We start from the raw sequence: 57,671 nt of genomic DNA on the forward strand, positions 1-57,671 counted from the left end.
GCGGTGATCAAGGTCGGCGGCGCCACCGAGATCGAGGTGAAGGAGAAGAAGGACCGTGTCGACGACGCGCTGAACGCGACCCGCGCAGCCGTCGAAGAAGGCATCGTGCCGGGCGGAGGCGTTGCGCTGCTGCGTGCGCTCGACGCCATCGAGTCCCTCCGCGTCAGCAATGACGACCAGAAGGTCGGCATCAACATCGTTCGCCGTGCCCTTCAGGCGCCGCTGCGTCAGATCGCCGAGAATGCCGGTGAAGACGGCGCCGTTGTCGTGGGCAAGATCCTCGACAAGAAGGAGTACAACTTCGGCTACAACGCCGCGACCGGCGAGTACGGCAACCTGGTCAAGGAAGGCGTGATCGACCCGGCGAAGGTCGTACGCACCGCCCTTCAGGACGCCGCCTCCGTGGCCGGCCTGCTCATCACCACCGAGGCGATGGTGGCCGAGATCCCGAAGAAGTCCGCGCCCGCGATGCCTGGTGGCGACATGGGCGGCATGGGCGGTATGGGTGGCATGGGCTTCTAAGCCTACCCCCTTTCCGTCGCGTCCTTTCGGGACGCACCGAGAAACGAGAAAGCCGCGCCTTCGGGCGCGGCTTTTTTCTTGGCGCTATCCGTCTCGGTCCGTGGTCAACTTCCCGGCGAGCGCCAGCAGCCCGTCGCGATCCTCTTCGAACCCACCATCGATCCAGCGCTGCTCCACCGCGCGCAGCATCTCGCCGATCTCGGGGCCGGAGAACGAACCCAGCGCCGTGATGTCCGGTCCGCGCAACGGGAAGACCGGCGCCTTCCAGCGCTCGGCCAGTGTCGCGGCACGGCGCCAATCGGGATCGGTCGCGGGCGCATCGCTGGTCGCCCAGGCCAGCAGCATCCGCGAGGCGTAGTTTTCGGGGCCTAGCCGGTAGAGCTTGCGCTTGGCGGCAGCTTCGCTGGGCAAGTCGTCGTCGAACGGCACACCGGCCAGCGCGAGCAGCGCCTGTTCCGCATTGGAGAGCTTGAAACGGCGCGCGAGCCGCTTGGCGTCCTCGGGAATGAAGACCGCGAGGGCCGCGAGCCGCAGAATGGCGCTGGGCTCGCGATCGAGCGCGGCCTCGATCTCGATGAGACGCGCGAAACGGGACAGGCGCGGCACGGCCCCAAGGATGTCGCAGAGCAGCCCGAAGGCGAACAACACATAGACCGCTTCATACGCGCGCGGCGCGACAAGCAGACGCTTCAGCTCGCTCGCCATGCGTTCCGCCGAGAGCTGGCGCAGACCAGCACGTTCACGCACGCAGGCCGACAAACCCTCCGCATCGAACGCGCCCCGGCCGAAGGACGCGTTGAACCGGAAGAAGCGCAGGATGCGCAAATAGTCTTCCTTGATGCGCAAAACAGCGTCGCCGATGAAGCGCACGCGCCCGGCAACGAGATCCGGATAGCCGCAGAGCGGGTCGAACAGCGTTCCGTCCGCGTCCGCGTAAAGCGCGTTGATCGTGAAGTCACGGCGGGCGGCATCTTCGGCCCAGTCCTCGGTGAAGGCGACCGTGGCATGGCGGCCGAACGTCTCCACGTCGCGCCGCAACGTCGTGACCTCGAAGGAGACGCCGTCGGCGACCACCGTCACCGTCCCATGGGGGAGCCCCGTCGGGATGGCCTTCAGGCCGGCCTTGCGCGCCCGCGCCATGACAGTCTCCGGGTGGAGCGTCGTGGCGAAGTCCACATCGGCGACCGGCAATCCGAGCAGCGCATTGCGCACGGCTCCGCCGACGGCGCGGGTGGCGTCCGTCTCGCCCGAGAGCGCCGCGAGACGCGGCCGGTCTCAGGCCCTGCCAGCCACGCAGCCCCGTCGAGCGAAGGCGGCGGCAGGTCCTGGGGCGCATCTCGCGGTGTGTCGTGTTCGGCCATGGAGGTTGATCCGAATGGCGGTTGGTCCGACAGGACGGGCGAAACGTCAATCGATCCCGCCCGGTTTGATGACGCCGTCTTGCAGAACCGACGGTTGGTAACTGCCTTCGCGATCGCCGCCGGTGAACTCCACCAGCGTGAGCAGCCCGATGAACAGGACGACAAGGCCGGCAAGGATGAGCCAGAGGAACGGCGCGCCGGCCATGGCGCGATTGGGCGCGACGCCCTTCACCCATACCACATAGGCCGCATAGATCAGGAAAGGCAGTAGAAACAACAGGATGTTGATGAGAACAATGCGCAACATCGCGTTCGGCAGTCTCCCCTGATCGGCTTGTTACACGCGGTCTTCTTACGCCGCTTGCGTGGAATCCTATCGCTCGTTCTTTTCCCAGGCCGTGTATGCGGCATGAATAAGCAACGGAAAAAGGACAAACAGAATGTCGATGAGCACTTGCTGCATTAGGCCCGCAGGTCTCCTCAAAAATCGTGGTCCCAGCCAACTGAAATAGGTGGCCAGCATCCAGAGCTTAACTGCGCGACGAGCCGAAATCGAGCGCGCCGTCAATATGTGGTTGCTTGTGCATCACGCGTCCATGGGAAAGGGAAAGAACGCGCCGCAACTCCAGACGCCGGGCCCCTCATCGGTCTCCACGGTCAACTCGGCGAGTTCGTAATAGACCGCGCGCGAGAGCTGGGCCCGCAGCCCGTTCCGCACGTCCACGTAAGGCGCCTGACCGCCTTCCGGCTCGGCGCGAAATCCGATTGCGTGTTCGGGCCCCGCGGTGACTTCGTCGTCCACATTGGTGGTGAAGGTGAGACGCTGGTCGGGCCCTTCTCCGTCCCGCGCCATCGAGACCGCGATGAACGGTTCGCCCTCGACTTCGATGGGCACTTTCTCCACGGGCGTGACGAGGTAGAACCCGTCGTCTTCGCGTCTCAGCACGGTCGAAAACAGCTTCACGAGAGGCTTTCGCCCGATGGGCGAACCCTCGTAGAACCAGGTGCCGTCGCGGGCGATTTTCAGGCCGATATCCCCGCAAACATTAAGCTTTGGCAATGATGCCTCGGCCGGTTTGCCGCCATCACTGGCAGATGCTACGAGTCCTTGGGAGTACTTTTTAGGCATTGTCGTATTGAGCCCAAAACGACCTTGTGTTCGCAAGAAAGAACTTAAGAGACACGAACAAGGGATTGTGATCCGATTGCCGGCCAAAGTGTTCTGCTTCCATACGACTTTAGCCCTATTTTTCCTCCAGCTTGTGGATTCACCCAAACGGAAACGTAGATAAGACAGTCATGACCACACTTGAATCGGAGCCCCAGCTCGTCGACCGCCTCGACGAAATCGGAAGCAAAATCCAGGATGTACGCGAGGCGACCTCGTCCGTCATCTTCGGTCAGGAGCGGGTCATTGACTTGGCGCTGGTGACGCTGCTCTCGGGTGGCCATGCCCTCCTCATCGGCGTGCCGGGCCTTGCCAAGACGAGCCTCGTCGAAACGCTGGGCGCCGTGCTCGGTCTCGAGAACAAGCGCATTCAGTTCACGCCGGACCTGATGCCGTCCGATATCGTCGGTTCCGAAGTGCTGGAAGAAGATTCCAGCGGCAAGCGCGAGTTTCGCTTCGTCAAGGGACCGATCTTCACCCAGCTTCTGATGGCCGACGAAATCAACCGCGCGAGCCCCAAGACGCAGTCGGCTCTGCTGCAGGCCATGCAGGAGCATCACGTGACCATGGCAGGCGTCCGTCATGACGTGCCGTTGCCGTTCCACGTGCTTGCGACCCAGAACCCGCTGGAGCAGGAAGGCACCTATCCGCTCCCCGAAGCCCAGCTCGACCGCTTCCTGCTGCAGATCGACGTGTCCTACCCGGATGCGGAGTCCGAGCGGCGCATGCTCTTCGCCACCACCGGCACCGAGGAGCGCAAGCTCAAGACGATCCTGTCCGCCGAAGAACTGATGGTCGCGCAGCGCCTGGTGCGCCAGCTGCCCGTGGGCGATCAGGTCGTAGACGCGATTCTGAAGCTCGTCCGCTCCGCCCGCCCCGGCACCGGGATCGACCAGACCTTGGACGAGATGATCGCCTGGGGTCCGGGGCCGCGCGCGAGCCAAGCGCTCATGCTGGCCGTCCGCGCCAAGGCCATGATGGAAGGCCGTCTGGCCCCGTCCGTGGACGACGTGATCGACCTCGCCGAACCCGTCCTGAAGCACCGCATGTCGCTGACCTTCGCCGCCCGCGCTGAAGGGATCGAGATGAGCGACATGATGGCAAGGCTCATCGAGCCGCTGAAGTAGGCCTTGCGGTGGCAAACGCACGCGCAGCGCTTCAACCGTTTCTGACGGAAGAGGCCGAAGCCCACGGGCTTGCGGCGCGCATGCCTGCGCTTCTCGTCGAGGCGCGCCGTGTCGCCCACACGGTGACGCACGGCACCCACGGCCGCCGCCAGCCTGGGCCTGGCGAGACCTTCTGGCAGTTCCGGCCTTTCGACACCAACGATTCCGTGGCGGCGATCGACTGGCGCCGTTCGGCAAGCTCCGACCGGCTGTTCGTGCGCGACGCGAATGGGAAGCGGCGCACACGGTGTGGCTCTGGCTCGACCTGTCGCCGTCCATGCGATTCCGGTCGTTCCTGTCGAAGACCTCCAAGGAGAGCCGCGCCGTCGTGCTGGCGCTCGGGCTCACCGAACTATTGGCGCGCGCCGGAGAGCGCATCGGCCTCATGGGCCCGCGCACCGTCCTCGGGCCGGTTTGCGAGCCGCAAGGTGGCGGAGGTCCTACTCAGCGAAACGGCAGACGGCAGCCTGCCACCACCCGCGCGCCTGAACCGCTTTTCCGAGTGTGTTCTGTTTTCCGATTTCCTCGAGCCGATCGACCAGATGGTCGAACGCTTCCACCAGATCGCCAGCCAAGGCGTGCGCGGCCATCTGGTTCAGATCCTCGACCCCGCCGAAGAGACCCTGCCCTATTCGGGGCGGACGGAGTTCGAAGCCTCCGAAGGCGGCGCGACCATGATCGCGGGCCGTGCCGAAGATCTTCGCGAGAAGTATCAGAAACGGATCGAGCGCCATCGCCTCGACTTGCAGGAGGTCGCCCGTCAACTCGGCTGGTCGTTCGTCGTGCACCATACCGACCGGCCCGCCGAAGAAGTGTTGCTGGCCATCCATGGTCAACTCGCAGGCCAGGATCGCGACTACCGCTATCGCGCGGCACGTGGCACGGCTGAGCCGGCGCCGGCCGCTAAGGGAGCCGGCTCATGATGACGCTCGGCCCCATCGGCTTCATGCAGCCTTGGATCCTGCTGGCCCTGGCGGCGCTGCCCGCCATCTGGTGGTTGCTGCGCTTCACGCCACCGAGCCCGAAGGTGGTCGAGTTTCCACCCACCCGCCTGCTCGCCGAGCTGAAGCCCACCGAGGAGACGCCGGCCCGTAGTCCCTGGTGGCTGACCCTGATGCGCATGCTGCTGGCCGCATTGCTGATCCTCGCTCTCGCGCGGCCCGTCATCAATCCGGACGAGGGCCGCTTCACCGGCGAAGGCACCATGCTCCTCGTGGTCGACAATGGCTGGGCCTCGGCTGCGTATTGGAATGCAAGGCGCGAGGCTATCGAGGCCGCGATCGACCGCGCCGACCGGGGCGACCGCAACGTGCTGATCGTGCCGACGGCCGCCACCGACGAGATCGGCGAGGCGCTGCCTGCCGACGCCGTCCGCGAGCGCATTGCCGGGCTCATGCCCCAGCCGTTCGCGCCGGATCGCGAAGCCGTCACCGCGACGATGAAGGAAGCGCTCAAGGAAACCTCCGGCTACAGCGTGATTTGGCTGAGCGACGGCTTGGACTATGGCCATGCCGAGGACTTTGCATCCTGCTCGGCACGCTCGCCGACGGCGGCAGCCCAGTCCAACCCGGCCCGCTGGAGACCCCGCTGGGCGTCGGGCATGCCCGCGCCGAAGGCGGCACGCTCGCCGGCCGGGTCGTCGCTGGAGCCGAGGGTCCGATCTCCGGGAACCATCCGGGCTGTGACGGCACGGGGCGAACCGCTGGGCGAAGCGCCCTTCAGGATCAAGCGCGGCGAGACCGAAGCCATCGCCCCCTTCGACCTGCCGCTCGAAATCCGCAATCAGGTCGCGCGCCTGCAGATCAAAGGGCAGCGCTCCGCGAGCGCCGTGCATCTCCTGGACGCGCAATCCCAATGGCATCGCGTCGGCATCGTTTCGGGTGAATCGCAAGAGGAAGCCCAGCCGCTCCTGTCGCCGCTCTATTATGTGGAGCGGGCGCTGTCGCCCTACGCGGACGTGCTCATTCCGACCGAAGCCAACGTCGCCACCGCCATCAACGACCTGATCGACAAACAGCGCGTCTCCACCATCGTGCTGGCCGATATCGGGCGGCTCACGCCGGCGACCCAGGAGGAGCTGGAAGCCTGGCTCGATAAGGGTGGTGTCCTGATTCGCTTTGCCGGCCCGCGTCTCGAGCAAGGCGGCGACGAGCTCTTGCCCGTCGCGCTGCGCCGCGGCGGCCGGTCGCTCGGCGGCGCCTTGTCCTGGGGTACGCCGCAACCTCTCTCGCCTTTCGAGGACAAGAGCCCGTTCTACGGCCTCGACGTGCCTGAAGACATCCGGGTGAATCGCCAAGTCCTCGCCGACCCCGCCGTCACCATGGACGCGGAGATCTGGGCGACCCTCACCGACGGCACGCCACTCGTCACCGCGAAACGCCAAGGCGACGGCTGGGTCGTCCTGTTCCACGTCACCGCAAACTCCGACTGGTCGAACCTGCCGCTGTCGGGCCTGTTCGTGCAGATGCTGCGTCAGACGATGGCGCTCGGGCCGAGCCAGATCCTTTCCTCGGCCGATGAGGGCGACGGAACCGCCGATGCCGCCGCGGACACGCCGCGCCGTGCCGCAACGACGGCGCTCGCACCGGTTCAGACCCTCGACGGCTTCGGCCAGCTCGTGCCGCCGCCTCTTAACGCCGCTCCCATTACGCCCGATCAATTCGCCAAGACGGTCGCCGGTCCCGATCACCCGCCGGGCTATTACGGTCCCTCCGGCCAGGCCCGCGCGCTGAACATCGTCAAGACCGACACAAAACTCGTACCCCTTCCGGATGTAGCAGGCGCGAGTACGGTCGGCTTCTACACATTGAAGAAGCCGTTCGCCCTGGAGCCGTGGCTTTATCTGGCGGCGCTCGGCCTTTTCGCGCTCGATATTCTGGCGGTCCTCGCCCTGAGCACGGGCCTCGGCTTCCGCAGGCCGCACCGGGCCACGGCTGCAATGGTGTTTGCGATGCTGCTCGCCGCGGCCGCCACGGCGCCTCATACCGCACAAGCGGCGGACACCGACACCGTCGAAACGGCAGCCAAGTCCGACGCGGACGCGGAGGAGTTTGCGCTCAACGCAACGCTCAAGACTCGCCTCGCCTATGTCCTGACTGGCGACAGCCGGATCGACCGCACCAGCCAGGACGGCCTCTTGGGTCTCAGCAAAGTCCTTGGCGCCCGCACCGCGCTTGAGCCCGGCGCACCGATGGGCGTCGACATCGAAACCGACGATTTGTCGTTCTTCCCGGTTCTGTACTGGCCGGTGCGCGAGGATGCCGAACCGTTGTCGGACGAGACACTCGCCAAGGTCGATGCCTACATGAAGCAAGGCGGCATGATCGTCTTCGACACGCGCGACCAGGAACGCGTCGCCTATGGCGGGAGCCAGGGCAAGGCGCTGACCCGCCTGATCGGCCGGCTCGATCTTCCGGCTCTCGAGCCCGTTCCCGGCAACCATGTGCTCACCCGATCGTTCTATCTGATGAACAGCTTCCCGGGCCGCTGGGACGGCGGGTCGCTCTGGGTCGAGGCGGAACCGGCCAACGAGGCGGAACGCAACGCCCGGGCGCGGCGCACGGACGGCGTGAGCTCCGTCGTGGTCACGTCCAACGATTTCGCCAGCGCCTGGGCGCTGGATGACAGCAACCGCCCGCTCTACCCGGTGGTGCCCGGCGGTGAGCTGCAGCGCGAGATGTCGTTCCGCGCTGGCGTCAATCTCGTCATGTACGCCCTCACCGGCAATTACAAGGCGGACCAGGTCCATGTGCCTGCGCTGCTGGAAAGGCTGGGGCAGTAGACGATGAACTGGTCCATCACCTTCGTCCCCTTCGTGCCGTGGCCGGCCATTTGGATCATCGCCGGCATTGGCGCCGTGCTGTTGGTGCTTCTGTTCTGGCGCGCGCGGCGGGGCGCCGTTCTCCGGCTTCTCACCTTTGCCGCGTTGCTGCTGGCGCTCGCCAATCCGCACCTGAAGCGCGAAGACCGCGAGCCGCTCAACGATATCGTCACCGTAGTGGTGGACGACAGTCAGAGCCAGACGCTTGCCGGCCGCACGGCCCGCACCGCCGAGCTTCGTAACGCGCTCGAGGAACGGCTCAAGGAAGTGCCGGATCTCGAGACCCGCGTCGTGCGCTCCGGCTCGTCCACCGACGAACCCGACCGCGACGGGACAATGCTCTTCACCGATCTCGGCCAAGCCCTCGCGGACGTGCCGCCGGACCGGCTGGCAGGCGTCATCATGATTACGGACGGTCAGGTTCACGACGTGCCCGAGAAGGTCGCCGCGCTCGGCTTCGATGCGCCCGTACACGCACTTCTGACCGGCAAGGACGACGAGTTTGACCGCCGTCTCGAGGTCATCGCAGCGCCCCGCTTCGGCATCGTCGGCAGCACGCAGACTGTCGAGGTCAAGGTGAGCGAGTCCAAACCTCGCGAGGACGACATCACCACGCTGACAATCACCCAGCAGGGCAAGGAGCCCGAGAAGGAGATCGTGCGCATCGGCACCCCGGTCGAGATCCCGGTCGATATCAAGCATGCCGGCCCCAACATCGTGGAGATCAAGGTCGACGGCGCTGACGGGGAACTGACCGAAATCAACAACCGCGTCCTGCTGCCGATCGAAGGCGTGCGCGAAAACCTCCGTGTGCTGCTGGTCTCCGGCGAACCCCATGCGGGCGAGCGCACCTGGCGCAACATGTTGAAGTCCGATGCGTCGGTCGATCTCGTCCATTTCACGATCCTGCGGCCGCCGGAAAAGCAAGACGGCACGCCGATCAATCAGCTCTCGCTGATCGCTTTCCCGACGCGTGAGCTGTTCCAAGAGAAGCTCGATCAGTTCGATCTCATCATCTTCGACCGCTATCAGCGGCGCGGTGTGCTGCCGCTGCTCTATCTCGAGAACGTCGCTCGTTATGTGGAACGCGGCGGCGCGGTGCTGGTCTCCTCGGGAGACGACTACGCCTCGCCCTTAAGCCTCTATCGCACTCCACTTGGGTCGATATTACCCGCGGCTCCGTCTGGACGCGTGGTGGAGCGGCCCTACCGCCCGGCCCTGTCCGAATTTGGCGCCAAGCACCCGGTCACTGGCGACCTTGCCGGCGCGCGCGGTGGCGGCGAGGACGGCAGCAAGCCGACTTGGGGCCGCTGGTTCCGCGTGGTCGACGTCTCGCCACGCGACGCGGAAGTCTTGATGACGGGCGCCGACGACAGGCCGCTTCTGGTGATCGGCGAGCGCGGCAAGGGCCGCGTCGCGGTGCTCCTGTCCGACCAGGCCTGGCTCTGGGCGCGCGGCTATGACGGCGGCGGTCCCTATTCGGACCTGCTGCGGCGGCTTGCGCACTGGCTGATGAAAGAGCCGGAGCTTGAGGAAGAGACCCTTCGGGCTTCCTCCAAGGGGCAAAGCCTCATCATCGAACGCCGCTCGATCGAAGACGAGATCGATCCGGTCACCGTGACCACGCCGTCCGGCGAAGAGATGACCGTTACGCTCGACAAGGGCGAACGCGGCATCTGGCGCAAGGTGATCCAGGTCGACGAACACGGCGTCTATCGCATCGCATCCGGCGAACTTGCGAGCCTCGCCACGGTCGGCAAGGCCAATACGCGCGAGTTCGCCGCCGTGACGGCCTCGACCGAACCTCTCGCACCGGTCCTCGAAGGCACGGGCGGCGGCGCGTTCTGGATGGGCCGCGAAGAAGGTGCCAATGAGACCTTGCCGCGCCTTGCCATGATCCGCAGCGGACGCGTGATGCACGGTGCCGACTGGCTTGGCCTGCACAAGCGAGACGCCTACCACGTCAAGGGCGTGCGCCTGTTCCCGCTGTTCAGCGGGTTCCTGGCGCTGGCCCTCCTGCTCGGCCTGTTGGCCGCCGCCTGGTATCGCGAAGGCCGTTAGAAACAGCGCAAAGGCTTAAGCCGCGTAGGCGCGGACTTGGCCGCCCACGCCTTCCAACGCGCCCTCGGCAAGTTCGACGCCCAAGAGCCGCGCCGGATCGACCGGCCCCGGCAGCGTGATCGCACCGTGTGCGGACGGCTTGAACCCGAAGCGCCCGTAATAGGGCATGTCGCCGACCAGCAGCACGAAGCCGAAGCCTGCCGCGCGCGACCGGTTCAGCCCTTCCTCCAGAAGCGCTTTGCCGCAGCCTTTCCCAGCCAAGCTCGGATCGACCACGAGCGGACCGAGCAACAGCCCGCTGTCCCGGTCACCGACCCGGATGGCCGTAAACCGGACGCCGCCAACGATCCGGCCTTCCGACCAGGCCGTCAGGCTGAGCTCGGACACCGGCGGGACGCCCTCGCGCACGCGATAGGCGCTGCGCGCGAAGCGGCCCGGCCCGAAGGCGGTCGCGGAAAGAGCGTTGATCGCCGGGATGTCGGCGGGTGTTTCGGGGCGAATTTCAAAGGTCATCATAGAGTCGGCACCAAAGGAAAGAGGCGAAGGGACACTCCCTACCGGGCGCCAAACGTGACCAACTGATTGTGTGTGGGTACGGACGAGGCGGCGGCGAGGATCAAGCGTTCCGCGGAAAGCGGACGCGTGCTCGTCGTCGCTGAAGTGACTTTATGGTGTCGGTCGTCCAGATCATGGGCGCTGCCAATATCATGGACGGGCGCCCCAGGTCCAGCGCCCATTGCGGGCTCGGGGTACAGGGGTAAGTTTACGAAGCCCTACAAGTTCACTAAGTGTTATCGCCTCACATTATAGTGTTGGAATTGCTAGACTTCGGTTCTGGCAATGCCGGGGCGCCGAGGCTCGCCCCGATGGTTCAGCGGGGTTATTCATGGCAGACAAGGCGAAGCTGCTCGTTCTCTATCATTCCTCCTATGGGCACGTGGAGACGCTTGCCTACGCGATGGCGCACGGCGTTCGCGCGGTGGAGGATATTCGGGTCACGGTCAAACGCGTGCCCGAGCTGATGCCGGACGACGTGATGTCCGCCGCCGGCATGAAGGTCGAACAACCGGCCCCGATCGCCGAGCCGGGCGAACTCGCCGAGTACGACGGCATCATCATCGGAACGCCGACCCGCTTCGGCAACATGTCGTCGCAGATGCGCTACTTCCTCGATCAGACCGGACCGCTCTGGGCGGCCGGGGCGCTGATCGGCAAGGTGGGCAGCGTCTTCACCTCCACGTCCACGGGCGGCGGCAACGAAACGACGATCGTGTCCGTGTATAACACCCTGATCCACCACGGCATGGTGGTCGTGGGGCTGCCCTATTCCGCGCCCGACCTGACGGATATCAGCGAGGTTCGTGGTGGCTCTCCGTACGGCGCAAGCACGATCGCCGCACCGGACGGCTCCCGCACGCCCTCGCAGAAGGAGCTGAACCTCGCGAGCTTCCAGGGTCACCACGTCGCGAAGATCACCAAGAAACTGATGACGGGCGACGAATAGCGAACGCTTCGCTTAGCCGGACCATTTGGGGCTGACCGGCGCGCCATCGAATATCTCCGCAAGCCGGCGGCTCGTGCCCGGGTCGAGTGGCTCGGGCAGATCGTCCAGGGCGAACATCCCTGTCTGCGCGATCTCGCCCATCTGCCGGTAATCCCCATCGCGCGTCCATTGCCGCACCACGTAGAGGGCGATGTGGTCGCCGGGAAAATTGGCGCTGTTGGAGTACATGGCATAGAGCGCCGGTGGACCGGTCAGGGTGACGCCGACCTCCTCTTCGAGCTCGCGCGCCAGGGCCTCTTCCAGGGTCTCGCCCCATTCCACCCCGCCGCCGGGGAAGAACCAGCCCGCCCGATAGCTATGCCGCACGAGAAGAATGCGGCCTGCCTCGTCGATCACGGCGCCCTGGGACCCGAGCGTCATACCCCGGCGCATGCGCCAGATTGGCCGGATGGCGGCCGTCACGACCCGGGACAGGCGACTGCTGCGTGGTACTTTGGTGCTCAAGCGAGAAACCTCCTTGCACCGTTCTCGGCACTTCCTACTCTTGCATGGCCTCGCCCGCGCCTGATGCTTCAGCGCTCGGCGCCGCGTGTTGCGCGGTCCCCGGCTGCACGGAAATCCCAAACAGACGCCATTGGCCATTCACCGCCTGGTAGAGCAGCTCAAAATTGATCTGCATGGGCTCCCCCGGGAAATACCCCTTTAGGTGCAGCATACCCTTTTCCTGATCGAGTACAGGCTGTTGCGCAAGTTGCGGCGCGACCACGGCCACCGCGGAAAGGTCGACCTTTTGGATGACGAGGTTTGAAAATATCTGCGAGAGCTTCGCCGCACTATTCGCGTCGCGGAAGCCGGGAGCACCGATATCGCGCAACACGGTGTAATTGCCGGTCTGCAACGCCCCATTGAGGGTGATGAGACTGTTCCTCACCAAAATCACGATCTTCTCGGCGCTGGGCATGGCCACAGTTTGCTGCGCGACCTGAACCTCAACCTCGCTTTGGGCAAAAGCCAGTCCAGCTGAGAATACAAGAAGACAGAGACCCAACACAAAAGACAGGCGCTTCTCTATCTCCCGATTTTGCCACGGTATTCGACGGTCTGACGGGACAGCCTCCTCAAAGGATAGGACCCGTCCCGCCTCAGCTCGCCTGCGAGGCCTGAAAGTTGATAACCAGCACACGGAAGCTCCGGCACGCGGTGAGAAGAGTCGACTACCAGCCGAAAGTCACACCTGCGCGCCCGGCAACCTCACCCTCATTCGTGCGACGCCGATGCCCGCATCCGCAATCAGTGTGCCGGAGCCAGAATGCAGTAGATCCCTTGCGAGCACTCCTGCCGCCGTAAGACTCACGGCGCTCGCATCGTCGTAGCCACCCCAGCCCGCGCGCATGGCAAAGGTCTGCCCCGGTAGAATGATGGGCTGCGCGAGCGAGGCCACGGATGCAAGCCCCTCGGTAAGGGCCCTATCGCGCTGGCCCAATTTGTCGATTTCCGACTGCAGTCCCGCAATGTCGGAAGTCGAAGCAAGACCCAACGCCGCAGGCGTGTACGCCGCAAGGTCCCCATTCGCATTCGATGTGACTATGTGCGTTGGGCTGCCCTGCGCTACCTTGCTGCGCCGCGAAGTGACGCCCGGCATCGTGTAGGTGTTGGATGATGTTCCAAAGACCTGCTGGTTGGCGCGTGTCGCCTTGGCATTGTTGCCGAAGGCGGCCGAATTCTCATAGGTCGCGCTGCTGTTAGGCCCAATCGCCGTGCTGTTCGCGCCAGTGGCCACAGAATTCGTACCCATGGCGATGGAGTTTGCGCCGCTCGACTGGGGATTGATTCCGACAGAGATCGACCCGGTCGCGGGGTCCACCTTAAAATACTGGCTAGAGTCCGCGATGCTCGCGACCAGCTGATTCGTTTGATAGAGCTGGCTGCCGTTCACCGCGTCAGTGCTCGATGCCGAAAGCGTCCCTTCATCGAGATTGACGATGCGCCGCTGATTGGTGGACGACCCCACCGACACGGTATTGGCAATGTCGGCTGTAGAGTTGAACCCGAGCGCCACGGAATTCGTCGCCGTTGCTTGCGCGCTAGCGCCAAAAGCGGCAGCATTGGTCTGGCTGGCCCGGCTGTTCTTCCCAACCGCCACACTGGCTTCGCCGCTTGCATTGCTGCCGGTGGCGACGGCCGCGCTGTAGATGCCGGTCGCGGCGGCGCCGGGACCGAGAGCCGCGCTGTCCGAGCCGCTCGCGTTGGAACCGGTACCAAAGGCTGCACTGCTTTGGCGCCCGCCGTACTTCCCAGGCCAAAGGCGGAGCTGTTATTGCCGCTCGCCGTGCTATTCACGCCATAGGCAGCGCCGTAATTGCCCGCGGAACTGTTGCTGCCATAGGCCGAGGCGGAGTTGCCGGCCGCGCTGGCGCCCTGTCCGCACGCCGTGGCGGTTGCGTCGCCGGTGTCGTCGCCTGCAGGATTGGCCCCTGCACCGCCGTTCGAGCACTCGACCGCGTGGGCTCTGTCCGGCACGACCATGGCACCGGCTGCAATCGTCAGCAACGCCCAAGCGAAAATCTTTGAAATGCTAGCCACAAGCGTCCCCCCCCATGCCCGCGCTTGGCGCGGTAGGATTTTTGTCAGCGAAGTCGCCGCAGACTAAGGAACGCGATTGCGTGACATCGAACCCGAGTGATTCGTAATTTCCACCATGCGATTCAAGATTGCAAGGCAAGTGCACTACCAACTTGCGGCAGTCGGATTGCCAAGGGGTACGTGACACGAAACTCGAGGGTTAGAACCTGGGCCGGCAACCGGCTCAAGGTGCCTGAAGTCCCGTTGTTCCCTGAATGATTTCATCAGGCTAGGATCTTGCCCCCCGTGGAAGTTGAAAAGGTTCAAATTGTGCACGTGTTCACGCTCGCCCATATGTCCGACATTCATCTCGGCCCCTTGCCGAAGGTGAAGAAGCACCAGCTCTTGTCCAAGCGTCTGCTTGGCTACGTGAACTGGCACCGCGGGCGGAAGTTCGTGCACCGGCGCGACATCCTGGACCTGCTCACACGCGATCGCGTTCAATGGGTCCACTGAAGACCGACTCGGCCGCCGTAAACATCATCACCCCTACCGTTGTCCAGGCCGATGCCGAAACCGCCGGAGATCGCCACCCGGTCTCCCTTGGCCACGAAGTCGGTGCCAAGCACGCCCATCAGCGACATGCCGATCGCGTTCGCGTTCTCGAAAGCACCCCAGTTCGCCGCCACACCGAATCGCTCATTGCCGGTCAAATCCGGATTTTCGATGGACATCGCCAGCGCGACGCCCGCGATAGCCTCGTCCGTCCGCGCGCCGACCTTGTTGATGCGTGTATTCAGCGCATCAACCTCAGCACCTGTCGCAAGACCCAGCTCGGAGAAGGTGTAGGCAGCCAGATCGCCGCTACCGTTGGAGGTCACCACATGCGTCGGACTGCCTTGCGCCGACTTGCTGTGGCTCGAGGTGAGGCCGGGCATTGTGTAGCTGTTCGACGATGTGCCGAACACTTGCTGGCGCGCCCGCGTCGCGGTAGCGCCCGCACCGAATGCCGCCGAGTTGGCATAGGCCGCGCTCGCGTGCGGGCCGATAGCGGTGCTGTTGGAGCCGGTGGCAGACGCAAAGTCACCAAAGGCCGCACCGCCATTCGATGCGGTGGCGGCGTTGCCGACTGCGACGGAGCCCGTGGCCACCGCATTCGAGCCGATGGCGATGGCGTTGGCGCCCGTCGCTTGGCTGTCCATGCCGATCGCCGTAGCGCCGTTTGCGCTGGCCAGCGAACGGGTACCGATGGCAACCGTATTGGAGGCAGTAATGTTGCTCCCCGCCGCATGACCCATGGCGACATTATCGTTGCCGGTCACGGATTGGCCGGCAGCGAAACCAAAGGCCGCGTTGTCGTTGCCCGTGACCTCCGATCCGCTGAGGGTGCCGCTCCACGTATTGCGGTCGCCCTTCGCAAGCTGCCCACTACTCGCGCCGATCAGCGTATTATGGTCTCCCTCCGAGAGCGTGCCGGCCGATGTACCTATTGCCGTATTGCCCCCAAATGCAGCGGCAAGACCGCCAGCGAATGTGCCGATAGTGGTAGAGTTGAAACCTGGCGCGATTGCGCCTTTGCCAACTGCCAGCGAACCCACACCAGACGCGAACGCTTCGCAATCGGGATCGGAAAGCGCAGTCCCAACTCCGCCAGGACCCGACACGCAGCCTGCGACAGCTGGGGAGCTCCAAACAGCGAGAAGACCCATCGCAACGGCGACAGCGAGCGCCCCACGGGGCACCACGAGAGCCATTCGCATGGGATCCTTCGGATTGACAATCATAGGATGGGTCCGTCTGTGCTCTGTTTCGCCGTGTGCCCGGCTCACTGGAATCTCCGATCGGTCCATCTCGCCCTGAAGGCGCCCTCCCGTCTTGTCCTCGTCACTGTTGGAATTGAACATTTCCCGGCCAAGGACATTTCTCGCCCCTTGTTGCCGCCAAGCCACATCGAAAAGTCTAGGTGGCCGACCCGCGCCGTCCTATCTTTGCCTGCACGGCTCCAGGCCGCAGGGGAAGTTCCGGCTCAATGAAAAGGCTCGTTTTCTCCTCGGGGGATCTTCCCGACGAACTCGACGACCGCACCCGGTTCAATCGTTGGCGCGAAATCTTCGCTTGGCGCTACGGTTCCGCGGACTTCACCCGGCTTGCAGATCAGCCATTCAAAGCCCGATCCGAGTTCTTGCAGATTAGTTCGCTTGGGCTTGTGCGATCAGAATCGACCGTGCAGCGGTTCAGACGTACGGCGCAACAAGCTGTCGACGGCTCCGGCGCGTATTTGATTGCCTTCAACAACGGCATGTCATCTACGACGGTCAAGCAACAGGGCCGGGAACAGGTCTACGCTCCGCAGCAGATGTGGCTCGGGTGTACCGCCGACACGATCGACGTTGGGAATAAGACTGGAACCAAATGGGTTACCCTTATTGTCCCGGCCACACCCCTGCTTCAACTGGTCCCCCGCGCCGAAGACATGGTTGCCAAACCGATCGACGCCACGCGCCCGGCCGTCCGTCATCTACGGCGCTATATGGAATTCCTTCTGACGGCCGACGAGTTTGGGGACGACAATGGTTTGAGCGGTCGCCTGGACGCCATGCTTATGGATCTTGTCGCTCTATCGCTCGGCGCCAATATGGACGTCGCGGAGATCGCCGAAGGACGAGGACTTCGTGCCGCGCGCACGCGCGAAATAGTTGGAAGGATCCAAGAGGGCTTCTCAAACCCGACGTTTTCAGCCCACGTCGTCGGCCGGATACTTGGCCTGTCAGCTCGCTATGTTCAGGAACTGGTGCAGGAGACGGGTCTTGGGTTTACGGCAAGAGTCCTCGAACTGCGCCTCCTGAAGGCACGCGCGATGCTCGCGGACCCTGTGCATGACAGGCTCAAGATCAGCGATTTGGCCTTCACCTGCGGATTCAACGAAGTGTCCTACTTCAACCGCTGCTTCCGTAGACGCTTCGGTGCGTCGCCGACCGAGTTCCGCCACAGCACGCGCACCGAGATCTGACGTACGGCCGCCGGGCGAGCCTCCTGTCCAAGGAGATTGACTGAGGCGTTTTCAGCACCGCCGCGCCGGGTTAGTGTGCCCATGCCGTTTCCCCCCAGGATAGTCTTTCGCCCAGCCAGTGTTCACTCTCGCCCATATGTCGGACATTCATCTCGGCCCCTTGCCGAAGGTGAAGGGTCGCCAGCTCTTGTCCAAGCGTCTGCTTGGCTACGTGAACTGGCACCGCGGGCGGAAGTTCGTGCACCGGCGCGACATCCTGGACCTGCTCACGAACGATCTGAAGGCGCGCGGCCCCGACCACATCGCCGTCACCGGCGATCTCACCAATCTGGGACTTCCCCAGGAGTTCCCGCTCACGGCAGAGTGGCTGCGCAATCTCGGGTCCCCGGACGCCGTCACGGTCATTCCGGGCAATCACGATGCCTATGTGCGCGTGGATCCCGACAAGGCCACGGCTCATTGGCGTCCCTTCATGGAAGGGAACGAACCGGGCCAAGCGCTCTATGAGCAGGTTCCAGGCGAGTTTCCCTTCGTGCGCCGATTCGGCGACATCGCGCTCATCGGCCTGTCCTCCGCCATTCCGACCGCGCCTTTCATTGCGGCCGGACGCTTGGGCACCGAGCAGCGCCGTGCGTTGGGCGATATCCTCGATAGGATGGGACGCGACGGGCTGTTCCGCGTCGTGCTGATCCACCATCCGCCCCTGCCGGGCCAAGCGGGCTGGCGGCGCGCCTTGCGCGACGCGGCCGAAGTCAGGGATATTTTGCGGGATCATGGCGCGGAACTCGTCCTGCACGGACACAACCACGAACAGAGCCTCGTCGAATTCGAAACGGTCAGCGGCCCGGCGGTCGTCGTGGGCGCTCCGTCCGCATCGGAAGCCGTCGATGGCCGCATCCCTGCCGCCCGCTACAACGAATACGCCATCGAGCGGGCCGGAAACGGCTGGCGGGTGGAGATGACGGGCCGTGCCGCCACGCGCGAAGGTGAGGTTCAGGAGTCCGAAAAGCGGGTGATCAGGTCACGCTGAGCCAAACCGCGGCGAACAGACCCACAGCGCCGGTCAGCAGGCCGACGATGAAGCTCATGACCACCATGCGCGTGTTGACGCGGGGCCGTTCCTCCTCCGGCACGGACCGGGACCGGACACCGGCGTGGGTCAAGCCCGCCTCCGTGCGTTCCCGCTGCACGATCTGAGCCGCCACATAGTCGGTAATCCGGTCTGCCGTCTCGGCGACGTTGGTCGAACGGAACAAGGTCCGCCGCCCGTTCTCGCTATTGCGCATGAAGAGATAGGCATTCGCGCCGTCTTCGACTGTCACGTAGGTGAAGAGATCGATCCAAAGCCGGGCCGGACGGCTCGGCACCAGCGCCAGGTTGAACCGGTCGTCGTGGTTCGGAATCTCGGCGAAGACCGCTTCCAACTCCGCTTTCAGCAGATCCAGACGCGCAAGCTCACCGTCTCGTTGGTCGGCGGCCTCATCGAGCCGTTCGGCCTCCTCGAGCCTTGCCTTGCGGATAGCGTCACGCAAAGACCGGCTTCCGGCCGGATGCTTGATCGCTTTGGCGCTGTGGTCCATCGCCGAAATGTCCTTCTCTTCGTTCGTACCGTCGTCTCCGGAACGTGGGAGCAATCCCAGGCCGGTGTCCGGGTCGTCAGGGGCCGTGTCGCCGGCAGACGACCGCTGCACCGTGAGCCAGCTGGACGGCGCGCGTCGACGGCGCGCCGGACCCGACTCGAACGCATACGCTTCTGAGGTACGCCTACTTGTTTGCGAGGACAACCGACGCTCTCGCATCATCGAACCATCTGTCGATGGCATCGTCGACGCTCTTGTCGAGGCCCAACTGCCAAGCGGCGATCGTGGCGTCGAGCGCTTCTTCATTGGCGGCGACAAAGCTCTCGCGGTTGATCGCCTCGCTCGCCTCGTTGACGAAGTAGTCGATGGCGATGCCGATCGCGACGCCGAGCGCCGCACCGATCACCTGACCGCCCACGGGCTCGACAACCGTTCCGACCGCCGCGCCCTGGAGCGCGGGACCCGCACGCGTGGCAAGCGACGTGGCCATACGCGTGGACATCTGACCGAAACTGCGCGCCGCAATGGCGTTGATCGCGCGGCCGAGCGTCAGTGCACCGACCGTGCCGCCCGCCGCGGCTGCACCGACGCCCACGACGCCGTCATAGGCGCGGTCTTCCATCAGATAGGTCGGTGCTTTCCACTTCTGCGCATCCCAGTCGAGCTTGACGTTCGTCATGGAGGTCGTCTTGGGGATGTCCTCCATATTGCTCGTGTTCTTTGCGAGAAAGAGCTGGAGCCGCATATCGGTGTTGGCGATCACACGCCGGTAGCTGTCGTGCGCATGCCGGACGGCCTGCTCTACGCCCTTGGTGATGACTTGGTCGCGCACCTCGGGCTTCAAGACCTGGTCCGTGTAGTTCTCGAGGAAGTACTCCTCGACATCGGCTTTGATCGCCTCACTCAAGGACTCGTACTTGCCGGTCTCGAAAAACCGGCTGACCGCCGACGCCACCGTCTCCTTCAAGACGATGTAGGAGCGCTTCCACGCGAAGAACCAGTCGGCATAGTCCTCGATGGCCTCGTCGCGGTCCTGGAAGGCAAGGGCGAAGCTGCGCGAGAGATCTTCGTGGGCCGCCCGCTTGATCCTTGCACGCTCCTCGTCGAGCATCAGGATCGTGTCGTTGACGAACTTGTCGGCTTCCGACTGACCCACAACCAGCTTGTGCAGATTGCCGTCGACGTCCTTGACCACGAGATCGACCGCGTCGGGCGGCAGGGTCTTCGCCGGCTTGAAGATGTCGAAGAGGCTCCCGTCGGGATGGACGGCGGCCGTGTGATCCAGATGGCGGTAGTAACTGCGGTAGAACGTGGTCCCCAAGGACAGCACCGCATAGGCGATCAGGATCAGACCGATCGCGATGCCGATGGGCTTCAGGAACATGCCGAGCGGACCCGTCTTCACCACCTTCTGCTTGATGGGGCGCAGCTTGGTCGAGGCTCCCGCTTCTCGGCGGGAGTAGTCCGGCGGCGCGTGACGCGCGACAGCCAGGACTCCTCCTTTGCAGGGGAATCGATAGACACATCATCCATGTCGTGCGCGCCGCCGTCGTAGGTTTCCACGAGGGCGGTGCCGCGCTGTCCGTCGTCAAGCATGCCCTATGACACCTCTCCTATGACAACCCGGAGCTGACTGAAGGCAGAGCCCCCCGGCCCTTCACACACCGGCCTTATATATAGGAATAGCGACTGCTGGATGTAAGTCAGCCGGCGCGGCAGAGGCTCTAACGGGCGTCGACGAGCTGAAAAAGCCAATCGAACAGACCCTTACGGTCCGTCCTGTAGTTGGCGATCGTCTCCCCGTCGTCGATCTTGATGGAGAGCCCGCCCAGCGCGTTCACGACCTCGAAGGCGTGCTCGTCGGTGACGTCGTCGCCCATGAAGACAGGCGTCCGGCCCTGGAAAGGCGCCTCCCCGAGAAAGGCCCGCACGGCCTCGCCCTTGTCGACACCCTTGGGCTTCAGCTCGAACACCATCTTGCCCGGCAGGATGACGAGGGCGGGATTCTGCGCCACCGCCTCCTGGACCAGGCCTTCGCAAGGACCCGCAAGGTCCGGCCGCTGCCGGTAGTGTATGGCGATGGATGACCGCTTCCGCTCGAGAATCATGCCGTCATTCGCTTCCGCGAAGGGCCGCAGGATGGCATAGGCCGCCTCGACCGCCTCCGCGTTCCCCTCATCGACGTGCAGGGCACCTGTCGCATCGCGCCGGATCGAGCCGTGCTCCGCCGCCGTCGCCAACTGGATTGGCGCCAGGAAACCGTCCACGGCGTCCAGGGGGCGGCCGGTGACAATGGCGACCGCGCCGTCGTATTTCACGGCAAGCCCTTCCAGCACCTCGCGAACCTTGGGCTCCACGGCAACCAACTCCGGACGCGGAGCAATTTCGACCAGCGTCCCGTCAAAATCGAAGAAGAAGGCGCTCTCGGGCGGAATATCCGGCAAATTATCGGTCATTGATTTCCATCGGCACGATGTTGAACAGGAAGCCGATGGGCCAATCGGCAAAAAATTTGGTAAACTCGGACTAGCCCCCGAACAGGGCGAAAATTATTCTATATGTTCCGAACCCTTGGTGACGATTCCGGTTTAGGATCATATGCCCGGCTGCGAAGCACCGCACCGCCGGCACATTGTTTGTGAACGACCGAACGCCAATCTTCAGGGGGACATGGCCGCGTCATCCACAAGCGATATGACGCACGCAAGTCAACCGACGACTGATTCGGCCACACTCCCATTCGCGATGGTGCACCAAGCCGATCAGGGTGAACTCGAGAGCTGATGTCTGAGAAGACGGAAAATAAGCGCCGCCTTGTCGTTGTTTCCAACCGGGTGGCCGATTTCAAAGCCAAGTTCCAAACCGGCGGCCTGGCCGTCGCCCTTGGGGATGCGCTCAAGGCGTCCAAAGGGCTCTGGTTCGGCTGGAGCGGCGACACGCGTGACGACGCTCTCTCGGTACCGCCCCATGTCGAGCACGTTGCAGGGCTGACCGTCGCCACCATCGACCTCACGGACAAAGAGGCTGAGGGCTACTATTTCGGCTATGCCAATCGCTGCCTGTGGCCTGCCCTGCACTACCGGCTCGATCTCGCCCAGTCCAACGAAGAGCAGAGCGAGATCTACTTCCAGGTGAATGCCCGCTTCGCGGACGCGCTGATGCCGCTGATCACGCCGGACGACATCATCTGGGTCAACGACTACCACCTGATCCCCCTGGCGGAGGAGTTGCGCGGCCGCGGCTGCGAGGCACGCATCGGGTTCTTTCTGCACACGCCGTTTCCCTCGCCGGAAATCTTCGCGGCGGTCCCGAGCCAGAAGCGGCTCGGCAATGCGCTGATGGTCTATGACGTGGTGGGGTTCCAGACCACGTCGGACCGGGACAACTTCCGGCGCTACGTCACCGCTTCGCTCGACGGCGAGCAGCTTCAGGGCGACCGGGTGACCGCGCAAGGCGAGACGACGCTGGCGTCCGTCTTCCCCATCGGCATCGATGTCGAGCACTTCGCGAAGCTCGCCGACGAGGAAGACGCCAAGGGTCCGCTCCTTCCCGACGTGGGCAACGACATCAAGACTATCATCGGCGTGGACCGCCTCGATTACACCAAGGGACTGCCCGAACGCCTGCGCGCTTTCGAGGTTCTGCTCGAACAGTTTCCCGAGCATCACGGCAAGGTCCGAATGGTGCAGATCGCCCCGCCGACGCGAGAGGGGTTGCCCGTCTACCAGGAAATCCGCGAGAACGTGGAACGTCTGGTGGGCCGCATCAACGGCCGCTTCGGCGACCTGAGCTGGCAGCCCGTGATCTACATGCATCGCGGCGTCGCCCAGCACATCCTGGTCCGACTGTTCCGGCGGAGTGACGTGGGTCTCGTGACGCCCCTGCACGACGGCATGAACCTCGTGGCCAAGGAATACATCGCCGCGCAGGCCGCTCAGGATCCCGGCGTGCTGGTGCTCTCTCGCTTCGCCGGCGCGGCGGAGCAGCTGCGCGAGGCGCTGCTCATCAACCCGCACGATATTCAGGAAACGGCGCGGGCCCTGGACCGGGCCCTGACCATGCCCCGCCAGGAGCGCTGGGCCCGCCACAACCGGCTGTGGCAGCGCATCGAGACCTATGACCTGTTCAACTGGCGCGACAGCTTCATCCAGTCTTTCGCCGAGTCCGACACGAACCCGGTGAACCTCTTCCCCAAAGAGGCTGGCGCTGCCTAAGAACAACGCCCCTTTGGCACATGCCGCCACCAGGCTCGTCCAGGTGGGACGAAACGACCGATGGGCGGCGCGTATTTGGCCCTAGTCCCGGCTGTTGAACCCTCTTACTTTCACCGGCACGATGGCCTATCAGGGCACGCTCCGGAACTCTCTATCACCAACCCTCACCACATCGCCCACGCCTCATGATCGACCGCAACGACCGGCACTGGTACAAAAACGCCGTCATCTACGAACTGCACATCAAGGCGTTCTTCGATGCGAACAATGACGGCATTGGCGATTTCAGCGGTCTCGTCAAAAAACTCGATTATCTCCAAGACCTTGGCGTCACCGCCGTCTGGCTGCTGCCGTTCTACCCGTCTCCGCTGCGCGACGACGGCTACGACATCGCCGACTACACGTCGATCAATCCGACCTACGGCACCATGCGTGATTTCCGCCAGTTCGTGGCGGCCGCGCACGATCGCGGCATTCGGGTCATTACCGAGCTGGTGGTCAACCACACTTCGGACCAGCACCCCTGGTTCCAGCGGGCGCGCAAAGCAAAGCCCGGTTCCGTCTGGCGCGACTACTATGTCTGGAGCGACACGGACCAGAAGTTCCCCGACACGCGGATCATCTTCCTCGACACGGAAACGTCGAACTGGACCTGGGACCCAGTGGCCAAGGCTTATTTCTGGCACCGCTTCTACTCTCACCAGCCCGACCTCAACTACGACAACCCGCGCGTGCTGTCGGACATCCTGCGGGTCTTGCGCTTCTGGCTCGACATGGGCGTCGACGGCCTGCGGCTCGACGCGGTGCCCTATCTCATCGAGCGCGACGGGACCAACAACGAGAACCTTCCCGAGACGCACGAGATCCTGAAGCGCTTCCGCGAGGAGATCGACGAGCGCTACCCGGACCGCATGCTGCTGGCGGAGGCCAATCAGTGGCCGGAGGACACGCGTCCCTATTTCGGCGAGGGCGACGAATGCCACATGGCGTTCCACTTCCCGCTCATGCCGCGCATCTTCATGGGACTGGCCCGCGAGGACCGCTACCCGATCACCGACATCATCAGCCAGACCCCGCCGATTCCGGACGATTGCCAATGGGCCATCTTCCTGCGCAATCACGACGAACTCACGCTCGAGATGGTCACCGACTCGGAGCGCGACTATCTGTGGGAGACCTACGCCACCGACCAGCGAGCCCGGCTCAATCTCGGCATCCGCAGACGGCTCGCCCCACTGCTCGACAACGACCGGCGCAAGATCGAACTCCTCACCGGCCTGCTTCTGTCCATGCCCGGCACGCCGGTTCTCTATTACGGCGACGAGCTGGGCATGGGCGACAATTTCTATCTCGGCGACCGCGACGGCGTGCGGACGCCGATGCAATGGTCCGCCGACCGCAATGGCGGCTTCTCGCGTGCCGATCCGCAGCGCCTCTACCTGCCGCCGATCATGGATCCGATCTACGGCTACGAGACCGTGAACGTCGAAGCCCAGCAGACCCACGCGAGCTCCCTGTTCAACTGGACGAAGCGCATGATCGCCGTCCGCCAGACCCATACGGCCTTCGGCAATGGCAGCATGACGTTCCTGCGGCCGGGGAACCGCAAGGTTCTCGCCTATCTGCGCGAGCACGACGGCGAGGTCATTCTGTGCGTCTTCAATCTCGCCCGCTCGGCGCAGGCGGTGGAGCTGGACCTGGCGAGCCAGCGCGGCAGGGTTCCGGTCGAGTTGACCGGCGCGTCCGCCTTCCCGCCGATCGGCACGCTTCCCTATCTGCTGACCCTGCCGGCCTACGGCTTCTACTGGTTCATGCTCGCCGATCCGGCCCAGCTCGCTTCGCATCCGGAGCAAGAGCCGGAGTCGCTGCCCGAGCTTGAGACCTTCGTGCTCGGCAAAGGGTGGATGCTCGTCGAAAGCCAGCGGCGCGACACCGCGCGCACCGATCGCATCGTGCAGGAAATGCTGCCGACCTATATCGCGCGGCAACGCTGGTTCGGACCAGCGGACGCCGCACGCATGCTCCGGAACGTCCTGGGCGAGATCCCGCAAGAGGGGCGCGAAAGCTTCCTCCTCCTGTTCGGGCGCGTGGCCTTGGACGGCGGGGACACGCAGCGCTACCTCATTCCCCTCGAGCTGGCATGGGGCGAAGAGGTCCTGCGCCAGGATAGCCCGCTCCTGCCTTACGTGGTCGGCAAGATCCGCCGGGGTGCAAAGTCCGGCATCGTCTTCGACGCGGCCCATGGCGACACTTTCCCGCGCGCGCTGCTGAACGCCATGCGCACGCACGCGACCCTGCCGGCGGTCGGCGGCACATTCCGGTTCGGTGCGACCGAGAAGCTCCGTGAACTGGATATGTCGAGGCCGCTCGATGTGCGGCGCGTGGCGACGGGCGAGCACGCCCACACGGTGCGTACGCTTGGCGACGCGGTTCTCCTGAAGATGGCGCGGCGCCTGCGCTCGGGCATCGATCCCGGCATCGAGATGGGCCACTTCCTGTCACGGTCCGGATTCACCAACAGTCCCGCGCTGCTGGGGACCCTGGAACATGTCGACGAGACTGGCACCCCTACGGCGCTCGCCATTGCCTCCGAGTATGTGGGTAACCAAGGCGACGGCTGGTCGGTCGTCGTCGATGCGCTCGACCGCGAGCTCGAAGACGAGTCTCTCTCAGGGAGCGGAGAAGATCGTGGCCTCCCCTATTCCCTGACCTTGATCGAAACCATTGGACGGCGGACGGGCGAACTACACCGCGCGCTTGCCGCGGCCGAGCCGGAAGACGCCGCTTTCGTGCCGGAACCCGTCACGCAGGACGACCTTGATGCCTGGCTCAAGCGGGCGATCGCCCGGGCGACCGAGGCCTTCGAGTCTCTCGAAGCTCTCCCGGACACGACGGACGCAGAAACGCGCGAGCTCGCGGAAAAGCTGCTGACCCTGCGCGAAGCCATGCTCCGGCGCATCGAAACGCTGGTGCCGACAATTGCGCGCGGCAACAAGCTCCGGCTGCACAACGACTACCACCTCGCCAAGATTCTCGTCGCGGCGAACGATGTTTACATCATCGATTTCGAAGGCGAGCCCGACCGGCCGGTGGAGGAGCGGCGGCAGAAGGCGCCGGCCTCGCGCGACATCGCGACGATGCTGCGGTCTTTCGACTACGCCGCACGCACGGCCATGGACCGCCAGCGTCAGCGCGGCGCGACGCATCTGGAAGAAATCGAGACGCGCGGCCTGAATTGGCGCTCTCTCGCCGAGCGGCGCTTCCTGCGCGCCTACGGCATGGCGCGGGACGACGCTTCGGGCGGCTCGCATCTCGCAGGCGGCGAACTCCTGCCGCTCTTCCTTGCGGACAAGCTGTTCGAGGAAATCATCTACGAAGCGGCGAACCGGCCGGTCTACCTCGGCACGCCGTTGCGCGCGGCGCTGGAACTCGTCGCACCTCTCGATACAGCGACGGACGGGGACGGCGCGTGATTGCCTCCTGTCCGCTTCTCAAGACCTGGGGTAGCCGCCGATGCCGATAAAGCTCGATCCCGGCGCACCCCATCCGCTTGGGGCGACCTTCGACGGCCAGGGCGTCAACTTCGCGCTGTTCTCCGCCCACGCCACGCGGGTTGATCTATGTCTGTTCGACGGGAGCGGCACGGAAACGGACCGCATCACTCTGCCCGAGTACACAGACGAGATCTGGCACGGCTATGTCCGGGGCCTGGGACCGGGCCAGCACTACGGATACCGCGTGCACGGTCCCTACGTTCCCCGTCACGGACATCGCTTCAACCGGAACAAGCTGCTCCTCGATCCCTATGCAAAGGCCTATGCCGGGCAATTGCAGTGGGACGACAGCCTGTTCGGATACCAGATCGGCGCCAAGCGCGGCGATCTCGTCAAAAGCCGGACCGACAGCGCGCCCTTCATGCCCAAATGCGTGGTCACGGGCACCGAGGATGCGCCGCTGAACAACCGGCCCAACCGGCCCTGGCATGAGACCGTCATCTACGAAGCGCATGTGAAGGGCATGACCGCCCTGCATCCGGATCTCCCGGAAGCGCTCCGCGGCACGTTCGGCGGCCTCTCGCACCCGGCCGTGATCGACCATCTCGTGAAGCTGGGGGTGACGGCCATCGAGCTTCTGCCCGTTCATGCGATCGTCAACGACCGCCATCTGGTCGAGCACGGACTGAGCAACTATTGGGGCTACAACAGCGTCGGCTTTTTTGCACCGGCCGAGCGTTACGTCTCACCGGGCGCCGGCATCGGCGAGTTCCGCACCACCGTGGACAGGCTGCACGAGGCCGGCATCGAGGTCTTGCTCGACGTGGTCTACAACCACACGGCCGAAGGCAACGAGCTCGGACCGACGCTTTCGTTCCGCGGCATCGACAACGCGACCTACTACAAGCTCGCCGGGAACAAGCGGCACTATCACGACACCACCGGCTGCGGAAACACGATGAATGTGGCGCATCCCCGTGTGCTGCAGCTCGTGATGGATTCCTTACGCTATTGGGTCGAACAGTGCGGCGTCGACGGATTCCGCTTCGATCTGGCGCCCGCGCTTGCCCGTGACGGCGACGATTTCGATCCGAGCGCGGCCTTTCTCGATGCCATCGGCCAGGACCCCGTCCTCGCGCGCACCAAGCTGATTGCCGAACCCTGGGACGTCGGCATGGACGGCTATCAGCTCGGCATGTTCCCGCCGGGCTGGGCCGAATGGAACGATCAGTGGCGCGATGGGTTACGTGCCTACTGGAAGGGTGACATGGGCAGGCTTCCCGAACTCGGCCGGCGCATCTCCGGATCGGCGGAGATCTTCGACCGCCGCGGCCGCAAACCCTGGGCCAGTATCAACTTCGTCGCCGCCCATGACGGCTTCACGCTGAACGATGTCGTCTCCTATAACGAGAAGCACAACGAGGCCAATCTGGAGGACAACCAGGACGGCCACTCGCATAACTGCAGCTACAATTGGGGTGTCGAAGGGCCGACCGACGATCCGGACATCCTGGACCAGCGCGACCGGGTCCGCCGCGCCCTGGCCGCCAGCCTGCTGTTCTGCCACGGCACGCCGATGTGGAACATGGGTGACGAGATCGGCCGCACGCAACTCGGCAACAACAACGCGTTTTGCCAGGACAACATGATTTCCTGGATGGATTGGCAGAACATCTCCGAGCGTGACCGCGCATTCCACCACTTCGTGCAGGGGCTCGCCGCCCTGCGGCAGCAATTGCCGCTGCTGCGGTCGCCGAAATTTCTCCACGGCGAACCCGTGGCGCCCCGCATCAAAAATGTGTCCTGGTTCAAGCCCGACGGCGAGGAACAGCAGCCCGAACATTGGGAAGATCCGGTCGCGAAATGCATCGGCGCTTCTTTCGCTGGCGGCGGAAACATCCTGCTCATGCTCTTCAACGCCGACATCGACGAGATCGATTTCATCTTCCCCTATTTCGGCAAGCGCCATCTGCACTGGAAACTTCTGTGCGACACCGCGAATGGTCTCATCCGCCCCGAGGACGTACCGATCGCCACGGGTAAGACGACCCTTCCGAGCAGCGGGCTTCTCCTGTTCGAAAGGACGGAACGATGAGCGCGCGCTTCGCCCATACGCTCCCCTGGGGCACGGAGATCACGGACGACGGCGCCCGCTTCCGGCTTTGGGCGCCCGCGCAAGACACCGTATCATTGGTTGCCGAGACAGGCGCCACCGTCCCGATGACAAAATCCGCCGAAGGCTGGTTCGAAGCGCACACCGATGCCATCCCGATTGGCGGCGGCTATCACTTCGCTCTCCAAGACGGGATGTGTGTCCCGGACGCGGCTGCCCGCGCCCAAATGTCCGACGTCCATGGGTTCAGCCGCCTCGTGGACCCGAAGGCCTACGAATGGCAGACGCCGGATTGGCAAGGCCGCCCCTGGCAGGAAGCCGTCATCTACGAACTCCACACGGGAACGTTCTCGCAGGAAGGCACGTTCGACGGCATCGCCCGCGATCTCGACAGGCTCGTGGACACGGGCGTGACGGCGATCGAGTTGCTGCCGGTGGCGCAGTTCGGCGGCAATCGCGGCTGGGGCTATGACGGCGTTCTGCTCTATACGCCCCATGCTGCTTATGGCGGCCCGGAGGGCCTCAAGCGGCTTGTGGACGCCTGTCACGAACGCGGCCTGATGGTGCTGATGGACGTGGTCTACAATCATTTCGGGCCGGACGGGAACTATCTCAGTCACTACGCGCCCAACTTTTTCGATCCCCAACGGAACACGCCCTGGGGTGCAGCCATCGCCTTCGATCGCCCGCAGGTGCGGGAGTTTTTCGTGCACAACGCGCTCTATTGGCTCCAAGAGTTCCGCTGCGACGGGCTGCGCTTCGACGCGGTCGATCACATCAAGGACACCGCCGAGGAAGAGGTTCTCGCCGAGATCGCGCGGGAAATCCGTACCCGGATTCCGGATCGGCATATTCACCTCTCCATCGAGGACGACGAGAATTCGATACGGCTGTTCCAGTTCGACGAAACGGGCGCGCCGCGTCTCTACGACGCCGAATGGAACGACGACTGGCATCACGCGGTCCACGTGATCCTGACCGGCGAGAAGACCGGCTATTACAAAGACCACATCGACGACCCTGTCGGGCGCTCGCGCGGACGATGGCCGAAGGCTACGACTACCAGGGCGAGGATTCGGCATTCCGCGGGCAAGATGCGCGGAGAGCCGTCGGCGCATCTGCCGCCCACGGTCTTCATCAATTATGTTCAGAACCACGACCAAACCGGCAATCGGGCGCATGGCGACCGGCTCGTATCGCTGGCACCGGCCGAGGCCGTGGATGCGGCCCTGACGCTGCTGCTGCTCGCGCCCCACATTCCTATGCTGTTCATGGGCGACGAATACGGCGAGACGAAACCGTTTCTGTTCTTCACGGATTTCCAGGGCGATCTGGCCAAGGCCGTCGTCAAGGGCCGGCGTGCCGACTTCGGCAGCCACGAATCTTATGCCAATGCCGCGGCCGGGAAAGAGATCCCGAACCCGAATGCGCTGGAGACGTTCGAGCGCAGTGTTCTTGCGCCGGCGGACACGCCGCGTTTGGACCTGGTCAAGCGACTACTTGCCGCCCGCAAGGCACACGTCATTCCGCATATGACATCCATCGGCGGACACGCCGGCACCGTCGCCGCGCGTCAGGGCCCCGCCTTCACGGTCAGTTGGGACCTGGACGACGGCGGCACGCTGGCCTTGACCGCCAATCTGTCGGATGCCCCCGTCACGCTCCCTTCGACGCCGGTGGCAAACCGTTTTTCACGACCCCTCCTGGCGTAGACCCCGGTGACGGCCCGCTGCCCCCGTGGTCTGTTGTTGCCAGCTTGAGCCTTTAGGAGTCCCGATGACGGATCGGATCGAAGAACTGGCGAAACGCTTCGGCATTGCCGAGGGCTATATCAGCGAACAGGGCGACTGGGTCACGACGCCGGACGAGACCAAGGCCAAGGTTCTGGAGGCGATGGGCGTACCGCTGGACGGCGACGGCGTCCTGCCGAAGCCTGCGCGAATGGAAGACATTGCCGGCCTGTCGGACTCCGCCTTCTGGCCGCCCTTCCTGGTCGAACAGCGTACCTGGGGTTTTTCCGTGCAGGCCTATGCGCTGCGCTCGGCGCGCAATTGGGGCATCGGCGATTTCGAGGATCTGGCGCGGCTCGCTGAATATGCAGCGACGCTCGGGGCGGATTTCGTCGGCGTCAGCCCGCTCCACGCACTGTTTCTCGCCGAGCCGGAACGCATCAGCCCCTACAGCCCCTCGTCGCGCAATTTCCTCAATCCGCTCCTGATCGCCCCGGACCAGGTGCCGGGGTTCGCCGATGTCGTGACGACCGACCTGGCGGCCAAGTGCGCCGTGCTTCGGGAGACGGACTTGATCGACTACGCGAGCGTCGCCGCCCTCAAGATTCCGGTCCTCGAGGAACTGTTCGCACGGTTCCTCAAGACTGCCCCGACCGAAACCAAGGACATCTTCGAGCACTATTGCTACGAGCAGGGCAAGGCGCTGGAGATTCACGCGCTCTACGAAGCCTTGTCCGAACACATGGTCGCACAAGGGTACAACGCGGCCTGGACGACCTGGCCGGAAGTCTATCGGGACCCAAACAATATCGCCGTGCGCGACTTCGCCCGGGCCGCCAGACCCGCCTCGCCTTCCACGCCTGGCTGCAATGGACGGCGGAGAAACAACTCGCAGACGCGCAAGCACGGTCCCGCGCCGCAGGCATGCGCATCGGCCTGTATCTCGATTTGGCGGTGGGCATATCGCCGGACGGTTCCGCCTGCTGGCAGGGCGGGCCTGCGATTGCGCGCGCCGCGCGGATCGGCTGCCCTCCGGACCCCTTCAGCACGCAAGGTCAGGACTGGGGTCTTGTCCCCTTCTCGCCCGTCGGCCTTGCGGTTGAACGCCTGGAGCCCTTCAAGGCGGTGCTGCGCGCGAACATGCGCCATGCGGGCGCGCTGCGCATCGACCATGCCATGGGCCTACAACGGCTCTACTGGATTCCGGATGGCAACACGGCGGTGGACGGCGCCTATGTCGCCTATCCCTTCCGCGAGTTGCTGGAGGGCGTGGCGGCTGAGTCCTGGATCTCGCAAACGATCGTCATCGGCGAAGACCTCGGCACGGTGCCGCCTGGGTTCACCGACACCATGGTCCGGGCGGGTCTGCTGAGCTACCAGGTCTTCTACTTCAGCAACGAGGACGGCGTCTGGCGCGCACCGCACGCCTATCGGCGCGAAGCGATGGTCTGCGCGTCCACCCACGACCTGCCCACACTTCGTGGTTGGTGGATCTGCAATGACGTCAATTGGCGTGTCAAAAGTGCCCGCGCCACGGAAACCGAAGCCGTGATTCAACGCCAGGACCGCAAACGCGACCGCAAGCGCCTTCTGGATGCACTGATGGGCGCACAGGCGCTCAAGCCCGATCCGTCCTACATCGAGGCGAGTGAAATGCCGGACGACGTGATTGTCGCGGTCCACCGCTTCCTGGCGGCGACACCATGCCGCCTGCTCGCGGTCCAGTTGGACGATGCGCTGGGTACGGTCGAACAGGCCAACCTTCCCGGCCCATCGACGAGCACCCCAATTGGCGGCGCAAGATCGCCGTTCCCATCGAGGATTTGAACGATCGGCCTCTGTTCCGGGCCGTGGCGACGGCCGTTGCGACCGAACGTCCCAAGACCTAAGGACACTCGTGGCCAGACCAAGAACGGCAGTTGCTCGACGAAACCAGCGATTACAGCCGCTTAGCCGTCTCCCGGCTCCCCGTTTCGGCGGTCGGCATGGCCGAGATCGTGGGCGGGCGCAATACGGTCCCGGACCAACTGCTTGAGCTCGGTGATCTCGGGAAACCGGCCGTGCTCGCCTCGCGACCACACGAGGTCTCCATCGACGCGCACCTCGAAAACGCCGCCGGTATCGTCGGGAATCAGCGTGAGCGAGCCAACCTCTCCTGCGAAGGTCGACAGAAGCTCCTGCCCCATCCAAGCGGCCCGGAGCATCCAATTGCACATGCGGCAGTACGTGATAACGATATGCGGTTTCGGCGGTGCCATTCCCGGGGCCCTTCCTAATGTCTCCGACTATTATCTTCGAGAGGATGCGCAGAACCTCAAGAGACTGTAGACTGGGCCCCGAGACCGATTCCAGCCTCATTCCTGGTAAACCATGCCGGCGAATGGCTTACCGTTTTGAGGGCGAAATCGAGGGGGTGTCACCTGCGCGCAACAACACTGTTCCAAGAAGCACGTTTGCCGACCGTAACAGCCTTGTTCATGCAGCAACACTCTTGCCCCATCATCGCCTGACACTACCATCCTGACTTGCTTCAGACGTCAAAACTGCGGGAATATCGACCACATGAAACCTTTGATTCGCAAAGCTGCCCCCGTTCTGCTCGCCACCGCGGCGCTTGCGGGCGTCTTCATGTCCACGCCGTCGAAACTGGCCTCGGCCAGCGCGGTCGACGGACTTCTCGGGTCATGGCGTGGCGGCGGCACGGCTAGGTACACTTCCGGGTCCGAACGCCTTAGCTGCAATGCCTATTACCGGGGCGGCGGGTCCAGTCTCGGCCTCTCCGTGATCTGCAACTCACCGACGTCCAAGGTTCACATCCGGAGCAATCTTCGCGTGAGCGGCAATTCGGTTTCCGGCAGCTGGGAGGAGCGCACCTACAACGCTGCGGGAAGCGCCTCAGGCTCGCTGACTCCAGGCCGGCTGAATATTCGGATTTCGGGTACGGTCAACGGCAGCATGACCGTCAACTTTACGCAGTCCCGGCAAAGCGTCTCGATCTCCACGACGGGCACGTCGCTGCGGGGTGTTTCCATGTCGCTGAGCCGCAGCGGCTAATTCCCGGCCCCGCCTTCCGAGTTTCCCTATAGTGTACGGCGTTCAGGGGCCCCTTTTCGGGGCCTCTCGGGCGACAGGTTGGACGGCGCGAACCGGGGAACAAGGAGCAGACGGCCATGGCCGAGGCGTTACTGACCCAAAAGCTGGTAGGCGATCGGCTGGAGCTGACCGCGAGAGGCTCATGGACCGCCCCGCACGCGGGCGAGCTTGAGACCGAGATCGACCGGCTCGCCAGTGGCCCCAATGGTTCGGCGTCGGCCAAGACCACGGACGTATCGATCGACATGGCCGCGGTCCGCGAACTCGACACGTTCGGCGCCTGGCTTCTCGAGCGCCTGACCCGCCAATGGACGAGCGCGGGGCGCGACGCGATGGTCGTCGGCCTGCCCGCACACGGCGCCGACCTCGTCGAGGAGATGCACGCGGTCAATCGCGAAGCACCCGCGCCGCAGGAGCGCCAGAACCCGATTGTCTCGTTCTTTGCCGCCATCGGGCGTGGCACCGCCGGCTTCGCCGGCAGCTTCCAGACCTTCGCACAGATGCTGGGCGAGACCGGCATGGCGGCCGCCCGGGTCCTGTTCCGCCCGAGTGAGTACCGGCTTACTTCTACGGTTCATCAGTTCGACCGGGTCGCGCTGCAGGCCGTGCCCATCATCGCGCTCATCACCTTCCTGATCGGCGCCATCGTCGCCCAGCAGGGCATTTTCCATTTCCGCAAGTTCGGCGCCGAACTCTACGCCGTCGACCTCGTGGGCATCCTCGTCTTGCGCGAGATTGGCGTGCTGATCGTCGCCATCATGGTCGCGGGACGCTCGGGCAGTTCCTATACCGCCGAGCTCGGGTCGATGAAGATGCGCGAGGAACTCGATGCGCTCCGCACCATGGGGTTCGACCCCGTGGAGGTGCTCGTCCTGCCGCGCATCATCGTGCTCGTACTCGCGCTCCCGGCGCTGACATTCATCGGTTGCATGGCAGCGCTCTATGGCGGCGGTCTCGTCGCTTGGCTCTATGGCGGCATGAGCCTCGACATCTATATCGCGCGGCTGACGGACGCGATCTCGCTGACGCATTTCAAGGTCGGCATGATCAAGGCGCCGTTCATGGGCCTCGTCATCGGTCTGGTTGCCTGCGCCGAGGGACTGCGGGTGAAGGGAAGCGCCGAATCGCTCGGCATCCAAACGACAAAGTCCGTCGTGGAATCGATCTTCCTGGTGATCGTGCTGGATGGTCTGTTCGCAATCTTCTTCGCCTCGATTGGGATGTGATCCGCCTATGAGTGAGAAAACGCCGGTCATCAAAGTGCGCGACCTCGTCGTGGGGTTTGGCACACAGACCGTCCTCAATCATTTGGATATGGACGTGCGTCCTGCGGAGATCCTGGGCGTTGTCGGCGCTTCCGGCGCCGGAAAATCGGTCCTGTTGCGCACCATCATCGGACTCATCCCACGGCGCCACGGGACGATCGACGTGCTCGGCAAGGACCTGGATAAGATCGACGAGAACGAACGGCGTGCCATGGAGCGCCGCTGGGGCGTGCTCTTCCAGCAAGGCGCCCTGTTCTCTTCGCTCACCGTGAAGCAGAACGTTCAGTTCCCCATGCGCGAGAACCTCGAGATCTCGCAGCGCCTCATGGACGAGATGGCCTACGCCAAGCTGGAGATGGTCGGGCTGTCGCCACGGGACGGGGACAAATATCCATCCGAGCTGTCGGGCGGCATGACCAAACGTGTGGCGCTCGCCCGCGCTCTGGCCCTCGACCCGGAGATCGTGTTTCTTGACGAGCCGACGTCGGGGCTCGACCCGATCTCGGCCGGTGATTTCGACGAGTTGATCCGGACGCTGCAGCAGACCCTGGAGATCACCGTCTTCATGGTGACCCACGATCTGGAGAGCCTCTACACGGCGTGCGACAGGATCGCCGTCCTCGCCGACGGCAAGCTCGCCGCGGAAGGACCGATCTCCGCCATGCTGGAATCCGATCACCCCTGGGTGAAGACCTATTTCCAAGGAAAGCGGGGCAGCAGCCTCGCCGACCGTGAACTGACACAATAACTGCGTGACCGAACGAGAAGGACGCTGATCGATGGAAACCCGTGCCCGCTACGCCCTGATCGGATTTTTCATCCTCGCCGTGTTCGGCGCGCCTCGGCTTTGTGTACTGGCTGGAGAACAAGGGCGGCTTCGGCGAGCGCGAGACCTATCGCCTTCAGTTCGAGAGCGCGGTGCCGGGCCTCTATGTCGGATCGGCCGTTCTCTTCAACGGCATCCGCGTCGGCGACGTGGCGAGCGTCAGTCTCAATCCGGCCCAGCCGCAGCAAGTGCTGGCGACGATCTCGGTGATGAAGGATACGCCCATCCGCGAGGACACGGTGGTCAACGTTGAGCAGCAGGGGCTGACCGGCGGCGTAGCCGTGACGCTCACGGGCGGGACGTCCACCCAACCGCTGGCGGAAAATGACGGCCTTGCGACACTAGTCGCGCCCCCGGATGTGGGGCGCGACTGGACGCAAAGTGCGCGCGATGCGTTTCAGGAGGTCGAGCAAATCCTGGACGAGAACCGGGTTCCGGTCCAAGAGGCCATCAAGAACATCGAGGTCTTCACCACGCCTTGGCCCGCAACTCCGACAAGGTTGACGGAATTCTCGCGGGCATCGAACGGATGACGGGGGGCGGCAAGGAAGCCTCCCTGCTCTATTCGCTGAAGCCTGCGACCGATCTGCCGCCGGCGCCCGAGGCGCCGCCGAGCTGGAAGCTCACGATCCCCGAGCCGACCACGCTGCTCGCTTACAACACCGACAAGATCATGACCCGGCCCTCGCCCGACGAGAGCCGGGCCTTGGAAGGACCGCGCTGGAACGACAGCCTGCCCATCCTGGTGCAGGCCAAGCTGATCGAGACCTTCGAGAACGCCGGCTACACCGACGACGTCACCCGCACGCTAGGCGACTTCCCCAACAGCGATCAGCTCTCGATCGACATTCGGCGCTTCGACGTCTCCGCCGGCGACGACCCGACGGCCACGATCGTCATCCTGGCGAAACTTCAGGATCCTGCCGGCGGCGTGATCGGATCCAAGAAGTTCGACGTGACGGAGCCCGCCACAGGGAACGAGCCGCGCGACTATGTAGACGCGCTGCGCGCGGCCTTTGAGAAGGTCGCACTCGATATTCTCGACTGGAGCACGACGACGCTGGCTTCAGCGCCGCCACCGCCTCCCCCGGCAGACGATGCCGGAGCAGCCGACATGCCGGCCGAAGACATGCCGGCCGAAGACATGCCGGCCGAAGACATGGCGCCGGAGGACATGCCGCCTGAGGACGCGCCTGCCGATTTCGACGGCCTTCCGATGCCGCCGGAGCCTGATGAGGCCACGCAGTAGCGGCAAACACTGTGTCGAATGGACCGCGCATGATCTGCGTCAACGCGGCCGGGCGGCGATAGACTTGACTGTGCCCAGCACGGCGGGCGTCTGCGGCACGAGACGATCTTGACGACATCGGCCTGCTGAACCGCGGGCAGGACTTCAGGCACGACTCTTGGCAACACCGTTGGCACGACCTCTGGCAAAACGCGATGTGCAACCATCGGCCGATGCGCCCCTTCCCTTTGCGCAAACGGCGGCCGAGGTCATGGCCGCCCAGCAGGTCGCGCTCGATAGTGGCCTGAGCGCAACCGAAGCCGCATCACGCCGCGAGCGCTATGGTCCGAACCGGCTCCCCGATGTCGAACATCGCGGCGCCATCATGCGCTTCCTGCTGCAATTCCATAACCTTCTGATCTATGTCCTGATCGGCGCGGCGGTGCTGGCTGCCGCTATCGGCAACCTGATCGATGCCGCCGTCATCGTCGCGGTGGTCGTCCTCAACGCGATCGTCGGCTTCATCCAGGAAGGACGCGCCGAACGGGCGCTCGAGGCCATCCGCGGCATGATCGACCCCCACGCGGCCGTCATTCGCGACGGACAGCGCGTAGACGTGGCCGCCGAGGACATCGTCCCCGGCGATTTGGTGCTCCTGGAACCGGGGACGCGCGTACCGGCAGACTTGCGTCTGGCCCGGGCCCGCAATTTGCGGATCGACGAGGCGGCGCTGACCGGCGAGTCGCTTCCCGTCGACAAGGCCATCCGCCCCGTCCCGCAGGAAACTGTCCTTGCAGACCGCACCTCCATGGCGTTCTCCGGTACGTTTGTCGCCAACGGTACGGCGACCGGCATCGCGGTCGCCACCGGACCGGAAAGCGAACTCGGCCGCATCAGTGCGCTCGTCGGAACGGTCGAAAAACTCACCACCCCGCTGATCAGGCGGATGGATCAGTTCGCCCGCCTGCTCACCGTCTTCATCCTTGCCGCCTGCGCGGCCGTGTTCCTGTTCGCGGTCTATGTGCGTGACTATCCCTGGCAGGAAGCTTCATGGTCGTCGGGCTTGCCGTCTCGGCCACCCCGAGGCCTGCCCGCGGTGATGACAATCGCGCTCGCCGTCGGCGTCCAGCGCATGGCCGACCGGAACGCCATCATCCGCCGCCTGCCGGCCGTGGAGACTCTCGGCTCGGTCTCGGTCATCTGCTCGGACAAGACGGGCACGCTCACGCGCAACGAGATGACGGTCCGGAGCGTCGTAACCCCGGAGGGCGTGCTTGACGTTTCCGGCGTGGGCTACCGTCCGCAAGGCGGCTTCACGGACAACGGCGCGCCCGTCCAACCCGGCAGCAACACGGCCCTGACTGAAGCGGCCCGCGCGGCCATCCTGTGCAACGACGCCGAATTGCAGCACAGCGACGACGACTGGTCGGCACACGGCGATCCCATGGAAGGGGCCCTCGTCTGCTTCGGCATGAAAGCCGGCTTCGATCCCGCGCTCCTGCGTAAGCAACTGCCGCGAACCGACGAGATTCCTTTCGACACCGAGCACCGCTTCATGGCGACGCTGCATCACGGCCACGAAGACGGAAGCGCCATCGCCTATATCAAGGGGGCGCCCGAGCAGATTCTCAGTATGTGCGACCGGCAACTCGATCAGGACCAGATCGCACCGTTGGACGCTGAAGACTGGCACGAGAAGACCGCGTTCACCGCCCGGCACGGCCAGCGCATGCTGGCGCTTGCCATGAAGCGCCTTCCGAAGGGCACACAGGACCTAAGCGTCTCTGACGTCTCGCAAGGCGCCGTCCTCATCGGTCTCGTGGGCTTCATCGATCCGCCGCGCGAGGAGGTCCTCTCCGCGATCGGCGAATGCCGAACGGCCGGCATCGACGTCAAAATGATCACGGGCGATCACGCCGCCACGGCGACCGCCATCGCCCGCGAGCTGGCGCTGGCGCCGGAACCGCAGACCTTGACCGGGGACCAGCTCGACGACATCGACGATACCGACCTGCCCGACATCGTGCGCACGATGACGGTCTTCGCGCGGACGACCCCGGCACACAAGCTGCGCCTCGTCCGCGCCCTGCAGATCGACCAAGACGTGACCGCAATGACCGGCGACGGCGTCAACGACGCTCCTGCCCTCAAGCAGGCCGATGTCGGTGTGGCCATGGGACGAAAAGGCACGGACGCCGCCAAGGAAGCGGCGGAGATCGTGCTCGCGGACGACAACTTCGCGTCCATCGTCGCGGCGATACGCGAAGGCCGCACGGTCTACGACAATATCCGCAAGGTCATCGCCTGGACGCTGCCCACTAATGGCGGCGAAGGCGCCACCCTGATCGGCGCCATCGCCTTCGGGCTCACTCTGCCTATGACCGCCATCCAGATTCTTTGGATCAACATGGTCACCGCCGTGGCGCTCGGTCTCACCCTCGCTTTCGAGCCGACCGAACCCGGGACAATGACAAGACCGCCCCGCAAGGCGACGGAGTCGCTCCTCTCGGGCACGCTGCTGTGGCGCATCTGCTTCGTTTCGATTCTATTCGCGATCGGCGCGTTCGGGATCTTCTTCTACGCGATCGAACGCGGCCAGAGCGTCGACATGGCGCGCACCATGGTCGTCAACACACTCGTCGTGATGGAGATCGCTTATCTGTTCAGCGTGCGTTTTGTGTATAGCGGCTCGCTCACATGGCGCGGCATGCTCGGCACGCCGGCCGTCCTGATCGGCGTCGGCATTACCGTTCTCGCGCAGTTTGCCTTCACCTATCTGCCGGCGCTGCAGTCCATCTTCGCGACCGAGCCCGTCGCCTGGCAGGACGGACTGCTGATCGTCGGGATCGGCGCGGCGCTCCTGATCCTGGTTGAACTGGAGAAGTCGATCTTCGGATTCTTCGCGCGGCGCAGAACAGCGGCCCCAAAAACAGCAGCATCAGAAACAGCGGCATAAGAAAAAGGCGGGAGACATGCTCCCGCCTTTTGCGTTTCCAAGCTGTACCGGGAGCCGGTCTTAAGCTGCCTTCTTCTCGATCGCATCGGTCCATTCGCCGAGCGTCGCGAGACCGTTCATCTCCGCACGATGCGAGAACGCGGCCTGTGCCGCCGGCACATTGTCTTTCTTGCCTGACCAGGCGACCTGCGGCGCATGCTGCAGCGCGCGGCCATAGGAGAAGGTCAGGTGCCAAGGGAACCCGCCGATGCGGTTCATGGCATCGAGGCGCGCGGTAGCCTCCACATCGTCCTGACCGCCCGACAGGAAGGCGATACCCGGCACGGCCGACGGCACGCAGTCCTTCAAGACGCGGATGGTCCGGTCGGCAATCTCTTGATCCGACGCCTGCGTGGCGCATTTCTGGCCCGGCACGATCATGTTGGGCTTCAGCACCATGCCCTCAAGCTGCACCTTCGCGTAGTACAGCTCCATGAACACGGTCTTCAGCGTCCACATCGTCACGGCCTCGCAGCGTTCGATGGTGTGGTCGCCGTCCATCAGGACTTCCGGCTCCACGATCGGCACCAGTTGCTGCTCCTGGCACAGCGCCGCATAGCGGGCGAGTGCGTGGGCATTGGAATTGATGGCGTCGTGGCTCGGAATGCCATCGCCAATATTGATCACGGCCCGCCATTTGCAGAACTTGGCGCCGAGTTCGCGGTATTCGATCAGCCGGTCGCGCAGGCCGTCGAGGCCCTCGGTGATGGTCTCGCCGGGGCAGAAGGCAAGCGGCTTGGCGCCGGCGTCCACCTTGATGCCGGGAATGGAGCCCGCCGCCTCGATGACCTTGACCAGCGGCGTGCCGTCGGCCGCCTTCTGGCGGATGGTCTCGTCGTACAGAATGACACCCGAAATCCGGTCCTTCATGGCCGGCTCGGTGCGGAACAGGAATTCGCGGTAGTCGCGCCGGTTTTCTTCCGTCGATTCAACGCCGATCGCGTCGAACCGCTTCTTGATCGTCCCGCTTGATTCGTCCGCCGCAAGAAGCCCCTTACCCGGCTGGGTCATGGCGGTGGCGACTTTGTTCAAGGCCTCAAGATCCATGTCGTTCCTCCCTGTCACTCTGAACGTCAGCGCGTATTGCAGCCCATAAGCCATGCTGGCGCGCGCGTTACAAGCCACGATTCTTGCTTTCGCCGGGGATTCTCGGCAAGGGCAAAACGCGCTGGGGACTTAGAGTCCCGGGGGCTGGCTCTGCCAAGGATAGCCCCGCCGGGCCATCTGGAAGCCAGCATCGTAGAGCTCGGTCATATACACCGGGTCGAACGGCTGGGTGCTCGTATCCTGAATGCCCTCGGGAATGTAAGCCAGATTATAGGCGATCCCGTTACGCTGGCAGAACTCGTACAGCCGGTAAAGGTCTCCGACCCCCTGGTTCGTAAGGAGCGTCGACATGGCGCGGCCGGCGATGTCCATCGTGTACGGTTTCACCGCCTTCGGGTGCGGCATGACATAGCCGTTCAGAATGACGTAGAAGCGCCGGATCGGCGAAACGCCGAGATCCTTGTCCACGCTCCCCACCGTGAGCTGCGTCGGCGCGAGAAAGACCTCGCGCGTCGTCCCGCCATCTACGTGCATCTCCTCGAAGCTATAGCCGTCCGCGGTGACCTTGATGAAGCTCGGCGGGAAGGCGGCGGGAATGGCGGCGGAGGCAAGCAGGACGCTCCGGAAGAGCTCGACGGATTCGGGGCGGCCACTCCCCGCGATTTCGCCCATGTCCCAAATGACCGGGCGGCCCGCGTCGAGATTCGTCGTGCCGATCAGGAGGCGGCGCCCCTTGCGATGCTCGGCCGCGACTTCGGCGAGAAAAGACGGCGTCACGTAGTGAGCGATGATCTTCGCAAGCGGCGCGTTGCTCGACATCGCGCTGCCGCCAAGCAGGCCTTTCACGGGCTGAAGGATTGCGACGTTCTTCGTCTGCGTCTCGGTAAAGACATGCCTGAGGGCATGGTCGTATTTCGGTCCGAGAAATGCGAACGGCGCGCTCAACGCCCCCGTGGACACACCCGTGACCACATCGAAACTCGGCCGCGTCCCGGCCGCCGTCCAGCCGGCCAAGAGGCCCGCGCCATAGGCGCCATAGGGGCCGCCGCCAGACAGCGCCAAGGAGTTCAACACGGGCCGCCCGCCCTGCCGCAATTTCGGGTTGCTTTGTCTCAGCTGCGCGGCGCGCTTGGCGCGATAGGCGGCCACGTTCGGCGGCAGTTCATCGCCCCAAAAGCGGATCGTCTCCGATCCCATTCCGGACACCTTCGCGCTGTCCTCAAGCCCAACCGGAACGGCATTGCGGGCGCCGGCAACGGCGCACCCTCCGAGCAACGCTCCAATGGTCAGAACAGCAAGGGCCCGCGCAAGGTTACGGCAGGCGAACGCGGTACGAAACTTCCCCAAGACTTTCCCCCAGGGAAGCACCGCCGAGATACGCGTTTTCCCTTATCCGGCAAGAACCTACAGCAAACATGCCAGGTCTTGCTAGTAGGCATGTTTTCGCAAGGTAGCGGGGTTCGTCAGCGGCGCGCCACGAGCACGTAGACGAACAGCAGAGCAATGACGCCGTGAAGGGCGCCCCCTCCCCACAAGCCGCTGCTGCCGGTGGCCATGGCCCCGAGGAGAAGCACAGGCGCTGCGACGATGTTGTAGATCGCCAGCGAGACGGCCGCGTAGGAGCCAAGGCCGTACGCCCGTTCGGGATCCGGAGAGCGCGCCGCCCAGGTCCGGCCCAGCAAAGCGCCGGCCCCCACCGCCAGCGTCGCCACACCCAGAAGGCGTATGAGCGCCATGGCCGGGCCGTCCAGATCGGTCCCGCCGACACCGGCCACGACCAGGGCCGGAGCGAGCATGGCCGAAACGCCAAACAGAACTTCGATGCAGCCCGATATCAGGACAAGCCAAGCGGTCATCGTTACCCCCCCTCGATTATCGCTCAGTCCTGCGGTGCCGGCGCGGGCACCGCCGCCTCGGGCGCGCCCCAGGCGAAAATCCGATTCCAATCGTCCTTCATGCTGACGACATTCCAGCCGTTCGCCAAGGCATCTTCCATCAACTCGACGGGGAAGCGCCCCACATCTGAATCAGGCCCGTAGGCGTATTCGCGTTTCGCATCGTCGTGATGAACAAGACCCATGAAGCAAAGGCCTTTGCAGTTCGCCGTCCATTCCAGCATCTCCTTGTCGCCGATGGAGTTGCCGAAGGCGAGGATCGGCTGCCGGCCGATATAGTGATTGATGCCTTCCGCCTTGCCGGGCCCGTCGTCGAAGAACAAGAGGTCCGGCAGCTTCACAAGCGTCGGGCTGGAATCCCAGTACCGGAATTCAGTCTCCCCGGACGAGCCAACGACCTGCCAGGGCGGGATGCCGTAGCACTGCTCGGTATAGGCGCGCATGAAAGCCGTCCCGCCCCCGGAGACGATGAACGTCGTGAAGCCATTGGCGCGCAGATACTCCAACAGCTCGATCATCGGCGCGTAGGTCAGGTCGGTATAGAGGCGCTTGAACCTCGGATGCTTCGCCGTCTTGAGCCAAGCGGACACGATGTCGTTGAACTCCACCGTGGTCATGCCGCTATGGGTGGCCGTCACGAGCGCCATGGCGCCCTTCTCGCCGTAGGTGAGAAGCTTCTGCGTGTTCCCGTCGAGCACGGACTTGAACGGTTCCTTCGTCTTCCATTCCGAATGCTGGTTCGCCACCGCCTTCACCCGATCGACGACGAAAACGAACTGCGTGTAGACAGGCTTCTCGACCCACAACGTCCCGTCATTGTCGAACGTAGCGATGCGCTCAGGCTTCGGTACGAAGTCGGGACTGCCCTCGGTCGTCACGCGCGCGACATAGTCGAGGATGTTCGACTTGAGCGAACCGTCGTTCCAGGACGGCAGCGGGTCGGGCGCATCGTCCGCCCGAGCGGGTGACGCTCCCACCCACACGGCGATCAGGGCCGCAACAGCCATGAGGCGAACCGTCGTGATCATGTTGTCACTCCCGTCACGCGCAAAAAAGGGGCGGCCCATCGTTGGGCCGCCCCTCTTATAGCCTATTGGCCGAAGCCTCGTTAGACGCAGCCGCGAGCGCTCGAGCCTAGTTGCCCGTGGGCAAGCCGATGCTGAAGCCTTCCTTGGCCAACTGCGACTGAAGCGACTTGAGCAGCTGGTACTTGGAAATGGTAATTGGACCGGTATAGGTCTCGCTCTGAAGCTTCCGCGGTGGATACTTCACATAGGACTTCATGAGCTTCGCCACGGACTCGTTGGCCGGAACCACGGCCCACGTGCTCTCTGTGAACGTCGTCATGAAGATGTCGTAACGCTCCTGCGGATCGGCCAGGAGGTCAAACACCTGCGGTACAGTCGCGACATACTCGCTCGCGCCTTTCCAACCCAAGTTTGTATCGACCGCGAGTCCACCCGTGTCGGCGCCATCGTCCCCGCGCAGGTTGAACACGTACTTGAACTGGTTCAGACGAACAGCACCGGGCGAAAGCTCATCTTCGGTGAAGTAGAACCACCAATTGCGCTTCGACTTGCCCGAACCGGTCCAGACCGGCGTCATGTCGTAGCTGTCGAAGATCATGGGCTTGCCGTCCCGGTCTTCCGTCGGGAGCTCAACGCCCGCGACCGAAGCGAACGTCGCCATCAGATCAAGACCGCCCAGGATGGCGTCGCTCTTCGAGCCGCCTTCCACTTTACCGGGCCAGCGCACCATGGACGGCACGCGGTTGCCGCCTTCGCGCACCGTACCCTTGGTTCCACGGAACGGCGTGTAGCCGGCATCCGGATAGACATCCTGCCAGGCACCATTGTCGACCGTGTAGAACACGATCGTATTGTCGGCGAGACCGAGCTCGTCGAGCTTCTTCAGGACATTGCCTACCCGGGTATCGAGTTCGACGACGGCGTCGGCATATTTCGACTTCGAGATCGACTTATGCTCGAACTCCGGCGCCGGCAGGTTCGGCTGATGGTTCTTCATGAAGTTGACGTTGATGAAGAACGGCTTGTCCGACTTGGCTGCCTCGTCGAGAAATTCGATCGCGGCCTTCTCGATGTATTCGTCGAGATACGGAATGCCGACCACGCCCTTCTCCGGCGTGTTCACATACTCGCCATTGACTTCCCAGTCCTGCACCGGCTTCTCGCCGGCCTTGCCGGACAGAGAGCCCTTGGTCGCCTTCTTGAACGTTTCGCGCAGTTCCGGAGTCATGTTCGGGAACCATTTGGGGTCGGGGTAGGTGTAGGCGTTGAGGTGATAGAGGAAAGTATACTTCATCACGTCGTAGCCTTGAGCGTTCGGCAGCGCATAGTCCGACTCGCCCAGATGCCACTTGCCGGTGAAGTAGGTGTTGTAGTCGGCCTTCTTCAGGACGGAAGCGAGCGTCCACTCCGCTGCCGGGAGACCGCCGCCCTGGCCCTGGAAGGCCACCGTGGTCATGCCGCTCCGGTTTGGGATACGCCCGGTCTGGATTGCGGCGCGGCCCGGTGTGCAGCTCGGCTGGCCATAGAAGTTGGTGAAGACCATGCCTTCCTTCGCCAGCTTGTCGAAATTCGGGGTCTGCATGCCCCGACCCTCGCCGCCGAGATAGGGACCGAGATCGCCCCACCCGGTGTCGTCCGAAACGATCAAAAGAATGTTGGGCTTCTTGTTCTTCGCATCTGCCGATGCGTCGGCATCCTGCGCGTGGGCAACACCACCGCAGACGACCAATGCGGCTACCGATAGGCCGCATAACTGCCTGTACAAGCCGAGACTCATGATAGCGTTCCTTCCTAGATTTGATGCACGTTGCGCAAGCTTTGGAGACGCGAAGGAGAGAGTCGCAGATGGCGGCCTGTACCGCATGACGAGCCGTCTCTAGTTCCTCCCCTCGCGGTGAGAATAGCCGGATGCTACTCTGCCCGCCCGATTAAAAACTGCTCACCTGACGAGATTCCCGGATGAAAAAGGACGCTTGGGATTTAGAGCGCGCTCTGGAGGTCCTGCGGTCGCGCGGTTGGTACTCCGAACGCAGCAAAGAGACCCAGAAGCGGCTGGCGGAGATCGCGAGGCTCAGGACCTTTGATACCGACGAGCCGGTCTACTCTAGCGGGCAGGTTCCTAACGGCGTCTTCGGTCTGGTGAACGGATCGATCAAGGTCGCTTTTCCGAGGAACGATGGTGAGGACTACATTGCCCACCACGCGGGCTCGGGCTTTTGGATCGGCGACCTCGCGCTTTTTGCCAACGCACCCCGCCTCGTCTCGATCCACGCCGCCGAGCCGACAACAATGGTCCAACTGCGGCCTCAGGGAATTTTGCGGCTCATACAGGACGATCCGCAGCTGCATACGGATTTCTACGCGCTGACATACGAGAACTTCAGAACCGCCCTGAACCTCATTGCGAATTTGGCGATTGTCTCCATCGACAAGCGCGTGGCCGACCGGCTGCTCCTCGAAACGGCGGCCCATCCAAAAGCCGATGGTTGGGTTCAACTGTCCCAGCCTGACCTGGCGCAGCTGTTAGCTGTCTCCCTCCCGACCCTGAGACGAACGATCGGACGGTTGGCGCACGCCGGACTGGTGGAACAAGGCTATGGCCGGGTCAAAGTCGTCGACCGCAAGGGTCTGCAGAAGATCATCCACGATTGACGCTGGCGGCGGCGCCTCGCGGCCCCTAGAACATAGCCTGTTGCAAATATGCACGGCCGCCCGTCATCCGCACGCGCTGACGCAAAATGCCATGGCGATGCGAGCCATGCCCGGGATAGACTCCCCTCAAGAATGCCAAAAGGCAGCAAACGGGGGGCATGATCGATGGCCAGAAAAAGTCTCGTTGCCGGTGGCTTGGCACTGCTTGCCGCCGTATCGGCGCCAGGTGCTGCGCAAAGCGCCGAGTTCGGCGCCAGCCCTTGGCTTAAGGGCTACACGGACGTCTTTGGCGGGGTCATCCCCTCCGTACCCGGATTTTATCTCCGCACTGACGTCTACGACTATAGCGGCAGCGCCGACACTACGATCTTGAATGGCCGTGTTGACCTTGGCGTCGACCAGAACTTCACCGCAACGGTTGGCTCTCTGACCTATGTGACACCGTGGAAGCCTCTCGGCGGCACCTTCGCGGTGAACGTCACCCCGACCGTCGTCGCCATGGACGTCGATGTCGGACTGGGAATCCCCACCTTCACCGGGCCGCTAGGCAACACGGTCGGCGGGTTCACCGTCAACCGGGGTGATAACAATTTTGCCCTTGGCGACATGGTCTTCGCACCGGCAATCCTCGGCTGGGATGAGGGCAACTGGCACTGGAACGTCGCCATGTTCATCCTCGCGCCGACGGGCGACTACAGCACCGATCAACTCGCGAATACGAGCCTCAATCATTGGGCGTTCATGCCGCGTTTCGCCGCCACCTATTTCGATCCGCAGACCGGCTGGCAGGCGACCGGCGCCGTGCTCTACACCTGGAACACCGAGAACACGGCAACGAACTACCTCACCGGCGACATCGTCAACGTGGAAGGCACGATCACCAAGAACTTCGGACCGTTGGGCGTGGGCGTGGCAAGCTACGGCATGATCCAGGTAACCGGCGACAGCGGCGCGGGCGCGCGCTTGGGGGCGTCGAGTCCGAAGTCTATGGCGTCGGCCCATCGTCACCTTCACCACCAGCCCCGATCCGACGAAGGCTTGACGGTGATCGTGAAGTACTACAAGGAGTTCGACGCCAAGAATACGTTCGAAGGGGAAACCTTCGACGCGGCGGTGAGCTTCAAATTCTGAGATTTCGAGACCGGCGGATGGGTCCTGCGCGGACAGCGCGCGTCGGCGAAGGGCTTGCTCTAGCCCAATTGTGATTGTGAACTCCGTGTTCTGACGGACGGGCGCGCGCCCGTCGTGAAGCGTGGAGCAGCATGCCGGGCGCAAAGGCTCAAGAACCGGACCGCAAACCGCTGGTGGCCCTCACCGGCGCGACGGGTTTCATCGGCCAGCATCTTCTGAAAGGCCTCACGGACCGCGGCTACCGTGTCCGCGTTCTGTTGCGGCGCCCCACCCAGATGCCGGAGTCCTGCGCCAGCGTCCTCATCGGCGACATCGCCAAGCCCTACAACATGTCCGAGGCGCTGGCGGAGGTCGATGCCGTGATCCACACCGCCGGCATTCCCCGCGCCATGACCGGCCTGCCCGAGGACGACTACCGCCTGTTCAATACCGACGCGACGGTGCGGTTCGCCAAGGCGGCCAAACGCGCCCGGGTCAAGCGCTTCCTGTTCCTGTCGTCCATTCGCGCCCAATCGGGACCGGCGGCATCTTGTGTTCTGACCGAGGATCAGGAGGCGCGCCCCACGGATGCCTACGGCCGGTCGAAGCTCGAAGCGGAATTGGGTGTGGCCGAGACGGGCCTCGATTGGGCCGCCTTGCGCCTTGCCCTCGTCTACGGTCCGGGAGCCGGCGGCAATATCGCCAGGCTCATGAAGCTGGCGCGCGCACCCTACCCGCTACCGCTCGCCGGTCTGAAGGCGCGGCACTCGCTCCTCGCGCTCGATAATCTGGTTGAGGCCGTGGACCGGATCCTGACGGCGCCGCAACCGCTGAACCGGCCCTTTATCGTGGCCGACCCGGCCCCGGTCACCGTGGCAGAGATTGTTCGCGCCTTGCGCCAGGGGCTCGGGCGCAGGGCCGGGCTGTTCTACATGCCGCCATCTCTGCTCAAGGCTCTTGGCCGCCGTCGGGCCACAGGTCGAAACCGGACCGCTGTTCAACTCCCTCGTGGCCGATCCAGCCGCATTACGCGCGCTGAACTGGGCGCCGCCTGTTGCGACGCAACAGGGCTTGGCCGCACTCGCCCGGCAAATGCCCGGCTGACCAACGATTCGGGAATTGCTGCACCGCATCGATGCTGCAGCGCGCAACACTCGGATTTTTAAGTACTTTTCGGATTACACGTCTTATCAATGTCGCATTCTCCGCCTATAGTGTTTGCAGGCTGACGTGGGGGTCGCTGTTGTAAAATCGCTGTCTGCGATGATGAAAACGTCTCCGACGCTTTAACGAGCGGGGCGCATCTCGAGGATGGCGCAGTTGGAGGCGGGTATGGCACTCCCCAGGATTGTCGTTCGCGGCAAGAAGGTCATTCTTCTGAGCGGCTACTGCAAGGACGACTTCAAGGGTATTCGTGAAGCGCAGCGGCTCGGCGACTATCGGCTCAAGGTCAGCGCCGAGGATCGGCTGTTAGCGGCCGCGCAGAAGAACCCTGACGCCGTGGCATTCGGCTACGTCGCCGGTCAGTGGGTGGCTTCAGCCTAGAATTCGCAATTTCAAATTATGAACGGGCGCGTGGCGCGCTTCCTTTGCGCCTGCACGATGGCTTGAGGCCCTTCGGCTCGGCCGCACATCCTGCCGGGCAATCCAAGACTGATCGCTGCCACCTGAGCAACGAGGCCCTTGCGGGGCCAAATTCCGCGCCCTAAACATCGCGCCGGTATTCATGGACTCCGGCGCGCCCCGAACACGGCCCTGCCGCTCCCACCTACAATTCACAGGCTCGGCCGCCTTTGCACCCCTCGACGACAGATTGGCCCTCGGCCGATATCCACCTCCTCCCCGAATGGGCGCCGCAGAAGGCGATCTGGACCGCGTGGCCGGCTGCGGCCGAAGAATGGAACGGCGACCTCGATTCGCCCCGACGAGACGTGGCGGCGCTGGTACATGCACTCGCGCCGGACAACCAAGTTCGTCTCCTCGTCGACGGCCCGGAAGCGCAGCAGTCAGCCGAGAGCGCGGTCGGAGACGTCGCGGACATTGTTCCCGCGAAGTACGGAGACATCTGGCTGCGCGACACCGGCCCCCTTTTTGCCACGGCGCGGGGCGAGCCTTTCGCTCTGCGTTTCCGCACCAATGGCTGGGGCGGGAAATTCTCGCTCCCGGGCGACGAGAGCGTCGGTGACGACATCGCAAGGCTCGCGGGCGTTGCCACGCAGGGCTTCGATTTCGTGCTCGAGGGCGGCGCCATCGACCATGACGGGGCGGGCACGATCCTCACCACAAGGCAAACGCTGCTGAACCTGAATCGGAACGGCTGGTCGCAAGGCGATGCCGAAGCGGCGCTACGCACAAGCCTCGGTGCACGTAAAATTCTCTGGATCGACGAGGGGCTCACAGGTGACCACACTGACGGTCACATCGACAACATTGCCAGATTTGTCGGGCCGGCCCGCATCGTCATCCAAGAACCGGCGGGCCCGGACGACCCGAACGCCGCGGTGTTCGAGGCGATCGCGCGTAACCTCGCAGGCGCAACCGATGCCGACGGGCGCGCCATCGAGGTCATAGAGATCCCCGGCCCCGGCCTCGTTCTCAACGCGCTCGGCGAGGTGGCGCCCGCATCCCACCTTAACTTTGCCATCGCGAACGGCATTGTGGTCGTGCCGGTCTTCGACACAAATACGCAAGCGGACGCGCTCGAGCGCTTGCAAGCCGTGTTTCCGGACCGCAAGGTTGTCGGGCTTCCCGCTTCAGGGCTTCTCGGAGCAGGAGACGCCGGCGGCGGCGCCTTCCATTGCATCACCCGCGAGGAACCGGACTTCACCCGCGGGCGTCTCTTATCTCAGCAAGGGACCGATCAGGTCGGATAGTTGGAACGGGCCGTAAGGACAGGCCAGTAGGAATAGGTCATGGCGCGCCAGGTGACAGTTGCAGCGGTTCAAGCCGCCTTGGGTCCTGACATGACCGCCAACATCGCGCGGGTCGAAGCCCTAATCCGCGAGGCGGCTGCCCAGGGTGCTGAGGTCGTTCTGCCGCCCGAACTGTTTCAGGGCATCTATTTCCCGACCCGCCAGGATCCGAAATGGTTCGAGACAGCCTATGCCGTGAACGAGCACCCGTGCGTGCGGACGTTCGCTGCGCTCGCAAACGACCTCAACGTCGTCATTCCCATCTCCTTCTTCGAGAAGGACGGGCCCCATTTCTACAACAGCGTCGCCATCGCCGATGCGGACGGGACAATCCTCGGCGTGTACCGCAAGAGCCATATTCCCGACGGCCCGGGCTATCAGGAGAAGTACTACTTCCGGCCCGGCAACACGGGGTTCAAGGCATGGCGCACAAAGCACGGCACGATCGGCGTCGGCATTTGCTGGGACCAATGGTACCCGGAGGCGGCGCGGGCGATGGTGCTCCAGGGTGCAGAGCTCCTGCTTTACCCCACCGCCATCGGCTCGGAGCCCTATGACAACGACTTGAACACAAGCGGACGCTGGCGCCGGGTCATGCAGGGCCACGCCGTTGCCAACGCCATCCCCGTCATTGCCGCGAACCGCGTGGGCGAGGAAGACAATGACGGGATGCGCCAACGCTATTACGGGCACTCCTTCGCCGCCGATCACACAGGCGAGATCGTCGCCGACATGGGAGACGACGCCGAAGGCGTGATATTGGCGACATTCGATCTCGACGAGATCGCCGCCTATCGCGCGGACTGGGGGTTCTTCCGGGACCGCCGCACGGATCTGTATGGGACTGCGCTGACATGACGCTTTATCGCTTCAACACCGTCGATGTCTTCGCCGAGCACCAGTTCGGCGGCAACCCGCTTGCCGTCGTCCATGGCGCCGATGCGCTCACGACGGAGCAAATGCAGGCGGTGGCGGCCGAGTTCAATCTGTCCGAGACCACGTTCGTGCTGCGCCCACAGGATCCGGCCCACACGGCGCGTATCCGCATCTTCACGCCGCGCGCGGAACTGCCCTTCGCGGGCCATCCGAATGTAGGCACGGCCTATGTCCTGGCCTCCGAGGCGGAACGCCGGGGAAAGGCTTACGCCGACGACAAGCTCACGTCGAGGAACTTGGCGGCCTGGTCACGATCAACGTGCTGCGCAACGGCGCCGGTATCGTCGGGGCCCATGTGGCGGCCCCGCAGCCCGCTCAAGATTGGGTCGGGCGTGGCGCCGGGCGTCGTCGCGGCGCTGTGCGGACTGCCCACCCATGCCATCGAGCAGAGCCGGCACCTTCCGCTGATTGCGAGCGCGGGCAACCCGTTCGTGTTCACGCAGCTCCGGGACCGAGCCGCCTTGCGGGCAGCCAAGCCCAACGAAGCCGCGTTCGAGGCGCAGCTCCCGCGCGAGACGGCCGACGGTCTGTTTCTGTATGTTCGCGAACCCTCGAACGATCCGCCTATCCAGGCCCGCATGTTTGCGCCGCTCCACGGCATTCCCGAGGATCCGGCGACGGGCTCGGCCAATGTGGCCTTGATCGGTCTCTTGGCGCATCTTAACAGCAAGCCGGACCTCGTCCTGAAAGCACGGATCGGGCAAGGCGTCGATATGGGGCGTCCGAGCTTGGTGGAAGCGATGGCCGCGAAGCGCGGCGGCGTTGTCACGGCGACAAAGGTCGGTGGACGGTGTATCTCTGTGATGAGCGGGACACTGACGGTCCGATAGTCGCGTCACGCGGAAGGAAACGCTTGTGACTGAGACGCACATCCCCAACCTTCTCGGCGACCCCAATGCCACCCGCATCGCAGCCGGCGACACCGACGCTGTCTTTCTCCCCAGCTACGGCATGATCGGCATTTCGCTGAAGAGAGATGGTCTGGAAGCCTTGCGGCGCGTCGACAACCTCATCGTCGCCGCAGCTGCCAATCGCACCGTAGGCATTCCGTTCCTGTTTCCCTTCGCCAACCGGCTCGCGGACTTTCAATACGAGGTTGCGGGGCGCGGCGTGACGCTGCCGCCGCATTCGCTCGTGTTGCGCTACGACGAGAACGGGCTGCCCATGCACGGGCTGATGTGGCCGCACCTCAAATGGGCCGTCGCCGATGTTTCGGACACCACACTGACGGCACGGCTCGACTGGTCCCATCCTCAGGGCCTCGCCGTGTTTCCCTATCCCTGTCAGTTGACGCTGAGCGCTACCGTCGAGCCCGGCAGCTTGAGCATCAAGACCGCGCTGACGGCGACGGGCGATATCGATGTGCCGGTGAGTTTCGGCTTTCACCCCTATTTCGGCTTCGAGGAAGATCGCGCGAACTGGCATATCCGTCTGCCGGAAATGCGCCACCTCACGCTGGATGCCCGCCAGATTCCGACCGGCGCCTCGGAGCCCTATCCAGGTCTCGATGCGTTGCTCGGTATGCGGAGCTTCGACGACGGGTTCGCGCTCCTGGAACCCCAGGCGACGCTCTCGATTGCCTATGGCGGCCACCAGATCTCCGTGGACCTGCTCGACGGCTACACGCACACGCAGGTTTATGCGCCGCACGATCAGAACTACCTCGCCTTCGAGCCCATGACGGCGCCCGCCAACGCGCTCATCAGCGAAGACGGGCTGCGGCTCGTCTCCCCCGGCGATACGTTCAGCGCGACATTCCGCATCCGCGTCGAGTGAGCAGCCCCGGCACGCCCAATGCCGTGCCTCGCCGCCGCTGAAGCCTAGACGCCTGCTTTCGATTTCAAGCAGGTTTCATCCACCCGCTCGCGCGTTTTCGATAGACCGATCCAGATATCCACCTGATCCTGTTCGAAACCAGTTTCGCGGCGCGTGCCGACCTGAATCAGTGGCCGGCGAATCAGCAGCGGATCCTCGATCATCATCGCGAGCGCCTTGCTCGCCCCAATCATGTCCGGGTTGATTTCCCCGGATTTGATTCGCGGCGCCGATGGGTTGAACCACGAGCTGATGGGGCGCGTGCCGAAGAAAAGCCGCAACGTTTCGGGCGTCCAGGCCTCGCTCAGAAGGTCGCGCACGTCCAGTTCGTGGCCCGACGCCTTCAGCAGGGCCTTCTGCCGTGCATTTCCGCCGCATCCGGGCTTTTCATAGAAGATTACTTTCGCCATTCGTCCTGACGTCCTTCTCGCTACAAGAGTTTCCGCCCTGTGGAGCAAGGTTTGCGCCAGCGGAAAATCTCACCAACATTTCAGAGGCTTGTGGGACCGCCACAGCATGCCGACGACATGGGTTGTCGGGGATACGACACGCGTCGTGGCCAATTTTTCTGGAACAACGGCCCCCGCCTGCCCTAAGTCCTAGGGCTGACGAATACAAATCGGAGCATAGCATGAATCGGCAGGAGCCGCTGGTCTTTATCATCGCGGGCGAACCCTCCGGCGACAATCTCGCCGGACGACTGATCGCCGCCCTGAGGGAAATGACCGGCGGCCGCATCCAGATCGCCGGCATCGGAGGCCCGCAAAGCGAGGCGCAAGGGCTGAAGAGCCTGTTTCCCATGCGCGAGCTGGCACTGATCGGCATTGCCGAGGTCGTGCCGCATCTTCCGCGCCTCCTTCGGCGGATGAATGAGACCGCGGCGACGATCCGCGAGATGAAGCCCGATATCGTGGTGACGGTCGATGCGCCGAGCTTCACGTTGCGCGTCGCGGACAAGCTGCGCGGGTCGGGCATTCCGATCGTGCACTACGTGGCGCCGCAAGCCTGGGCCTGGCGCGCGGGCCGAGCCAAGACACTGGGCAAACGCGTGAACCATCTCATGGCGTTGCTGCCCTTCGAGGTACCGTTCTTCGCCGAACACGGACTGCCGACGAGCTATGTGGGCCACCCCGCGATCGAATCCGCTCTGGCCGGCGACGGCAAGGCCTTCCGCAAGACGCATGGCATCGCGGATGCAGCAACCGTGCTGTGCGTGGTGCCGGGAAGCCGGAACAGCGAAGTGCGGCGCATGCTGCCGGTCTTCGCCGAGGCGGTGTCGCTCTTAGCCGAGCGCTATCCGGACCTTCAGATCGTGATCCCCGTCGCGCCCAATGTTGCGGAACAAGTCGAAGAGCAAACGAAGGACTGGCCGCTGCCAGTCCTGCATGTGAAGAATCCTGCAGAACGTTTCGATGCCTTTGCGGCAAGCGACGTCGCCATGGCGAAATCCGGCACGGTGACGTTGGAGCTTGGCCTCGCGCGCGTCCCCATGGCTGTGGCCTACCGCGTGAGTGCCCTCACCGTGTTCATCGTGCGCCGCATGCCCATCGCCGTGAAATACGCCTCGCTCGTGAACCTGCTCACCGATCGCGAGGTGGTCCCCGAACTCATACAGGAAGACTGCACACCCGCGGCCGTCGCGGAGAAAGTCGGAACTCTGCTAGGTTCTCCCGAGGCGCGCGCCGCGCAGCAGGAGGCTCGCCGACGGTGCTTGCACGTTCTCGGCGACGCCGATCCGCCGCCGAGCAAGCGCGCCGCAAAAGTCGTGCTCGATCTTATCGCGAACCGCGAAACCTGAGCGCGAACCGCCTAGCTTTTGGCAGAGACGGAGACAGGCGAGCCCGGTGTGAGCCAGGCCTGGACCTTCTTGAGCTGCGCATCGATGCTCTCGTTGATCATCACGGCAACGCGCAACGCCTCCGACCCCGCATAGCCGTCCACGAACGGCTTCTTCCCGGTCCGTACGCAGTCCAGGAAGGAGGCGATCTCGTTGCCGAGGCTGTCTTCCTGCGGAATGTCCACCGTGTCCGTGGCGATAGCCGCGAGCCCTTCGGTCATGGGATCGCCGCACAGGCTGTAGCCGAAGATCTTCCGCTCACCCAGATCGCAGTTGAGATATTGGCTGTGCGAGAAGACGCGCAAGCGCCGCTCGGTCTTGTAGCTGATCCGGCTCGTGGTGACGTTCGCCACGCAGCCGGATTCGAAATTGATCCGCGCATTGGCGATGTCGACCTTACGGCCCATGACGCCGGTGCCGACCGCGTCGACACTCGAGACGGGCGAGCCGACCAGACCGATGATCATGTCGATGTCGTGGATCATCAGATCGAGAATGACGTCCACGTCCACGCCGCGCGCCTTCCAGGGCGCAATCCGATAGCTCTCGAGATAAAGCGGGCGGTCGATCTTCTCAGAGATGACCCGGTAGGCGGCGGAGTAGCGTTCGATATGGCCGACCTGCAGCACGGTGCCGCGCTCCTCGGCCAGCTTCGTCAGAACCTGCGCCTGCTCGACCGTCTCGGTGATCGGCTTTTCGATATTGACGTGAAGCCCTGCATCGATCAGGTCGCGCGCCACGTCGAAATGGAACGGCGTGGGTACGGCCACGCTCACCGCATCGACCTTGTCGTAGATCTCGCGGTGGTCCGTCACCGCTTCGGCGCCGAACTCATCGGCCATCGCCTTGGCCCGATCGGGGTTGGAATCGACGACGGCAACCAGCTTCGCATCGGGGTTCTTCGTGTAGTGATTTGCGTGGAACCGTCCGAAATACCCGGTGCCCACGACCGCCGTCCGAATCTGATCCGCCATTCCGATAATCCTCTCAACGCTGTCCCGCCTGCTTAAGCGGTGAATTGCCCTGCCGGGCCCCGAGTTGCTTTGCTTGCCCCTCTTCAAGAGGGTGTTCCTTGCCCGGCTTTTTGTCGCAAAATTGGCCCCATCGCCAGCCCCAAGGACGGGAATGGCGGGGAGGCTTGCGAAATTGGGGCGTGGAAAGATCGGGCGACTCCGGTTAAGTCCTTGGCGGCGCTTGGCGATAGACGCCGCTCGGCCGCGAGCAACGGTCTGCGCATGGGGGAGAACAGAATGCCGCACCACCCGATTTTCGATGCGCAACCGCGCCGCGGCTCGCTAGGAGGGCTCTAGGCCATGCTGCTCGGTTCCGAACGCCTTCTCGCCTCAGGCCGGCTCAATGGGCTGAAAGTCGGGATTCTCGCCAATCCCGCCTCGGTCGATCACGACTACCGCCACATCGTCGACCAGCTTGCAGCCTCGGATACGTTCGACCTTGCGGCGATCTTCGGTCCTCAGCACGGCTTCAACTCCGATCTGCAGGACAACATGATCGAGACGCCGCACGCGACCGACCCCAAGCGGGGCGTTCCGATCTTCTCGCTCTACAGCGAGACCCGCGAGCCGACCGAGGAGATGCTCGATCTTATCGATGTGCTCGTGATCGACCTGCAGGACGTGGGCGCGCGCATCTACACCTTCATCTACACGATGGCGAACTGCCTGCGCGCGGCCGCCAAGACGGGAACGCCCGTGATCGTGTGCGACCGACCCAACCCGATCGGCGGCGTTGCGGTGGCGGGGCCCATGCTGGAACCGGGCTACGAATCCTTCGTCGGTCAGTTTCCCATTCCCATGCGCCACGGCATGACCGTCGCCGAGCTCGCCAAGCTCTTCAACGAACATTTCGAGATCGATGCGCCGCTCGAGACCGTGACCATGGAAGGCTGGTCCCGGACGGACTATTTCGACGACACGGATGTGCCGTGGATCATGCCCTCCCCCAACATGCCGACGCTGGAAACGGCGATCGTCTATCCCGGTACGGTGCTGTTCGAGGGCACGATGGTTTCGGAAGGGCGCGGAACCACGCGGCCCTTCGAGCTGATCGGTGCGCCCTACCTCGATGCCGAAGCGCTGGCGGCACGCATGAACGCGCACGGTCTCGGCGGTGTCTATTTCCGCCCTGTCGTTTTCGAGCCCACGTTCCAGAAACACGCCAAGACGCCCTGCGGCGGCTGCCAGATCCACGTCACGGAGCGCGAAGCCTTCGAGCCCGTGATCGCCGGCGCCGCGCTGATCCGCGAGTGCTATGGACTAGCGCCAGAACAGTTCGCATGGCGCGAAGGGCCTTACGAGTACGAGCACGACAAAATGCCGATCGATATTTTGGCCGGCTCGCCGGAACTCCGGGAACAAGTCGAAGCGCAAGTCGCGGTCACGGACATTGCGGAGAGTTGGACGACAGGCGTCGCGGAATTCTCGGCGCTGCGACTTCCCTACCTGCTCTACTGAGCCGGTTCTAACGAACCGTGCGCGAGTCCCGCATGGACATCATGGGGCAACCCAGCGTCTGCTCGAACGCTTTGACGAGGTCGTCCTCGCCATGGACGTCAGATAGGTTCCGCCTGTCTCTTCGGCGAGACACTTGGCGTCGAGATAACTCTGCGCACCGAGCCACGAGTCGGACTGCAACCGGAAGCCGATGACGTTCACGGTCAGATTGGGCGCCTCTGCGCCTAGTCGCTTGCCCAGCTCGCAAGGGTGCCCG

48 protein-coding genes and 2 pseudogenes (1 of these 50 running past the window's edge) are annotated in these 57,671 nt (G+C 64.0%); 30 read left to right on the forward strand and 20 right to left on the reverse strand.

From position 1 onward, the window contains the following. Positions 1-522, forward strand: a 522-nt coding sequence (locus AUC70_RS00635) for a TCP-1/cpn60 chaperonin family protein (RefSeq protein WP_280138186.1), incomplete at its 5' end; no start/stop codon positions are given. Positions 523-606: 84 nt separating this feature from the next. On the opposite strand, the gene AUC70_RS00640 is transcribed toward AUC70_RS00635, so the two are convergent. The 3 genes from AUC70_RS00640 to AUC70_RS00650 all read right to left on the reverse strand — a co-directional run bounded on the left by AUC70_RS00640 (position 607) and on the right by AUC70_RS00650 (position 3,012). Continuing rightward, positions 607-1,734, reverse strand: coding sequence for a CCA tRNA nucleotidyltransferase (locus tag AUC70_RS00640; RefSeq protein ID WP_141701869.1), 1,128 nt, complete (start codon positions 1,732-1,734; stop codon positions 607-609). A 195-nt stretch (positions 1,735-1,929) separates the two neighbouring features. Next, positions 1,930-2,190, reverse strand: a complete 261-nt coding sequence (locus tag AUC70_RS00645) for a DUF6111 family protein (RefSeq protein WP_069443128.1) — start codon at positions 2,188-2,190, stop codon at positions 1,930-1,932. A 279-nt stretch (positions 2,191-2,469) separates the two neighbouring features. After that, the gene (locus AUC70_RS00650) at positions 2,470-3,012 is read right to left on the reverse strand and encodes a DUF1285 domain-containing protein (protein WP_069443129.1); all 543 of its coding nucleotides are present in this window, start codon (positions 3,010-3,012) and stop codon (positions 2,470-2,472) included. Between the two features lie 170 nt (positions 3,013-3,182). Here AUC70_RS00650 and AUC70_RS00655 point away from each other — a divergent pair, with 170 nt between their 5' ends. The 4 genes and pseudogenes from AUC70_RS00655 (at position 3,183) to AUC70_RS00670 (ending at position 10,098) form a co-directional block, all read left to right on the forward strand. After that, a complete protein-coding gene (locus AUC70_RS00655) occupies positions 3,183-4,178 on the forward strand; it encodes an AAA family ATPase (RefSeq protein WP_069443130.1) in 996 nt (331 codons plus the stop codon). Positions 4,179-4,258: 80 nt separating this feature from the next. Then, positions 4,259-5,140, forward strand: a pseudogene (locus tag AUC70_RS00660) (DUF58 domain-containing protein). Next, positions 5,137-7,998, forward strand: a complete 2,862-nt coding sequence (locus AUC70_RS00665; protein WP_069443132.1) for a DUF4159 domain-containing protein — start codon at positions 5,137-5,139, stop codon at positions 7,996-7,998. Before AUC70_RS00660 ends, AUC70_RS00665 begins: the two are co-directional and overlap by 4 nt. A gap of 3 nt (positions 7,999-8,001) precedes the next feature. Continuing rightward, positions 8,002-10,098: a hypothetical protein gene (locus AUC70_RS00670; RefSeq protein WP_069443133.1), complete on the forward strand. Its 2,097-nt coding sequence runs from the start codon at positions 8,002-8,004 to the stop codon at positions 10,096-10,098. 15 nt (positions 10,099-10,113) lie between these two features. Here AUC70_RS00670 and AUC70_RS00675 read toward each other — a convergent pair whose 3' ends face one another. Further along, on the reverse strand, positions 10,114-10,614 hold the full coding sequence (locus AUC70_RS00675) for a GNAT family N-acetyltransferase (protein ID WP_069443134.1): 501 nt from the start codon (positions 10,612-10,614) through the stop codon (positions 10,114-10,116). A 370-nt stretch (positions 10,615-10,984) separates the two neighbouring features. On the opposite strand from AUC70_RS00675, the gene wrbA reads away from it, so the two are divergent. Next, positions 10,985-11,602, forward strand: a complete 618-nt coding sequence (gene wrbA, locus AUC70_RS00680) for an NAD(P)H:quinone oxidoreductase (protein ID WP_069443135.1) — start codon at positions 10,985-10,987, stop codon at positions 11,600-11,602. Between the two features lie 12 nt (positions 11,603-11,614). Here wrbA and AUC70_RS00685 read toward each other — a convergent pair whose 3' ends face one another. The 3 genes from AUC70_RS00685 to AUC70_RS00695 form a co-directional block, all read right to left on the reverse strand. Then, positions 11,615-12,106, reverse strand: coding sequence for an NUDIX domain-containing protein (locus tag AUC70_RS00685; protein WP_244505435.1), 492 nt, complete (start codon positions 12,104-12,106; stop codon positions 11,615-11,617). A gap of 34 nt (positions 12,107-12,140) precedes the next feature. Beyond that, positions 12,141-12,653 (reverse strand): hypothetical protein, encoded by a 513-nt coding sequence (locus AUC70_RS00690; protein WP_083241113.1) that lies wholly within the window; start codon positions 12,651-12,653, stop codon positions 12,141-12,143. 177 nt (positions 12,654-12,830) lie between these two features. After that, entirely contained in the window at positions 12,831-13,796 is a 966-nt protein-coding gene (locus AUC70_RS00695; RefSeq protein ID WP_425283573.1) for a hypothetical protein, read from the reverse strand. 674 nt (positions 13,797-14,470) lie between these two features. Between AUC70_RS00695 and AUC70_RS00700 the strand changes: the two genes are divergently transcribed. Next, complete coding sequence (locus tag AUC70_RS00700; RefSeq protein WP_069443138.1) at positions 14,471-14,680, forward strand: hypothetical protein; 210 nt, start codon at positions 14,471-14,473, stop codon at positions 14,678-14,680. Here the strand turns inward: AUC70_RS00700 and AUC70_RS16940 are convergent. Continuing rightward, on the reverse strand, positions 14,665-15,924 hold the full coding sequence (locus AUC70_RS16940) for a hypothetical protein (RefSeq protein WP_206599282.1): 1,260 nt from the start codon (positions 15,922-15,924) through the stop codon (positions 14,665-14,667). The genes AUC70_RS00700 and AUC70_RS16940 overlap by 16 nt on opposite strands. Positions 15,925-16,193: 269 nt before the next feature. Here AUC70_RS16940 and AUC70_RS00710 point away from each other — a divergent pair, with 269 nt between their 5' ends. Then, complete coding sequence (locus AUC70_RS00710; protein WP_069443140.1) at positions 16,194-17,174, forward strand: AraC family transcriptional regulator; 981 nt, start codon at positions 16,194-16,196, stop codon at positions 17,172-17,174. 118 nt (positions 17,175-17,292) lie between these two features. Beyond that, complete coding sequence (locus AUC70_RS00715) at positions 17,293-18,204, forward strand: metallophosphoesterase family protein (RefSeq protein WP_083241115.1); 912 nt, start codon at positions 17,293-17,295, stop codon at positions 18,202-18,204. Here the strand turns inward: AUC70_RS00715 and AUC70_RS00720 are convergent. The 3 genes from AUC70_RS00720 to otsB all read right to left on the reverse strand — a co-directional run bounded on the left by AUC70_RS00720 (position 18,191) and on the right by otsB (position 21,210). After that, a complete protein-coding gene (locus tag AUC70_RS00720) occupies positions 18,191-18,865 on the reverse strand; it encodes a hypothetical protein (protein ID WP_069443142.1) in 675 nt (224 codons plus the stop codon). The two genes, AUC70_RS00715 and AUC70_RS00720, sit on opposite strands and share 14 nt — an antisense overlap. A gap of 73 nt (positions 18,866-18,938) precedes the next feature. Continuing rightward, complete coding sequence (locus AUC70_RS00725; protein WP_069443143.1) at positions 18,939-20,162, reverse strand: hypothetical protein; 1,224 nt, start codon at positions 20,160-20,162, stop codon at positions 18,939-18,941. Between the two features lie 316 nt (positions 20,163-20,478). Further along, positions 20,479-21,210, reverse strand: a complete 732-nt coding sequence (gene otsB / locus AUC70_RS00730) for a trehalose-phosphatase (protein WP_069443144.1) — start codon at positions 21,208-21,210, stop codon at positions 20,479-20,481. A gap of 327 nt (positions 21,211-21,537) precedes the next feature. On the opposite strand from otsB, the gene AUC70_RS00735 reads away from it, so the two are divergent. From AUC70_RS00735 to malQ, 5 genes and pseudogenes are all read left to right on the forward strand, one after another. Then, the gene (locus AUC70_RS00735; RefSeq protein WP_069443145.1) at positions 21,538-22,968 is read left to right on the forward strand and encodes an alpha,alpha-trehalose-phosphate synthase (UDP-forming); all 1,431 of its coding nucleotides are present in this window, start codon (positions 21,538-21,540) and stop codon (positions 22,966-22,968) included. 185 nt (positions 22,969-23,153) lie between these two features. Beyond that, a complete protein-coding gene (treS, locus tag AUC70_RS00740; RefSeq protein ID WP_069443146.1) occupies positions 23,154-26,441 on the forward strand; it encodes a maltose alpha-D-glucosyltransferase in 3,288 nt (1,095 codons plus the stop codon). 40 nt (positions 26,442-26,481) lie between these two features. Then, positions 26,482-28,557: a glycogen debranching protein GlgX gene (gene glgX, locus AUC70_RS00745; protein ID WP_069443147.1), complete on the forward strand. Its 2,076-nt coding sequence runs from the start codon at positions 26,482-26,484 to the stop codon at positions 28,555-28,557. Beyond that, a complete protein-coding gene (gene treZ / locus AUC70_RS00750) occupies positions 28,554-30,287 on the forward strand; it encodes a malto-oligosyltrehalose trehalohydrolase (RefSeq protein WP_206599283.1) in 1,734 nt (577 codons plus the stop codon). Before glgX ends, treZ begins: the two co-directional genes overlap by 4 nt. A gap of 229 nt (positions 30,288-30,516) precedes the next feature. Further along, positions 30,517-32,132, forward strand: a pseudogene (gene malQ / locus AUC70_RS00755) (4-alpha-glucanotransferase). Between the two features lie 122 nt (positions 32,133-32,254). Here the strand turns inward: malQ and AUC70_RS00760 are convergent. Next, complete coding sequence (locus tag AUC70_RS00760) at positions 32,255-32,563, reverse strand: Rdx family protein (protein ID WP_083241118.1); 309 nt, start codon at positions 32,561-32,563, stop codon at positions 32,255-32,257. Positions 32,564-32,867: 304 nt separating this feature from the next. Here AUC70_RS00760 and AUC70_RS00765 point away from each other — a divergent pair, with 304 nt between their 5' ends. The 6 genes from AUC70_RS00765 (at position 32,868) to AUC70_RS00790 (ending at position 39,673) form a co-directional block, all read left to right on the forward strand. Further along, a complete protein-coding gene (locus AUC70_RS00765) occupies positions 32,868-33,359 on the forward strand; it encodes a VirB8 family type IV secretion system protein (protein WP_069443148.1) in 492 nt (163 codons plus the stop codon). Between the two features lie 116 nt (positions 33,360-33,475). Then, positions 33,476-34,624 (forward strand): ABC transporter permease, encoded by a 1,149-nt coding sequence (locus AUC70_RS00770; protein WP_069443149.1) that lies wholly within the window; start codon positions 33,476-33,478, stop codon positions 34,622-34,624. A 7-nt stretch (positions 34,625-34,631) separates the two neighbouring features. Continuing rightward, positions 34,632-35,411: an ABC transporter ATP-binding protein gene (locus tag AUC70_RS00775; protein WP_069443150.1), complete on the forward strand. Its 780-nt coding sequence runs from the start codon at positions 34,632-34,634 to the stop codon at positions 35,409-35,411. Positions 35,412-35,512: 101 nt separating this feature from the next. Beyond that, the gene (locus tag AUC70_RS00780; RefSeq protein ID WP_069443151.1) at positions 35,513-36,022 is read left to right on the forward strand and encodes an MlaD family protein; all 510 of its coding nucleotides are present in this window, start codon (positions 35,513-35,515) and stop codon (positions 36,020-36,022) included. Next, positions 36,019-36,738, forward strand: coding sequence for an ABC-type transport auxiliary lipoprotein family protein (locus AUC70_RS00785; protein ID WP_069443152.1), 720 nt, complete (start codon positions 36,019-36,021; stop codon positions 36,736-36,738). The genes AUC70_RS00780 and AUC70_RS00785 overlap by 4 nt, the downstream gene beginning before the upstream one ends. A 196-nt stretch (positions 36,739-36,934) precedes the next feature. Continuing rightward, positions 36,935-39,673, forward strand: coding sequence for an HAD-IC family P-type ATPase (locus tag AUC70_RS00790; protein ID WP_069443153.1), 2,739 nt, complete (start codon positions 36,935-36,937; stop codon positions 39,671-39,673). Positions 39,674-39,733: 60 nt separating this feature from the next. On the opposite strand, the gene AUC70_RS00795 is transcribed toward AUC70_RS00790, so the two are convergent. From AUC70_RS00795 to AUC70_RS00815, 5 genes are all read right to left on the reverse strand, one after another. Further along, entirely contained in the window at positions 39,734-40,759 is a 1,026-nt protein-coding gene (locus AUC70_RS00795; RefSeq protein ID WP_069443154.1) for a class I fructose-bisphosphate aldolase, read from the reverse strand. Positions 40,760-40,888: 129 nt separating this feature from the next. Next, positions 40,889-41,956, reverse strand: coding sequence for a patatin-like phospholipase family protein (locus AUC70_RS00800; RefSeq protein WP_141701874.1), 1,068 nt, complete (start codon positions 41,954-41,956; stop codon positions 40,889-40,891). A 266-nt stretch (positions 41,957-42,222) separates the two neighbouring features. After that, positions 42,223-42,615, reverse strand: a complete 393-nt coding sequence (locus AUC70_RS00805; protein ID WP_069443156.1) for a hypothetical protein — start codon at positions 42,613-42,615, stop codon at positions 42,223-42,225. A gap of 23 nt (positions 42,616-42,638) precedes the next feature. Continuing rightward, positions 42,639-43,682, reverse strand: a complete 1,044-nt coding sequence (locus AUC70_RS00810) for an HAD family hydrolase (protein WP_069443270.1) — start codon at positions 43,680-43,682, stop codon at positions 42,639-42,641. Between the two features lie 106 nt (positions 43,683-43,788). Further along, positions 43,789-45,459, reverse strand: coding sequence for an arylsulfatase (locus tag AUC70_RS00815; protein ID WP_069443157.1), 1,671 nt, complete (start codon positions 45,457-45,459; stop codon positions 43,789-43,791). Between the two features lie 182 nt (positions 45,460-45,641). Between AUC70_RS00815 and AUC70_RS00820 the strand changes: the two genes are divergently transcribed. From AUC70_RS00820 to AUC70_RS00855, 8 genes are all read left to right on the forward strand, one after another. Further along, the gene (locus AUC70_RS00820; protein ID WP_069443158.1) at positions 45,642-46,334 is read left to right on the forward strand and encodes a Crp/Fnr family transcriptional regulator; all 693 of its coding nucleotides are present in this window, start codon (positions 45,642-45,644) and stop codon (positions 46,332-46,334) included. A gap of 165 nt (positions 46,335-46,499) precedes the next feature. After that, positions 46,500-47,465: a SphA family protein gene (locus AUC70_RS00825; protein ID WP_069443159.1), complete on the forward strand. Its 966-nt coding sequence runs from the start codon at positions 46,500-46,502 to the stop codon at positions 47,463-47,465. A gap of 131 nt (positions 47,466-47,596) precedes the next feature. Further along, positions 47,597-48,610 carry an NAD-dependent epimerase/dehydratase family protein gene (locus AUC70_RS00830; protein ID WP_425283571.1) on the forward strand — a complete coding sequence of 338 codons (1,014 nt, stop codon included), beginning with the start codon at positions 47,597-47,599 and terminating at the stop codon, positions 48,608-48,610. 166 nt (positions 48,611-48,776) lie between these two features. After that, on the forward strand, positions 48,777-48,989 hold the full coding sequence (locus AUC70_RS00835; protein ID WP_069443271.1) for a response regulator: 213 nt from the start codon (positions 48,777-48,779) through the stop codon (positions 48,987-48,989). Positions 48,990-49,237: 248 nt separating this feature from the next. Further along, on the forward strand, positions 49,238-50,317 hold the full coding sequence (locus AUC70_RS00840; protein WP_244505436.1) for an agmatine deiminase family protein: 1,080 nt from the start codon (positions 49,238-49,240) through the stop codon (positions 50,315-50,317). 39 nt (positions 50,318-50,356) lie between these two features. Then, positions 50,357-51,214 carry an N-carbamoylputrescine amidase gene (gene aguB / locus AUC70_RS00845; protein WP_069443160.1) on the forward strand — a complete coding sequence of 286 codons (858 nt, stop codon included), beginning with the start codon at positions 50,357-50,359 and terminating at the stop codon, positions 51,212-51,214. After that, positions 51,211-52,122, forward strand: a complete 912-nt coding sequence (locus AUC70_RS00850; RefSeq protein ID WP_244505437.1) for a PhzF family phenazine biosynthesis protein — start codon at positions 51,211-51,213, stop codon at positions 52,120-52,122. Before aguB ends, AUC70_RS00850 begins: the two co-directional genes overlap by 4 nt. Before the next feature lie 25 nt (positions 52,123-52,147). Next, on the forward strand, positions 52,148-53,068 hold the full coding sequence (locus AUC70_RS00855; RefSeq protein ID WP_083241121.1) for an aldose 1-epimerase: 921 nt from the start codon (positions 52,148-52,150) through the stop codon (positions 53,066-53,068). A gap of 44 nt (positions 53,069-53,112) precedes the next feature. Here the strand turns inward: AUC70_RS00855 and AUC70_RS00860 are convergent, their stop codons facing one another. Next, complete coding sequence (locus AUC70_RS00860) at positions 53,113-53,517, reverse strand: ArsC/Spx/MgsR family protein (protein WP_069443161.1); 405 nt, start codon at positions 53,515-53,517, stop codon at positions 53,113-53,115. A gap of 221 nt (positions 53,518-53,738) precedes the next feature. Between AUC70_RS00860 and lpxB the strand changes: the two genes are divergently transcribed. Next, positions 53,739-54,905 (forward strand): lipid-A-disaccharide synthase, encoded by a 1,167-nt coding sequence (gene lpxB, locus AUC70_RS00865; protein WP_069443162.1) that lies wholly within the window; start codon positions 53,739-53,741, stop codon positions 54,903-54,905. An 11-nt stretch (positions 54,906-54,916) separates the two neighbouring features. Here the strand turns inward: lpxB and AUC70_RS00870 are convergent, their stop codons facing one another. After that, positions 54,917-55,918 (reverse strand): Gfo/Idh/MocA family protein, encoded by a 1,002-nt coding sequence (locus AUC70_RS00870; RefSeq protein ID WP_069443163.1) that lies wholly within the window; start codon positions 55,916-55,918, stop codon positions 54,917-54,919. A 339-nt stretch (positions 55,919-56,257) separates the two neighbouring features. Between AUC70_RS00870 and AUC70_RS00875 the strand changes: the two genes are divergently transcribed. Beyond that, positions 56,258-57,415 (forward strand): exo-beta-N-acetylmuramidase NamZ family protein, encoded by a 1,158-nt coding sequence (locus AUC70_RS00875; protein WP_069443164.1) that lies wholly within the window; start codon positions 56,258-56,260, stop codon positions 57,413-57,415. A 39-nt stretch (positions 57,416-57,454) separates the two neighbouring features. Here the strand turns inward: AUC70_RS00875 and AUC70_RS00880 are convergent, their stop codons facing one another. Beyond that, positions 57,455-57,671: the 3' end of a vWA domain-containing protein gene (locus AUC70_RS00880; protein ID WP_083241122.1), read on the reverse strand. The gene runs 473 nt beyond the window's last position; the window shows 217 of its 690 coding nt (coding positions 474-690); its start codon lies beyond the right edge, outside the window — the gene reads right to left on this strand; its stop codon occupies positions 57,455-57,457.

Source organism: Methyloceanibacter stevinii (genome assembly GCF_001723355.1).
GTDB classification, from domain to species: Bacteria; Pseudomonadota; Alphaproteobacteria; order Rhizobiales; family Methyloligellaceae; genus Methyloceanibacter; species Methyloceanibacter stevinii.

Excerpts from the sequence above, each read along its gene's own strand:
- otsB (WP_069443144.1), bottom strand. The coding sequence starts at position 21,210 with ATGACCGATAATTTGCCGGATATTCCGCCCGAGAGCGCCTTCTTCTTC.
- AUC70_RS00830 (WP_425283571.1), top strand. The coding sequence starts at position 47,597 with ATGCCGGGCGCAAAGGCTCAAGAACCGGACCGCAAACCGCTGGTGGCC.
- AUC70_RS00710 (WP_069443140.1), top strand. The coding sequence starts at position 16,194 with ATGAAAAGGCTCGTTTTCTCCTCGGGGGATCTTCCCGACGAACTCGAC.
- AUC70_RS00765 (WP_069443148.1), top strand. The coding sequence starts at position 32,868 with ATGAAACCTTTGATTCGCAAAGCTGCCCCCGTTCTGCTCGCCACCGCG.
- AUC70_RS00800 (WP_141701874.1), bottom strand. The coding sequence starts at position 41,956 with ATGGGATCGGAGACGATCCGCTTTTGGGGCGATGAACTGCCGCCGAAC.
- wrbA (WP_069443135.1), top strand. The coding sequence starts at position 10,985 with ATGGCAGACAAGGCGAAGCTGCTCGTTCTCTATCATTCCTCCTATGGG.
- AUC70_RS00775 (WP_069443150.1), top strand. The coding sequence starts at position 34,632 with ATGAGTGAGAAAACGCCGGTCATCAAAGTGCGCGACCTCGTCGTGGGG.
- AUC70_RS00805 (WP_069443156.1), bottom strand. The coding sequence starts at position 42,615 with ATGACCGCTTGGCTTGTCCTGATATCGGGCTGCATCGAAGTTCTGTTT.
- AUC70_RS00820 (WP_069443158.1), top strand. The coding sequence starts at position 45,642 with ATGAAAAAGGACGCTTGGGATTTAGAGCGCGCTCTGGAGGTCCTGCGG.
- AUC70_RS00665 (WP_069443132.1), top strand. The coding sequence starts at position 5,137 with ATGATGACGCTCGGCCCCATCGGCTTCATGCAGCCTTGGATCCTGCTG.
- AUC70_RS00645 (WP_069443128.1), bottom strand. The coding sequence starts at position 2,190 with ATGTTGCGCATTGTTCTCATCAACATCCTGTTGTTTCTACTGCCTTTC.
- AUC70_RS16940 (WP_206599282.1), bottom strand. The coding sequence starts at position 15,924 with ATGCGAATGGCTCTCGTGGTGCCCCGTGGGGCGCTCGCTGTCGCCGTT.
- AUC70_RS00770 (WP_069443149.1), top strand. The coding sequence starts at position 33,476 with ATGGCCGAGGCGTTACTGACCCAAAAGCTGGTAGGCGATCGGCTGGAG.
- AUC70_RS00760 (WP_083241118.1), bottom strand. The coding sequence starts at position 32,563 with ATGGCACCGCCGAAACCGCATATCGTTATCACGTACTGCCGCATGTGC.
- AUC70_RS00795 (WP_069443154.1), bottom strand. The coding sequence starts at position 40,759 with ATGGATCTTGAGGCCTTGAACAAAGTCGCCACCGCCATGACCCAGCCG.
- AUC70_RS00655 (WP_069443130.1), top strand. The coding sequence starts at position 3,183 with ATGACCACACTTGAATCGGAGCCCCAGCTCGTCGACCGCCTCGACGAA.
- AUC70_RS00870 (WP_069443163.1), bottom strand. The coding sequence starts at position 55,918 with ATGGCGGATCAGATTCGGACGGCGGTCGTGGGCACCGGGTATTTCGGA.
- AUC70_RS00815 (WP_069443157.1), bottom strand. The coding sequence starts at position 45,459 with ATGAGTCTCGGCTTGTACAGGCAGTTATGCGGCCTATCGGTAGCCGCA.
- AUC70_RS00825 (WP_069443159.1), top strand. The coding sequence starts at position 46,500 with ATGGCCAGAAAAAGTCTCGTTGCCGGTGGCTTGGCACTGCTTGCCGCC.
- treS (WP_069443146.1), top strand. The coding sequence starts at position 23,154 with ATGATCGACCGCAACGACCGGCACTGGTACAAAAACGCCGTCATCTAC.
- AUC70_RS00735 (WP_069443145.1), top strand. The coding sequence starts at position 21,538 with ATGTCTGAGAAGACGGAAAATAAGCGCCGCCTTGTCGTTGTTTCCAAC.
- lpxB (WP_069443162.1), top strand. The coding sequence starts at position 53,739 with ATGAATCGGCAGGAGCCGCTGGTCTTTATCATCGCGGGCGAACCCTCC.
- aguB (WP_069443160.1), top strand. The coding sequence starts at position 50,357 with ATGGCGCGCCAGGTGACAGTTGCAGCGGTTCAAGCCGCCTTGGGTCCT.
- AUC70_RS00810 (WP_069443270.1), bottom strand. The coding sequence starts at position 43,682 with ATGATCACGACGGTTCGCCTCATGGCTGTTGCGGCCCTGATCGCCGTG.
- AUC70_RS00675 (WP_069443134.1), bottom strand. The coding sequence starts at position 10,614 with ATGATGACCTTTGAAATTCGCCCCGAAACACCCGCCGACATCCCGGCG.
- glgX (WP_069443147.1), top strand. The coding sequence starts at position 26,482 with ATGCCGATAAAGCTCGATCCCGGCGCACCCCATCCGCTTGGGGCGACC.
- AUC70_RS00785 (WP_069443152.1), top strand. The coding sequence starts at position 36,019 with ATGACGGGGGGCGGCAAGGAAGCCTCCCTGCTCTATTCGCTGAAGCCT.
- AUC70_RS00650 (WP_069443129.1), bottom strand. The coding sequence starts at position 3,012 with ATGCCTAAAAAGTACTCCCAAGGACTCGTAGCATCTGCCAGTGATGGC.
- AUC70_RS00875 (WP_069443164.1), top strand. The coding sequence starts at position 56,258 with ATGCTGCTCGGTTCCGAACGCCTTCTCGCCTCAGGCCGGCTCAATGGG.
- AUC70_RS00850 (WP_244505437.1), top strand. The coding sequence starts at position 51,211 with ATGACGCTTTATCGCTTCAACACCGTCGATGTCTTCGCCGAGCACCAG.
- treZ (WP_206599283.1), top strand. The coding sequence starts at position 28,554 with ATGAGCGCGCGCTTCGCCCATACGCTCCCCTGGGGCACGGAGATCACG.
- AUC70_RS00670 (WP_069443133.1), top strand. The coding sequence starts at position 8,002 with ATGAACTGGTCCATCACCTTCGTCCCCTTCGTGCCGTGGCCGGCCATT.
- AUC70_RS00835 (WP_069443271.1), top strand. The coding sequence starts at position 48,777 with ATGGCACTCCCCAGGATTGTCGTTCGCGGCAAGAAGGTCATTCTTCTG.
- AUC70_RS00860 (WP_069443161.1), bottom strand. The coding sequence starts at position 53,517 with ATGGCGAAAGTAATCTTCTATGAAAAGCCCGGATGCGGCGGAAATGCA.